The sequence below is a fragment of the Butyricicoccus sp. AF35-5AC genome, from assembly GCF_003477715.1.
Lineage (GTDB): Bacteria > Bacillota > Clostridia > Oscillospirales > Butyricicoccaceae > Agathobaculum > Agathobaculum butyriciproducens.
Genome location: NZ_QUDX01000004.1, coordinates 114468 through 170944, shown reverse-complemented (window position 1 = coordinate 170944; position 56477 = coordinate 114468). Strand labels below are relative to the sequence as shown.

The 56477-nt window shown below is 54.6% G+C and carries 54 protein-coding genes, 1 tRNA gene, 3 pseudogenes and 2 riboswitches (1 of these 60 only partly in view); of the genes and pseudogenes, 30 read left to right on the top strand and 28 right to left on the bottom strand.

From position 1 onward, the window contains the following. Window positions 1-25 precede the first annotated feature (25 nt). The 6 genes from DWZ82_RS07540 to DWZ82_RS07515 form a co-directional block, all read right to left on the bottom strand. Complete coding sequence (locus DWZ82_RS07540; RefSeq protein ID WP_118479873.1) at window positions 26-847, bottom strand: transglutaminase-like domain-containing protein; 822 nt, start codon at window positions 845-847, stop codon at window positions 26-28. A gap of 15 nt (window positions 848-862) precedes the next feature. Next, window positions 863-951, bottom strand: a riboswitch (cyclic di-GMP riboswitch). Window positions 952-1225: 274 nt separating this feature from the next. Next, window positions 1226-5239: an S-layer homology domain-containing protein gene (locus DWZ82_RS07535; protein WP_118479871.1), complete on the bottom strand. Its 4014-nt coding sequence runs from the start codon at window positions 5237-5239 to the stop codon at window positions 1226-1228. Between the two features lie 22 nt (window positions 5240-5261). Continuing rightward, window positions 5262-5501, bottom strand: a complete 240-nt coding sequence (locus DWZ82_RS07530) for a DUF2442 domain-containing protein (protein WP_110435615.1) — start codon at window positions 5499-5501, stop codon at window positions 5262-5264. Between the two features lie 89 nt (window positions 5502-5590). After that, window positions 5591-6115 carry a response regulator transcription factor gene (locus DWZ82_RS15150; protein WP_158575130.1) on the bottom strand — a complete coding sequence of 175 codons (525 nt, stop codon included), beginning with the start codon at window positions 6113-6115 and terminating at the stop codon, window positions 5591-5593. Between the two features lie 130 nt (window positions 6116-6245). Next, a complete protein-coding gene (locus DWZ82_RS07520; RefSeq protein ID WP_118479869.1) occupies window positions 6246-7397 on the bottom strand; it encodes a sensor histidine kinase in 1152 nt (383 codons plus the stop codon). After that, a complete protein-coding gene (locus DWZ82_RS07515) occupies window positions 7394-8068 on the bottom strand; it encodes a response regulator transcription factor (RefSeq protein ID WP_118479867.1) in 675 nt (224 codons plus the stop codon). Before DWZ82_RS07515 ends, DWZ82_RS07520 begins: the two co-directional genes overlap by 4 nt. 164 nt (window positions 8069-8232) lie before the next feature. Between DWZ82_RS07515 and DWZ82_RS07510 the strand changes: the two genes are divergently transcribed. Genes DWZ82_RS07510 through DWZ82_RS07500 form a run of 3 tightly spaced genes read left to right on the top strand, consistent with a single transcriptional unit; the run spans window position 8233 to window position 10077 of the window. Beyond that, a complete protein-coding gene (locus tag DWZ82_RS07510) occupies window positions 8233-8376 on the top strand; it encodes a CD1871A family CXXC motif-containing protein (protein WP_110435619.1) in 144 nt (47 codons plus the stop codon). Next, the gene (locus DWZ82_RS07505) at window positions 8369-9259 is read left to right on the top strand and encodes a 4Fe-4S binding protein (protein ID WP_118479865.1); all 891 of its coding nucleotides are present in this window, start codon (window positions 8369-8371) and stop codon (window positions 9257-9259) included. Before DWZ82_RS07510 ends, DWZ82_RS07505 begins: the two co-directional genes overlap by 8 nt. Beyond that, window positions 9259-10077: a TlpA family protein disulfide reductase gene (locus DWZ82_RS07500; RefSeq protein ID WP_118479863.1), complete on the top strand. Its 819-nt coding sequence runs from the start codon at window positions 9259-9261 to the stop codon at window positions 10075-10077. The genes DWZ82_RS07505 and DWZ82_RS07500 overlap by 1 nt, the downstream gene beginning before the upstream one ends. Window positions 10078-10302: 225 nt before the next feature. On the opposite strand, the gene DWZ82_RS07495 is transcribed toward DWZ82_RS07500, so the two are convergent. Genes DWZ82_RS07495 through yedE form a run of 3 tightly spaced genes read right to left on the bottom strand, consistent with a single transcriptional unit; the run spans window position 10303 to window position 11882 of the window. Beyond that, window positions 10303-10539, bottom strand: a complete 237-nt coding sequence (locus DWZ82_RS07495; protein ID WP_118479861.1) for a DUF3343 domain-containing protein — start codon at window positions 10537-10539, stop codon at window positions 10303-10305. Next, a complete protein-coding gene (locus DWZ82_RS07490) occupies window positions 10539-10760 on the bottom strand; it encodes a sulfurtransferase TusA family protein (protein WP_118284744.1) in 222 nt (73 codons plus the stop codon). The genes DWZ82_RS07495 and DWZ82_RS07490 overlap by 1 nt, the downstream gene beginning before the upstream one ends. 21 nt (window positions 10761-10781) lie before the next feature. Further along, entirely contained in the window at window positions 10782-11882 is a 1101-nt protein-coding gene (yedE, locus tag DWZ82_RS07485) for a YedE family putative selenium transporter (RefSeq protein ID WP_118479859.1), read from the bottom strand. Window positions 11883-12040: 158 nt separating this feature from the next. Between yedE and DWZ82_RS07480 the strand changes: the two genes are divergently transcribed. The 3 genes from DWZ82_RS07480 to DWZ82_RS07470 all read left to right on the top strand — a co-directional run bounded on the left by DWZ82_RS07480 (window position 12041) and on the right by DWZ82_RS07470 (window position 14624). Beyond that, window positions 12041-12937 (top strand): selenium metabolism-associated LysR family transcriptional regulator, encoded by an 897-nt coding sequence (locus DWZ82_RS07480; protein WP_158575128.1) that lies wholly within the window; start codon window positions 12041-12043, stop codon window positions 12935-12937. Between the two features lie 159 nt (window positions 12938-13096). Beyond that, window positions 13097-13294, top strand: coding sequence for a hypothetical protein (locus DWZ82_RS15460; protein WP_207663670.1), 198 nt, complete (start codon window positions 13097-13099; stop codon window positions 13292-13294). Then, window positions 13275-14624, top strand: coding sequence for an MATE family efflux transporter (locus DWZ82_RS07470; RefSeq protein ID WP_442861221.1), 1350 nt, complete (start codon window positions 13275-13277; stop codon window positions 14622-14624). The genes DWZ82_RS15460 and DWZ82_RS07470 overlap by 20 nt, the downstream gene beginning before the upstream one ends. Before the next feature lie 224 nt (window positions 14625-14848). Here the strand turns inward: DWZ82_RS07470 and DWZ82_RS07465 are convergent, their stop codons facing one another. Both DWZ82_RS07465 and DWZ82_RS07460 read right to left on the bottom strand, forming a co-directional pair. Continuing rightward, a complete protein-coding gene (locus tag DWZ82_RS07465; RefSeq protein WP_118360591.1) occupies window positions 14849-15499 on the bottom strand; it encodes a peptidylprolyl isomerase in 651 nt (216 codons plus the stop codon). A gap of 626 nt (window positions 15500-16125) precedes the next feature. After that, entirely contained in the window at window positions 16126-17490 is a 1365-nt protein-coding gene (locus tag DWZ82_RS07460) for an alanine/glycine:cation symporter family protein (protein ID WP_118479964.1), read from the bottom strand. A gap of 180 nt (window positions 17491-17670) precedes the next feature. Next, a riboswitch (glycine riboswitch) is annotated at window positions 17671-17774 on the bottom strand. 292 nt (window positions 17775-18066) lie between these two features. Here DWZ82_RS07460 and DWZ82_RS07455 point away from each other — a divergent pair. The 4 genes from DWZ82_RS07455 (at window position 18067) to rsmI (ending at window position 22884) form a co-directional block, all read left to right on the top strand. Next, window positions 18067-19815 carry an FtsW/RodA/SpoVE family cell cycle protein gene (locus DWZ82_RS07455; protein ID WP_118479853.1) on the top strand — a complete coding sequence of 583 codons (1749 nt, stop codon included), beginning with the start codon at window positions 18067-18069 and terminating at the stop codon, window positions 19813-19815. 2 nt (window positions 19816-19817) lie between these two features. Then, the gene (locus DWZ82_RS07450; protein WP_118479851.1) at window positions 19818-21191 is read left to right on the top strand and encodes a penicillin-binding transpeptidase domain-containing protein; all 1374 of its coding nucleotides are present in this window, start codon (window positions 19818-19820) and stop codon (window positions 21189-21191) included. Between the two features lie 13 nt (window positions 21192-21204). After that, on the top strand, window positions 21205-21903 hold the full coding sequence (locus DWZ82_RS07445; protein ID WP_118479849.1) for a tRNA1(Val) (adenine(37)-N6)-methyltransferase: 699 nt from the start codon (window positions 21205-21207) through the stop codon (window positions 21901-21903). 132 nt (window positions 21904-22035) lie between these two features. Then, on the top strand, window positions 22036-22884 hold the full coding sequence (rsmI, locus tag DWZ82_RS07440; RefSeq protein WP_243022079.1) for a 16S rRNA (cytidine(1402)-2'-O)-methyltransferase: 849 nt from the start codon (window positions 22036-22038) through the stop codon (window positions 22882-22884). 43 nt (window positions 22885-22927) lie between these two features. On the opposite strand, the gene DWZ82_RS07435 is transcribed toward rsmI, so the two are convergent. The 5 genes from DWZ82_RS07435 to DWZ82_RS07415 form a co-directional block, all read right to left on the bottom strand. Next, window positions 22928-23278, bottom strand: a complete 351-nt coding sequence (locus DWZ82_RS07435; RefSeq protein ID WP_110435631.1) for a DUF134 domain-containing protein — start codon at window positions 23276-23278, stop codon at window positions 22928-22930. A gap of 3 nt (window positions 23279-23281) precedes the next feature. Next, window positions 23282-23674, bottom strand: coding sequence for a NifB/NifX family molybdenum-iron cluster-binding protein (locus DWZ82_RS07430; protein WP_116705315.1), 393 nt, complete (start codon window positions 23672-23674; stop codon window positions 23282-23284). A 507-nt stretch (window positions 23675-24181) separates the two neighbouring features. Further along, complete coding sequence (gene hcp / locus DWZ82_RS07425) at window positions 24182-25777, bottom strand: hydroxylamine reductase (protein ID WP_199667421.1); 1596 nt, start codon at window positions 25775-25777, stop codon at window positions 24182-24184. 49 nt (window positions 25778-25826) lie between these two features. Then, complete coding sequence (locus DWZ82_RS07420) at window positions 25827-25982, bottom strand: rubredoxin (protein ID WP_118479845.1); 156 nt, start codon at window positions 25980-25982, stop codon at window positions 25827-25829. A 33-nt stretch (window positions 25983-26015) separates the two neighbouring features. Beyond that, window positions 26016-26729, bottom strand: a complete 714-nt coding sequence (locus tag DWZ82_RS07415) for an ATP-binding protein (RefSeq protein WP_118479843.1) — start codon at window positions 26727-26729, stop codon at window positions 26016-26018. Window positions 26730-26814: 85 nt separating this feature from the next. Here DWZ82_RS07415 and DWZ82_RS07410 point away from each other — a divergent pair, with 85 nt between their 5' ends. Next, window positions 26815-27477 (top strand): Crp/Fnr family transcriptional regulator, encoded by a 663-nt coding sequence (locus tag DWZ82_RS07410; RefSeq protein ID WP_118479841.1) that lies wholly within the window; start codon window positions 26815-26817, stop codon window positions 27475-27477. A gap of 187 nt (window positions 27478-27664) precedes the next feature. Here DWZ82_RS07410 and DWZ82_RS07405 read toward each other — a convergent pair whose 3' ends face one another. The 4 genes from DWZ82_RS07405 to DWZ82_RS07395 all read right to left on the bottom strand — a co-directional run bounded on the left by DWZ82_RS07405 (window position 27665) and on the right by DWZ82_RS07395 (window position 31648). Continuing rightward, window positions 27665-28834: a C40 family peptidase gene (locus DWZ82_RS07405; RefSeq protein ID WP_158575126.1), complete on the bottom strand. Its 1170-nt coding sequence runs from the start codon at window positions 28832-28834 to the stop codon at window positions 27665-27667. A gap of 506 nt (window positions 28835-29340) precedes the next feature. Further along, window positions 29341-29802, bottom strand: coding sequence for a hypothetical protein (locus tag DWZ82_RS14975; RefSeq protein WP_147356915.1), 462 nt, complete (start codon window positions 29800-29802; stop codon window positions 29341-29343). Window positions 29803-30207: 405 nt separating this feature from the next. Continuing rightward, window positions 30208-31128, bottom strand: coding sequence for a DUF4300 family protein (locus DWZ82_RS07400; RefSeq protein ID WP_243022907.1), 921 nt, complete (start codon window positions 31126-31128; stop codon window positions 30208-30210). A gap of 444 nt (window positions 31129-31572) precedes the next feature. Next, a tRNA-Thr gene (locus DWZ82_RS07395) sits at window positions 31573-31648 on the bottom strand. A 186-nt stretch (window positions 31649-31834) separates the two neighbouring features. Here DWZ82_RS07395 and rpsF point away from each other — a divergent pair. Genes rpsF through rpsR form a run of 3 tightly spaced genes read left to right on the top strand, consistent with a single transcriptional unit; the run spans window position 31835 to window position 32931 of the window. Further along, window positions 31835-32131: a 30S ribosomal protein S6 gene (rpsF, locus tag DWZ82_RS07390; RefSeq protein ID WP_110435639.1), complete on the top strand. Its 297-nt coding sequence runs from the start codon at window positions 31835-31837 to the stop codon at window positions 32129-32131. A 14-nt stretch (window positions 32132-32145) separates the two neighbouring features. After that, window positions 32146-32637, top strand: coding sequence for a single-stranded DNA-binding protein (locus DWZ82_RS07385; protein ID WP_110435640.1), 492 nt, complete (start codon window positions 32146-32148; stop codon window positions 32635-32637). Window positions 32638-32658: 21 nt separating this feature from the next. Further along, window positions 32659-32931 (top strand): 30S ribosomal protein S18, encoded by a 273-nt coding sequence (rpsR, locus tag DWZ82_RS07380; RefSeq protein WP_110435641.1) that lies wholly within the window; start codon window positions 32659-32661, stop codon window positions 32929-32931. A 134-nt stretch (window positions 32932-33065) separates the two neighbouring features. Here rpsR and DWZ82_RS07375 read toward each other — a convergent pair whose 3' ends face one another. Further along, entirely contained in the window at window positions 33066-34400 is a 1335-nt protein-coding gene (locus tag DWZ82_RS07375; RefSeq protein ID WP_118479837.1) for a zinc ribbon domain-containing protein, read from the bottom strand. Between the two features lie 924 nt (window positions 34401-35324). Between DWZ82_RS07375 and DWZ82_RS07370 the strand changes: the two genes are divergently transcribed. From DWZ82_RS07370 to trpS, 3 genes are all read left to right on the top strand, one after another. Continuing rightward, complete coding sequence (locus DWZ82_RS07370; RefSeq protein ID WP_158575124.1) at window positions 35325-38129, top strand: L,D-transpeptidase family protein; 2805 nt, start codon at window positions 35325-35327, stop codon at window positions 38127-38129. Window positions 38130-38381: 252 nt separating this feature from the next. Further along, on the top strand, window positions 38382-38948 hold the full coding sequence (locus DWZ82_RS07365; protein ID WP_110435644.1) for a TetR/AcrR family transcriptional regulator: 567 nt from the start codon (window positions 38382-38384) through the stop codon (window positions 38946-38948). Between the two features lie 14 nt (window positions 38949-38962). Then, window positions 38963-40024 (top strand): tryptophan--tRNA ligase, encoded by a 1062-nt coding sequence (gene trpS, locus DWZ82_RS07360; RefSeq protein ID WP_118479833.1) that lies wholly within the window; start codon window positions 38963-38965, stop codon window positions 40022-40024. Window positions 40025-40067: 43 nt separating this feature from the next. Here trpS and aguA read toward each other — a convergent pair whose 3' ends face one another. Next, entirely contained in the window at window positions 40068-41162 is a 1095-nt protein-coding gene (aguA, locus tag DWZ82_RS07355; protein WP_118479831.1) for an agmatine deiminase, read from the bottom strand. 349 nt (window positions 41163-41511) lie between these two features. On the opposite strand from aguA, the gene DWZ82_RS07350 reads away from it, so the two are divergent. The 5 genes from DWZ82_RS07350 to pepF all read left to right on the top strand — a co-directional run bounded on the left by DWZ82_RS07350 (window position 41512) and on the right by pepF (window position 46427). After that, a complete protein-coding gene (locus DWZ82_RS07350; RefSeq protein WP_118479829.1) occupies window positions 41512-41982 on the top strand; it encodes a DUF4282 domain-containing protein in 471 nt (156 codons plus the stop codon). A 156-nt stretch (window positions 41983-42138) separates the two neighbouring features. Next, window positions 42139-42522 (top strand): metal-dependent transcriptional regulator, encoded by a 384-nt coding sequence (locus DWZ82_RS07345; protein ID WP_110435666.1) that lies wholly within the window; start codon window positions 42139-42141, stop codon window positions 42520-42522. 179 nt (window positions 42523-42701) lie between these two features. After that, entirely contained in the window at window positions 42702-43874 is a 1173-nt protein-coding gene (recA, locus tag DWZ82_RS07340) for a recombinase RecA (RefSeq protein WP_118479827.1), read from the top strand. After that, a complete protein-coding gene (locus DWZ82_RS07335; protein ID WP_118479825.1) occupies window positions 43874-44341 on the top strand; it encodes a regulatory protein RecX in 468 nt (155 codons plus the stop codon). The genes recA and DWZ82_RS07335 overlap by 1 nt, the downstream gene beginning before the upstream one ends. A gap of 286 nt (window positions 44342-44627) precedes the next feature. Further along, window positions 44628-46427 (top strand): oligoendopeptidase F, encoded by a 1800-nt coding sequence (gene pepF / locus DWZ82_RS07330; RefSeq protein WP_118479823.1) that lies wholly within the window; start codon window positions 44628-44630, stop codon window positions 46425-46427. Between the two features lie 122 nt (window positions 46428-46549). Here the strand turns inward: pepF and DWZ82_RS07325 are convergent. Beyond that, window positions 46550-46720: pseudogene (locus DWZ82_RS07325) on the bottom strand (IS3 family transposase); the annotation flags it as partial. Window positions 46721-46737: 17 nt separating this feature from the next. Here DWZ82_RS07325 and DWZ82_RS16040 point away from each other — a divergent pair. From DWZ82_RS16040 to DWZ82_RS07300, 6 genes and pseudogenes are all read left to right on the top strand, one after another. Beyond that, window positions 46738-46884: pseudogene (locus DWZ82_RS16040) on the top strand (IS256 family transposase); the annotation flags it as partial. Window positions 46885-46971: 87 nt separating this feature from the next. Further along, window positions 46972-47325, top strand: coding sequence for a helix-turn-helix domain-containing protein (locus DWZ82_RS07320; protein WP_118479820.1), 354 nt, complete (start codon window positions 46972-46974; stop codon window positions 47323-47325). 527 nt (window positions 47326-47852) lie between these two features. Next, entirely contained in the window at window positions 47853-48509 is a 657-nt protein-coding gene (locus DWZ82_RS07315) for a LexA family protein (protein WP_117752406.1), read from the top strand. Window positions 48510-48527: 18 nt separating this feature from the next. Then, window positions 48528-48815, top strand: coding sequence for a nucleotidyltransferase family protein (locus DWZ82_RS15590; protein ID WP_118479818.1), 288 nt, complete (start codon window positions 48528-48530; stop codon window positions 48813-48815). Beyond that, window positions 48796-49179: a nucleotidyltransferase substrate binding protein gene (locus DWZ82_RS15585; protein ID WP_116705360.1), complete on the top strand. Its 384-nt coding sequence runs from the start codon at window positions 48796-48798 to the stop codon at window positions 49177-49179. Before DWZ82_RS15590 ends, DWZ82_RS15585 begins: the two co-directional genes overlap by 20 nt. A 288-nt stretch (window positions 49180-49467) precedes the next feature. After that, window positions 49468-50187 (top strand): annotated as a pseudogene (locus DWZ82_RS07300) (IS3 family transposase); the annotation flags it as partial. Between the two features lie 107 nt (window positions 50188-50294). Here DWZ82_RS07300 and DWZ82_RS07295 read toward each other — a convergent pair. The 3 genes from DWZ82_RS07295 to DWZ82_RS07285 all read right to left on the bottom strand — a co-directional run bounded on the left by DWZ82_RS07295 (window position 50295) and on the right by DWZ82_RS07285 (window position 53017). Continuing rightward, window positions 50295-50507, bottom strand: coding sequence for a hypothetical protein (locus DWZ82_RS07295; RefSeq protein WP_118284791.1), 213 nt, complete (start codon window positions 50505-50507; stop codon window positions 50295-50297). Window positions 50508-51109: 602 nt separating this feature from the next. Continuing rightward, window positions 51110-52006 carry a Fic family protein gene (locus tag DWZ82_RS07290; protein WP_118479814.1) on the bottom strand — a complete coding sequence of 299 codons (897 nt, stop codon included), beginning with the start codon at window positions 52004-52006 and terminating at the stop codon, window positions 51110-51112. A gap of 342 nt (window positions 52007-52348) precedes the next feature. Further along, window positions 52349-53017, bottom strand: coding sequence for a hypothetical protein (locus DWZ82_RS07285; protein WP_118479812.1), 669 nt, complete (start codon window positions 53015-53017; stop codon window positions 52349-52351). A 212-nt stretch (window positions 53018-53229) separates the two neighbouring features. Between DWZ82_RS07285 and DWZ82_RS07280 the strand changes: the two genes are divergently transcribed. Together DWZ82_RS07280 and DWZ82_RS07275 are read left to right on the top strand one after the other, a co-directional pair. Beyond that, window positions 53230-54408, top strand: a complete 1179-nt coding sequence (locus tag DWZ82_RS07280; protein ID WP_118479810.1) for a DUF1887 family protein — start codon at window positions 53230-53232, stop codon at window positions 54406-54408. A gap of 375 nt (window positions 54409-54783) precedes the next feature. Beyond that, on the top strand, window positions 54784-55269 hold the full coding sequence (locus tag DWZ82_RS07275) for a GNAT family N-acetyltransferase (protein ID WP_118479808.1): 486 nt from the start codon (window positions 54784-54786) through the stop codon (window positions 55267-55269). A 277-nt stretch (window positions 55270-55546) separates the two neighbouring features. Here DWZ82_RS07275 and DWZ82_RS07270 read toward each other — a convergent pair whose 3' ends face one another. After that, window positions 55547-55930 (bottom strand): hypothetical protein, encoded by a 384-nt coding sequence (locus DWZ82_RS07270; RefSeq protein ID WP_117490253.1) that lies wholly within the window; start codon window positions 55928-55930, stop codon window positions 55547-55549. Between the two features lie 34 nt (window positions 55931-55964). Then, window positions 55965-56477, bottom strand: the end of a protein-coding gene (locus DWZ82_RS07265) for a tyrosine-type recombinase/integrase (protein ID WP_158575122.1). It continues 585 nt past the right edge of the window; 513 of the gene's 1098 nt are visible here — the last part of the coding sequence; its start codon lies off the right edge, out of view; it ends in the stop codon at window positions 55965-55967.

Here is a 56477-nt window from a genome sequence, read left to right as displayed (position 1 = left end):
GCATACAAAATAAAATGAAAAAGTGTTAAGCCGCAACTACTGCAAGCGCATCGCTGGTATTGGTGTAGGTCAGCGGAGATACGCAATCATGCAGGGTTTTTGCGTTCTTCACGCTGCGGGTAACCGCGTAGGTCAGATCAATCTGATACCACTCGCCATTCAGGTTTACCTTATTCCAAGCGTGGTAGCTGGAGCCGGCGTAACCCTTGGTCAGTGCGCACGGGATGCCCTGGCTGCGGCACATTGCTGCAAACAGCGAGGAAAAATCGTAGCAGATACCGGTGGTGCCCTTCAGGGTAGCGGCGGTATCCGGGATGTACTTGGTAATCTTGCCACTGGTGATCTCATTTGCCAGCTTGTTATCATAAGTATAACGGCTTGCCATATAGTTGTAGATGGCGATAACCTTAGCCTCGTCGGTCTTGGCGTTCTTGCAGAGCTCAGCAGCCTTAGCGGATACCGTATCACCCTTGGAGAACTGAACCTCGGAAGTGGAGGCCAGATACGGAGCGTAGCTGTCCTTAACGGTTACGTTCATGGACTTGGACTCGACCTGCTGATAGGACGTACCGGAAACGTTGCGGTACAGCGTTACGGTGTACTTGCCGTTGCCCTTATCGAGAGAGAAGGAAGCATCCTTGCCGCTCGGGCAATCATAGAATACGGTCTTGCCGTCGTTGTACTGAATACCAACCTTGAGTCTTGCACTCGAGGAGTAGTTTACGGTAACATAACCGTGGGTGGAATTACTCATATCCACAACATCATTTGCTGCTGCTGCGGTAATGCCCATCGAGAGGGCAGCTGCTGCAAAAACTGCGCATGCAATACGAAAAAGCCGCTTCATATCCGGCGATCTCCTTTCGGTAACTGGCTGCCAGCCCTCTCGATGAGGGGTAAGGCCCTATAGCTTTGCGTCGCCACCTTTCGGTGGGTTTGCCATTATCGTTTGAGATGCGGTCAAAGCGACTGCATCATCTTCTTTTATCCACACTATAGCGCATCTGTCGTGTTTTGTCAACAGGGTTTTACAAAAAAAGAAGAAATTATGACATACTGCCGCAGATTTGCCGAAACTATGACATTTTCCCCGTTTCTCCTGCTCTTATCGCAGCGATTTGTTTGGGAATGCCTCTCGCTCCAAAGCGTGAGATAGCGCGAAGAATCGCTAAACAAACGGCGGCAGGGGTATTCCCCTGCCGCCGCTTTCTATCGGTTGATTTGCTTATTTGCTGCCGTACAGTCTGTACAGGAACGTGACGATCTGTGCACGAGTGCAGGTCTCATCCGGACCAAACAGCGTGCTGCTGATGCCCTTGGTAATGCCCTGCTCGGTTGCCCACTTGACCGCATCGGCGTAGTAGGCGCTGTCGGCCACATCGGTAAATGCCGATGCACCGACCGAAGCCGTCGCCTTGGCCGCACGATACAAGAAGGTAACGCCGTGAGCACGGGTGCAGGTGTCATCCGGGCTGAACGTAGCAGCTGTAGTGCCTACCGCAATACCATTCTCGACTGCCCACGCGACTGTCTTAGCGTAATACTTGTCAGAAGGCACATCGTTAAAGTTGCTCAACGCACTCGGCTCGGGCGAGCCTGCCGCGCGCCACAAGAAGGTTACAATCTGCGCTCTGGGGCAGGCAGCGTTTGGAGCGAACAGCGTGTCGCTCATGCCGCCGGTAATGCCCTTCTGCGCCGCCCAGAAGACTGCGTCATAGTAATAATCCTCCACGTGCACATCAGTGAAGAAGTTGAGCATGGTGTTGTCGTCCATAAAGACTGCCTTCACCGTGATCCTGCCTGCAGGCATGACGAAGGTGTACTTGCCGCTGCCCTTGTCGGTCAGCGCAAGCGCCTTACCGTCCTTGTCCAGCACGGTCAGGCTTTCGAGGGTGTAGCCCTTGTCAGGGGTTGCCGTGATGGTCACAGTGTCGCCCTTGGAGGCAGACTCGGGAGATACGGTGACGGTGCCGTGCTCATAGATGCCGGTCGGGATCTTGGTGTCGGGAATGGAGACGCTTCCGCCGCCGCCTCCTCCACCGCCGCCGGAGGAACCGCCGCCGGAGGTAGAGTCTGTGATGCGGATGCTGATCTTCTTTTCAGCGATCACACTGGTATCTGCGTTGACCGCAGCACAGATCAGGGTCATTGTGCCATCCTGATCACCAAAGCTGAGTGTATTTCCGCTGATAACGGCGTGCGTATCATTCTTTTCCAGCGTCCATCGTACAGAAGCCGGATAGGCCGCCAGCTCTTCCGGAGTAAAGGCCTTGCCGAACTGATCGAGCGTCGTTACCTTAGCTGCAGACAGATCCAGCGTCGTGTTTTTCCGAACGGACGACGGAATTCCGTCTGCGGTGATTGCAGTCAGCCGTCTCGGGGCATTGACCGTCAGCGTAATGTGGTTACTCTCGATGTCACCGGAACGGGCATAGATCTCGGTAGAATCCTCTTTCAGTGCCTTGAGCGTTCCGTTTTCCAGCGAAACCACATCCGGCTTGGAGGTAACCCATTCAAAGCTGCCGCCGGTCATTTCTCTGCCATACTGATCGTAGCCGGCAGCGGTAAACTGATCTGCAAGAATCGCATTTTCATCCAGCCGCAGGACAAAACCGTCCTTCATGTCGACGCGGATTGTCTTGAGGGTCGGCTGCTGCTCGACCTTAACAACGACATTCTTTGCAGTCTTGCCGGCAGAGGCAGAGGAGGCTTCCAGAATCACATCCGCATAGGAGGCATCCGGAACACTGCCAACCGCAACGAGCAGTTTTCCGTTTTCAATCGTGGCATTGGTCTGATTGGTGTCTGCCAGCGTCCACTCGATGTCCGACGGAATTCCACAGGGATTGCCGTGCTGATCGCGCGCCAGCAGAGGGATGCGGGACAGATCATACGCTGCGCCCTCTACTGCGGCGGGAGCGCCGTCATTATAATACAGCTCATTCAGATAGGGCTTTGCCGTCACCTGTACGGGCAGCGGCTGTGCCGTCCGATAGATCGTTTCGCCCTGCTCGTCCTGTCCGACCGGATAATACAGGGTAACGGTATCCGTGCCGACTACAAGGCCGGTGATTGTGCTGCCGCTGATTGCAGCATAGCCCTTATCCAAGGCAAGCCGCCACTCGAACCGGTCATTTTGGAGCGTCATGTCCTCGCCGTACTGATCCTTGGCCTCCACATCGAGCGTGCTCAGGTCAAAGGTGTTCGCCGTATCGTCGTTATAGATCAGATCGGGAATCGTGCCGTTCACGGTCAGCGTATCGAGCTGCCGCTCGGGCAGAACCTGCAGCGGTACACGGTTGGATTCCGTGCCGTTCACTACGGCATAGATCTGATAGGTTCCCGGTGCGGTAAACCTGATGCTGCCCGTGGTTTCGTCAACCGTAATGTCATCGTTTGCTTCTGCATACCACTTGACCTTGCCGGTTACATCAAAATCGTTGCCGTCCTCGTCCAGAGCGGTCACAGTCAGTGCGGAAACATCGGCGGTGTTGCTGCCGTCGTTGAAGTAGAACGGCTCAAAGCTGCCCTCTACCGTAACCGAGGAAAGCACAACGGGCAGGATGGTCAGTTCAATCAGCTCGCTGTTGAAATTATCCGTTGTTTCGATCGTATCCTTCGGCTGATAGCGCAGGAACAGCTGTGCTCCGTCATTCGGCTTGAGCGCCTTGAGAACAGGGTAGCCGTTGCGGTTTGTCGTGACCTCGGCGTACTCCGAAGCGTCGTTCAGCCCCTCGTCCACAACCGTCCATTCGCCGCTCAGGCGGGGATTGAAGCCGTACCAGTCCACGTCGTGTTCATTCTTCGCCTCAACCTTGATGCTGTCCAGACGCACGGTCTGCTCCTCGTACAGCGAGACCTGTTCGGTATCAGGCACCAGACGATCGAGCGCATAGATCGGGTACACCTTCTGCGGGGTGATGACGGTGTTCTTGGAGGTGTAATGGAACGAACCGAAGTACGGCGCGACCGGCTGACCGGAGCGCAGCTGATCGGCTGCCGTCTTGAATGCTCCCTGATACAGGGTGTTCATGTCCAGCTTGTCGGGGTCGTAGCCGGAGACATTCCGGTTTTCGATGCGGGCATCCAGATCTTCGATTGCGCTTCTGCCGTCTCGGCCGAAGGTATACTGCTTAAACTCCCGTCCTTTCCATCTATCTGCACTGGTGCCATTCACTTTGGTTACATGATAACCGGTGGCTGAGAGAATCATGGTCTTATATTTGATGTACACCGCGCCGGTATAGGGGATGGTCGTTTGCAGGTCGGTCACATCAACATTGATGTCAATGCCCGTATGTGCCGGCAGCGGTACGGAGATGGTATCCGTAATGGACTGCGCGTAGGACTCCTCCTTGCTGCTCTCGTAGGTCTTTTCCATGCCGTAGGAGTAGGAAAAGCTCTGCTCTACCTTGGCAGTGGGCGAAAGTGCAGTCAGAACGGGCACGCTGAATTCAACGCCTACCGTGGTCTCCTCGGTCCAGTTCTGCGAATAGGTATTGGAGACCGTGGTCGAGGTAGTGGTGCTCTTTTCATAGGTATAGCTTTTCTCGACCGTGTTTTCGAAGTCGTTGCAGTTTTCCGCCGTCACCTTGTAGCTGTCCGAGCTGCCGCCCAGATTAAACTGGTAGCCCTTCTGCTCGAGCGACGCCGTTGTGTCGTCCGCCGCGATGGAGGGCGTTTCAAACCGGTCCGCAATGCCTTGAATTTCGAAGTCGTAGAACGCCTGCACATAGTAACCGTAGCCGGTGCATACATAAGAGTGATGGTTATCGCGTTCCTTCTCCGCTCTGGTAGAGACATAATAAACCGGGGTTTCTTCTTCCGGAAGGCTGTTCAAAACACCCGAGCCGCTCAGAACCGCGCTCTGGTCAACGACGCTGCTGACAGCATCCCGCAGACCCTTGGCTGTATACTGTACCTTCGCATAATCTGCCGCTGTCAGAGCGGTATACGGCTCATGATAGCCTTGGTCATTGTTGTCGTTATAGTACGTTTTTGGCAGAACATTGTTCGCAATAGCCGCCCACTTCTCCGCAAATTCGGGATTCTGGATCATCTCCTGCAAAATCTGCTCCTGTGTGCCCGGCAGATTGTAGGTGTCCGAGGCATCAAAGATCTCCCAGTCGTTTTCTGCCGTCACGGCTGCCCCGGCTGTTGGGGGCAGCACCCCTATACACATCGCCACCGCCAGCAGTCCGCACAAACCTCGCCGTCGTATTATCTGCTTTTTACTCATGCCATTCTCCTCCTTTTCTGTTTCAGTGCTCCTGCTCGGCCATGGAAAACAGCTCGTTATGGCTCATCTCCACATCACCGAAGCGGACAAAAATACCGTTTGTCACCGCGCTGTTCCACACCTGCGGGTCGGAAAGTGACCGGAATCGGAATTTATCCAGATAAGGCTTCATATCCAGCAGCAGGCGGCTGCCGGAGATAAAATCGACCTGCAGAACGTGGTCGGTCAGCGGTTTGACTGACTGAATGTATTTCCGGTCCAAATGCGTACCTCCTCTCGCTTACACAAAATGAAAGGTTCACCGTACCTATAGGATACGGTGAACCTTTCCAAAAAACCATTCACAAGTTGTTAGTTTTTATCCGCAAGCAGGTCGAGCAGCAGCTTGCGCTTTGCGCGCGGCTCTCCTGCTATCTGCAGTTTGGTATAGATTTGATTCACATACTGCCGGATACTGCCCTCGGACAGATACAGCTTTTCCGCGATCTCACGGTTGTTCAGCCGCTGTGCCATCAGCCGGACAATCTCATATTCCCGCTCGGTCAGCGCATGACACAGATCGTCGATCAGAAGTCCGCCGCTGGCTCCGTCGGTCGGACAGTCGTACTCCCGCAGAAAGGCAAAGCCTGCACGCGCAAAGGCATCCTGCACACTTTTCCAGAAAATCGCAAGATTGCCCGAGTACACACTGATGCGCACAATGTACGGTGCTTCGGCTCTGGCACGTTCCGCGAGATACCACTCCACCGCCGTCGTTTTGCCGTAGCCCATGGGTGCAACCACGGTCGTCATGGCACAGCGCGAGATTGGCCGCAGGCTCTCCTGCAGCCGCTCGGATATGTAGATCGTGTTCAGATTCCATTTCGATTTTGGCATGGCGTGCACCTCCGAATACTGTAATGTGCTCTCCTATCCGTTGTACTGTCTAAATTATACTGGATTTCAGAGCGGGTGTAAACCGTGTATACTGTTAAGACAGCGCGTATATATACCCTCAATTTGCGCGTCAAGCCGCTTTTCCAACCGGCAGTGTTACCAGAATTGTTGTTCCCGTATCTGCGCTCTGTTCAACGCGCACTGTGCCGCCATGCAGCCGGACAATCTCCTGCACGAGCGCCAGTCCCAGTCCCACGCCGCCCATTGCGCGGCTGCGCGACTTATCCACGCGGAAAAACGGCTGAAAGATGCTGTCCCGGTACTCCTCGGCAATGCCCGGACCGGTATCCCGCACGCGGATTGCCGCCTGACCGCCTTCCCGCTCGACAGACACTTCCACCGAGCCGCCTGTGCGGTTGTACTTGATCGCGTTCTCTGTCAAATTGAACAGCAGCCGATACAGCAGCACATCACTGCCGACAAGCTGCACGTTTTCGCCTGTCTGCGTGAGTGTGATACCGTTTTTCTGCGCCAGCGGCGTCAGATCGACCAGCACTTCCTCGGCCATCGGCGCAAGGTCGATGCAGTCCGTGCGCGGCACGGATTGCAGGTCGCTCATTTCCAGCAGCGTGCGTACAAGGGCGCTCAGGCGCTCGAGCTGTTCCTGCTCAAAGCGCAGCAGCGCGGCTGTTTCGGCATCCATCTGTGGATGCTCCGCCGCAAAAAGCTCGATCCGTGTCTGCATGAGCGCCAGCGGCGTGCGAAGCTCGTGCGCCGCATTGCCGGTGAACTGCCGCTGCGTGTCAAATGACTGCGCCAGACGGTCGAGCATGGCGTTGACCGACCGGCTCAGCTGCCGGAACTCGGCGGTCGTGTCCTCGGACAGGCGGGTGTCGGTCAGGCTTTCCTCGTTGATCTGCCCGGTCTGCCGCGCAAAATCGCCCAGCGGCTTGAGCGCCCGTCCGCTGACGAAATACGCGATGACGGCGCTCAGCAGTGTCACCAGCGCGGTGATGCACCAGCCCATGCGCTCGAAACGCACCTTTTCTGCACTCACCTGCTGAGAAAAGCCGCTGAAGAACGCCTGCATATTCTCTTGGGGTATCTCAATGGTCATTTCCTGCTGGTTTCCCGTTTTGTACTCCACCACAAAGCCGTTCAGCGCATCCATGCTGTCCGAGCCGGAGTAAAACAGCAGTAAATTCAGGCTCACACACGCCGCCGCGATGAGCAGCGCGGTCAATATCGTAATGCGCCACTGGACAGAAATTCGTTTGCTCATTCGCCCGCTCCTATCTCGTAGCCTTGACCGATCTTGTTGCGGATCGGGTCGTATCCCAGTGCTGCACGCAGTTTTTTCCGCAGCATGGAGATATGCACACGGATGGAGTTGCTGAAGCTGTCCACGCTGCTGTCCCACACATGCTCGATGAGTTCTTCCTGGCTGATGGGTCTGCCTCGGTTGAGCAGCAGATATTCCAGAATGCCGCTCTCCTTGCGCGTGAGCGAAAGCGTCTGTCCGTCTGCCGTGGCCGTGCGGCTGCGTGTGTCAAATGTCAGCCCGCCGCACCGCAGGCACACATCCTGCTGGACGAACCGGCGGCGTGTCAGGCTGCGTACCCGCGCCTCCAGCTCCTCCAGATGGAACGGCTTGGACAGATAATCGTTCGCACCGGCATCCAGTCCGTCCACCTTGTCGGAAATTTCGCTTCGCGCCGACAGTATGAGCACGCCGGTTTCCTGATCGTGCTCCCGCAGGGTTCGCAGAACGGTCATACCGTCCACCTTAGGCAGATTCAAGTCGAGCAGCACCAGATCGTAGCGCTCCACCGCCAGCAGCTCGAGCGCCGCCTCCCCGTCAACGCAAGTGTCCGCCTCATAACCGGACAGGCGCAGTTTTTTCGCAATATCTTCGCACAGATCACGCTCGTCCTCTATCACCAAAAGCCGCATGAGCTTTCCTCCTTTGCATTTTCATACCTTTATTATACCAGACAGGGATAAAATTTGTGTTAACGAAATCTGTTGCAAAAAATTTTTGTTTTTTTAACACCTTAACACAGATTTTATCTCCCGTACGGTATACTGGTGTCAACAACTTCGAAAGGGGCATAACAATGCTGAAGCACAGAACCGCCGCCCAGCTCTTCCTGCTGGCAGTCGGCATTGCAATGATCGGGTTCGGCCTGTGGAGAGGCGAAGCCGATACGGTATTATCAAAGGCGATCCGCCTGTGTATGGAGTGTGTTGGGATTGGATAAGAGAAATATTTCGGTTTTAGCCCGTTTTCGCGGTTGGATACAGGCGGCAGCCACCCTGCTGACCAATATCCACCTGCCGAATTTTGTACAGGGCAAACTATATCAGGGAAGCGGCAAGACCGTCTGCGTGCCCGGACTCAACTGCTATTCCTGCCCCGGTGCGGCCGGCGCGTGTCCGATTGGCGCGTTTCAAGCGGTGATTGGCTCATCAAAGTTTAAATTTTCCTATTATATCACCGGAATCCTGATTTTATTCGGTGTCCTGCTCGGACGGTTTATCTGCGGCTTTCTGTGCCCGTTCGGCTGGTTTCAGGAGCTGCTGCACAAAATCCCCTCGCCTAAGCTGTCCACCAAAAGGCTGAAGCCGCTCCGCTATGTGAAATATGCGGTGCTGCTGATCATGGTGGTGCTGCTGCCCGTACTTGTCACAAACGAGCTCGGCATGGGCGACCCGTTCTTCTGCAAGTACCTGTGCCCGCAGGGCGTGCTCGAGGGCGCGCTGCCGCTGGCGGCGGTCAACTCCGGCATCCGTGCTGCGCTCGGCGCACTGTTTACCTGGAAAGCAGCCGTTCTGCTGACCGTTATCGTGTGCAGCGTGCTGTTTTACCGTCCGTTCTGCAAGTGGCTGTGCCCACTCGGCGCCTTTTACGCTCTGCTGAACCGTGTTTCACTGTTTCAGATGCAGGTGGATACGCATAAGTGCGTATCCTGCGGCGCGTGTGCCAAAGCCTGCAAAATGGATGTGGACATCACCAAAAATCCCAATCATGCCGAGTGCATCCGCTGCGGCATGTGCATGAAAGCCTGCCCGACCGATGCTATCTGCTACCGCTACGGTCTGGGCGATAAAACCCAAACGACTGACAAAGGAGAGACCATCTAATGAAAAAGAATCGACTGATCGCATTTGCCCTGTCCGTAAGCCTGCTGCTCGGCGCATCCGCCTGCGGCAAACCGGCAAAAACCGTCTCCGAGCTGATAGCGGAGGAAAACGCCATCCTCGACCAGCACCAGGAACTGTGGACAACGGCTCTGAATTCGCTCGACAAGGACAATCTGTCGCAGAGCACCCAGAGCACCAACTACGCTGATGTCCTCGATCTTGCGATTAAAAACGTCAAGGACCAGCTCTCGGACGAGGACTACAAGACGCTGACCGACGATGCCGCCAAGGTCCGCAAGCTGGAGGACCAGCTGCAGGAACTTCCGCCCGAGGAAGGCACCACCACATCCGCCAGCGGCGCGTTCCCCGCTTTCGAGGGCAAAGACCTGGACGGCAACGCTGTGGACAGCAGCCTGTTCGCAGACAATGCGTTCACCGTCGTGAATTTCTGGTTCAGCGGCTGCAAGCCGTGCGTGGCTGAACTTGGTGATCTGGATAAGCTGAACCAGACCGTCAAGGCGCAGGGCGGCGAGGTTATCGGCATCAATACGGAAACGCTCGATGACAATGCGGATGCCATTGCTACCGCTAAACAGATTCTGCAGACCAAGGGGGCATCCTACCGCAACATTACCTTTGCATCCGGCAGCGAGGCAGGCAAGTTTGCACTGAACATCATGTCATTCCCGACCACCTATGTTATCGACCGGAACGGAAAAATCGTCGGTGAACCGGTACTCGGCGGCATCACGAACGAAAACAGCATGAAGCAGCTGCAGGAGAATATTGACACCGCGATTGCAAACGACGGAAAATAACACCCGAGTGTGATTGCCGCTGCAATCTGCATCATAAATATACACAGCGCAGATTGTGTTGAGAAAGGCAACGGAGATTGGCAGAACCAAGTAAACGCCAAAGAGAAAAGCCGCAGACTTTCGTCTGCGGCTTCTGCGTGCCTGTGGAAATATCCACGAAGATATGCACAAACCTGTGGATAAATTTGAGGGCGGAACTTTTCCTCGTTTCTCCTATATGGTTACTTAAAACACCAACACCTCGCTCTGCTCGATCTCAATCCCGCAGTCCGCGATAACCGTCTGATACTGCGCGTAAACTTCGGCTTCCATGCGCCACGCGATGCCGCATCCGGCGGACAATCTGCGCGGCACCGGCACCAGCCGGCCGGCAATACCGTTCTGCTTGCAGAACGACTCCATCTCCATGGCGGCATCGGTGGTGTGGAAGGTGAGCACCTGATACGGCTTTTTCTCTCGCATTACGCCTGAAAAACGATCTCGAAGCACCCGTCCGGACGCACGGTCGTCTGACCGGACTTATTCTCATACTCGAGCATTTTCTCGATATTCTTGCGGGTGTGCGCCTCGTCACCGAGCACACGGATCAGCTTCCCCGGGTGATCCTGCATCGCGTCCATCGCCAGCAGAACCGGCTCCGGACAGGACAGACCGCGAACATCTACTTCAACATATTCAGCCATTGCACATTCTCCTTTTCCGACTTACTTTGCCGTCTTTTTGCGGCGCAGATTGGTGCCCGCAATGACAAACAGCACGATAATGCAGACGATCACGGCGATTTTGCCGGCTGCCGCCGGACCGCCTGCGACTGCAGGCTCGGTTTCGGTTGCCGCCTTGGCAGCCGCGCCGACCAGACCGAAGTTATGCGCAAATGCCGCGCCGAGCAGCATACCGAGGAAGGTGACCGCGCTGTCAGACGAGCCCTGACCTGCCAGAATGAGCTGACGCAGCGGGCAGCCGCCAGCCAGCACAGCCGCAAAGCCTACAACATACATACCAAGAATGTTCCACAGGTGCTGGGAATGCGCGATCGGCTGACCGGAAAAACCGAGGTGGAAGCTGCCGGTTGCCGCATTGTAGACTGCCATCACTGCAAACAGAGCCGCGATAATGCTGATCAGGTCGAAATTCTTCATCAGAATGATGTCGCGGATGCTGCCCGCAAAGCACATACGGCTCTTCTGTGAGAGCGCACCGATGATGAGCGCAACGACCAGAGAAAGGATGATCGGCGCATGCTTGCTGCCCGGGCCTTCGGCGCTGACCGCGTAAGCGCCGATCGCTACGCCGATTACGAGCAGCGCCGCCAGCAGAACCGGCAGAACGGCACCGCCGACCGGCTTGGCCTCATACGCACGGCCAAGCGAGAAACCCTTCCTGAGGAAGAACGAGCCGGTCGCCACACCGCCTGCAAAGCCGATAAGCGCGACCCACGCATTCAAGTCACCGGCGGCCATGCGAAGTACCATGCGGAGCGGACAGCCGAGGAATACGAGGGCGCCGATCATCATCGCAGCGCCCAGAATAAAACGCACCATCGGCGAAGAACCGGCGGTGGACTTATACTCCTTGGTCAGCAGCGCCAGCAGGAACGAGCCGCAGACAAAGCCGACGACCTCCGGGCGGAAATACTGCACCGGAGCCGCTGTATGCAGCTTGAGCGCACCCGCTGTATCGCGGATGAAGCAGGCAACGCAGATCGCCATGTTGGCAGGGTTGCCGTAAATTGCCAGAAGCATGACCAGCAGTCCGATCACCGCACCGGACACTGCCAGCTTCCATGTCTTGTCAAACAGTTTCATGATTTTCTCCTTTTTTGTGAAATGAGGGAATTTTATGCTGTATTCAGTATATCATGCGGTGTTTTCAATGTGAAATCGATTCTATTGATAATTTGATTGAATCTATTGATATAATCTATAAATGCAGCTATAATGGAGAAAACGAAAGGAATGCCGCTATGGATATTCGTCAGCTGGAAGCCTATGTTTATACCGTAAAGTACCGCAGTTTTTCACTTGCTGCACAGAAGCTGTACCTGTCGCAGCCGACCGTCAGCGCGCACATCTGCAATCTGGAAAAGGAGCTGCACACGCAGCTGCTCAAGCGCACGACAAAAACGCTCTCGGTGACACCGGCCGGTCAGACGCTGTATAATTATGCCGCAGAAATCCTCGATTTGCGGCACAAAGCCATTCTGGAGCTGTCCAACGAGCAGGAAACCATGCTGCATATCGGCGTATCGTCCGTGCCGTCGCTGTATCTGCTGCCCGAGCTGCTGGCAGCGTACCACGAGAAGGCCCCGGAGATCCGGTTCCGCACCAGCTGCTCGGACAGTCTGGATGTGATAAACAAGGTCGCAGACAGCACCTGCGATATCGGTCTGGTCGGCACAAAGACCGCAGAGGCCAACTGCGAATTTCTGCCGGTCACCTCGGACGAGCTGGTAATCGCCGCACCGAACACACCGCATTTCCGTGCCTATCAAAGCCAGCCGGACCCGCTGACAGCGCTCCTGCGCGAACCGTTCCTGCTGCGCGAGGACAACTCGGGCACCAAGCAGGAAACACTGTATTTCCTCCAGAATCACGGTCTGTCACTCGATGAACTGAATGTCATCGCCGTCATGGATGACGCGGCAGCGCTCAAGCGGTGCATCGCACTGGGCATGGGCATTTCCATTTTGTCGCGCGCAACTGTGCAGACCGATGCACAGCAGGGACGGCTGCTGCTGTTCCCCCTCGGACAGTCAGCGTTCCTGCGCCGGCTGTACATTGTGTATCCGTCCATACGGCGTATGTCCGAGCAGGCTATTCACTTTCTGGATTTTATGAAAAGGTATTATCGGATTGGATGACAGCCGTGCTGTCCGGTTTGATATAGCCAATCGGGCAGGAGGTTCTCCTGCATAGAAAGCCGACCTCGCACACCACCGTGCGAACCGACCGGTACACGGCGGTCCTATCCGCAAGGTCAAAACGGACAAAGCGGATTCCTTAAGGCAACACCGGATTATATGGAGGCGGGAAAGGCATCCATTCTGTGTTCCTGTGAACCGGCTGCAGCAATGGTATTTGGCTTTTTCTTGTTTGAAGAAATCCCTGCGGTGCTTTCGATTACAGATCTAATCATTGTACTGATCGCACCTGCTATGCTCGTACTTTCTGATAAAAAGCCGGAAATTGTGGAGGAAAATGATCATGTCAAAAGATGAATATTTGATTACCGATGCGCCCCTGAAAGCGCTGACGGTTTTTGCCATGCCGATGATTCTCGGCAGCTTTTTTCAGCAGGTATATAATATGGCTGACTCCATTATCGTCGGTCAGTTTGTCGGCTCCTCCGCTCTTGCAGCGGTCGGCGCCTGCGCTGCCCTGACCAATGTTTTCATTTGTGTGGCGCTGGGTGCCGGTGTCGGTGCAGGCGTGCTCGTAAGCCGTTATTTCGGCGCCAGAGAGTATGGCAAAATGAAAACCATTGTATCTACCTCCCTGATCAGCTTTTTACTTCTGAGTATCATCCTTGGTGTCTTTGGCTTTTGCTTTTCCCATGCGATGATGAGCGGATTACAGACCCCTGCCGATATTCTGAAGGAGGCAGTACTGTACTTGCGGGTCTATTTCGTAGGTTTTCCGTTTTTGTTCATGTACAATATTCTTTCTACCATGTTCACTTCCATCGGTGAATCAAAAATTCCGTTGGGACTGCTGATCTTTTCATCAATCCTGAATATTGTGCTGGATCTTTGGATGGTAGCCGGTCTGGGACTTGGCGTGTTCGGTGCGGCGCTTGCAACGCTGATTGCGCAGGGCATTTCGGCTGTGTTTTCACTTTTGATTTTCTTTTATCGGATGCGGCGGTATAAGAGCAGCTTTGTCTGGTTTGACGGGCAGGAGCTGCGTTCGATGCTTCAGATTGCTGTTCCATCGGTTCTTCAGCAGTCTACCGTATCCATCGGTATGATGATCGTACAGGCGGTGGTAAATCCCTTCGGCACACAGGCGCTCGCGGGATACGCGGCAACGATGCGGGTGGAGAACGTCTTTTCTCTGATTTTTGTGTCCATCGGCAATGCAGTTTCGCCGTATGTTTCCCAGAACCTTGGCGCAAACAAAACCCAGCGCATCAAAAAAGGCTACCGCGCAGCATTGGTGCTGGATGTATGTTTTGCTATTCTTGCCTTTCTTGTTATTGAAACGCTGCACACGCAGATTTCCTCGCTGTTCCTTGGAAAAGACGGAACCGCCCTGGCTTATCAGGTGTCCGGGGATTATATGAGATGGCTTGGTTGCTTCTTTATCTTTATGGGTATCAAAATGGCAACCGACGGAGTTCTTCGCGGACTCGGAATCATGCGGCCGTTTCTCATTGCCAATATGGTAAACCTTGCGATTCGCCTGTCTGTGGCGTTGATCTGTGCTCCGCGCTTTGGTATTGCATTTGTCTGGCTTGCCGTGCCGGCAGGCTGGCTTGCCAACTTTCTGGTTTCCTATGCGGCACTCAGAAAATCCTGGCCGACTGAAAAAGTGGTGTTATCTCGGTAAATTCCAGTTTACCGAAAAGATGAAATCCTTCGGAACGGCATCTGAAATATTAACAGCGAAGTAAAAAAACATCCCGAGTCCTGTATACAGTCCGGGATTGAACTGCACCCCCTCTGTCAGACCGTATATCATACTGTCTGACAGAGGGGGTGCCTTATTATGTTAAGAGGAAAACCGAAACTTACTCTCCAATCTTCACCCTCAACTCTTTACGCTTTGCACAGTCAGTCGATAATCTTAATGCTCTCAATAACCGGCTGATTTTCCGTCTTAACCGTGCCGTTATCGTCCTCGACCGGCGTATTATCGCAGATTTCATCCACAACATCCATGCCCTTGGTCACATAGCCGAAGCAGGCGTACTGGCCGTCGAGATAGGTGCTGTCCTGCTGAACGATGAAGAACTGCGAGGATGCGCTGTCCGGATTGCTTGAGCGTGCCATCGAAACCGCACCGCGCGTGTGCGACAGCTTGTTCTCCACACCGTTATCCGAAAACTCGCCCTTGATGGTGTTCTCCGAGCCGCCGGTGCCGTTGCCCAGCGGGTCGCCACCCTGCATCATAAAGCCGGTAATAATGCGGTGAAAGGTCAGTCCGTCATAAAAGCCGTCGTTTGCAAGGTCCATAAAATTCTGAACTGAGATAGGCGCTGCATCGCCGTCCAGCTCGATGTCAATCGTGCCGTGGTCCTTGATGGTGATTTGTGCATGGTGCTGACCGATGGGCTGTGCGGTCTCCTCAGCAGTCGTCTGCTGCGAGTTATCGCTCGTGTCGGCGGCATCATCCGTCGAGGTCTGCGCGCCCGATTTGCCGCCGCAGGCGGTCAGAACCAGCATCGCCAACAGGCCAAAAAGCAAAAATGTACGTTTTTTCATGTGAAATTCTCCTTTTTAGGCAATACCGCATCATTGAACAAGAGCGATTTGCGAGTAAATTTTGCGTTCTGATTAGGCGCGGGTTTGCAGCAATACTTTGTGTATTGCAAAAATCCGCAACGACATCAGAGCGTAAAATTTCCGCAAAGCGCCGCAGCTTTAATTATGCGGTGTTGCCTTATATCCTGAACGGGTGGAATATGAAAATGTTCCCGCGGTACTCCCCTATTATACGGTACTGAGAACGCGAAAACCAGTGTTTTTTCGGTGTCTGCAAAAAATGCACCGCAGAACTGCGGTGCATTTTGAGGCCGTCGAAAAACTAACGTTTTCCGAGCAGCCTCTCGATCGAAACCACGCTTTCGATCGAATTTCGAAGAAAAATCGCGCCTTGCAGGCACATTTTTTCTTCCCTTGTATAAATTCCGAGATACATGCTCTCGGAATTTATGAATTTGCTCCGCAAATTCTATTTTATGCGTGCTGCCGCACGAAGTACAAGAGTCGGAATGCTGTTTTTGACAGACTGAAAAATGCACCGCAAAACTGCGGTGCATTTTCTATCAAATAATACTGTATAGAGCCGATTCCTGCACAAACCGTGTCGTTCCGCGACAGGTCATAGCTTACTTCATAATGTCCTTATCGTGGGCCGCTTTGGCAACCAGACCGGACAGCGCCAGCAGCGCGATCAGGTTCGGGAATACCATCAGGCCGTTGAACAGGTCGGACAGGTTCCAGACCAGATCAACATGCAGTGCAGAGCCGATCACGATGCAGACAACAACGATAGCGGCATATACCTTGACTGCCTTGCTGCCGAACAGCGCCTTTACGTTCTGCTCACCGAAGAAATACCAGCCGATGATGGTAGAGAACGCAAAGAACAGCATGCAGATCGCAACAAAGATCATGCCTGCCGAGCCGAGGGAAGCCTTGAAGGCTGCCTGTGCCAGCTCGGTGCCCTGCAGACCGTCCGGTGCGCCCGGATTGAGCATACCCGAGGTCAGGATGACCATAGCGGTCAGCGTCAGTACAACAAAGGTGTCGATGAATACGGAAACGATCGCGATCTCGCCCTGATCCTGCGGACGTTTTACCTTTGCGAGCGCATGTGCGTGCGGGGTGGAGCCCATGCCGGCCTCGTTCGAGAACAGACCGCGTGCAACGCCGTAGCGCATTGCCTGACGAACCGTGATGCCTGCAGCGCCGCCGAGGATAGCCTGCGGGTCAAATGCTGCAACAAAGATGGACTTGAACGCCGGAATGATTGCCGCGTGGTTGATGCACAGGATAACAACGCAGCCAGCCATGTAGAACAGCGCCATGATCGGAACGACCTTCTCGGTAACAGCCGCGATACGGCCAACGCCGCCGAGGAAGATAAACGCTGCAATGATCGCGCAGATGATGCCGACAACGATCATCGGTGCGCCGAACGCGGTGTTGAACGCTACGCTGATCGAGTTTGCCTGTACCATGTTGCCGGTGAAGCCCAGCGCGAAAATAATTGCAACCGAGAAGAAGCCGGCGAGGAACTTGCCGAATTTACCGGTAAAGCGTGCGCGGATGTAGTAGATCGGACCGCCGGTAACGTGGCCCTTGTCGTCCGTGGTCTTGTACTTCTGCGCGAGAACCGCCTCGCCGTAGATGGTGGACATGCCGAAGAACGCACTCAGCCACATCCAGAAAATCGCACCCGGGCCGCCGGAATACAGTGCGGTAGCCGCGCCTGCAATGTTGCCAGTGCCGACCTGCGCCGCGATTGCGGTGGTAAGCGCCTGGAACGGACTCATGCCGTCCTTGCCCGCCTTCTCACCGTTGAGCGAGAAATGGCCGAACAGATGCTTCCAGCCTGCGCCGAACTTACGCACCTGAACGAAGCGCGTGCGGATGGTAAACACGATGCCGGTGCCAACCAGCAGGTACAGCAGCAGGCCGTTCCATACGACGTTGCTGACCTTGCTTACCCAGTCTGCCAATACTTCCATTGTCATTTTACATACCCCTTCTTTGTTTTGCGGCAAACAAAAAAGCCGAACCCAATCAACATCGGGTTACGGCTCCAAAGAAACGGAAAGACAGCAAACAGACGGTACACCCTGCACCGTGAGAAAACATTTGCTGTGGTTCCGCGGAACTTATTTTTATATCCTAACGTCTATAAAAACAGGTTCATCTCTGTCCTTTTGCCTGAGAGATTGGCACGCAAACCCTTTTGCGCGCGTTGCACCTTCGGCAGTCCCCTTGAGGAACGTTCTCCAGAGCCACATCCATTTACAGTCCTCATCCGGAAAACCGGACACCTGAGAGTTTTGCTCCTTCGGCAAGCCATGGGCAGTTGCCCGCGCGGCTTTTTCCTGCAAACTTCGTTTGTCGCGTATGTAGTTTATGGATTCAGTGTAACACCGTGACAACATTCTGTCAATGTCAATCAAGATATTCGTGAAAGTTTGTGAAAAACGGCGAATTTCTTGACAACCTATGCTATAATAGATAGGCTATACTGGTAGTATTATTGGTAAATCCAAGTAATCAACAGCATCCCTCGAAAGGAGGAACTTTACATGAATGATGCTTTGCAGCAGCTTCTCGACAGGCTGACGGCTCTGCTGGCGGAAAAACCGCTCATCGGGGCGTGGTACACGACCGTTGTGCGCTTTGTGTTCCCGCTGCTGGCGCTGATGATCCTTGTCGGTGCGATCCGCTCGCTGTGGAAGGTCAAGCACCCGGATGAGGTCTGGGGCTATCTGGTGCTGCGCAACGGCGCCCGCCTGCCCATCACCCACTGGGAGAACATCATCGGACGCGCCCCCAGCTGCGATGTGCAGCTGGAATATCCATCGGTATCGCGTCAGCACGCCGCGCTCATCCGCGAGGATGACGGCAGCTGGACGATATACGACCTCGGTTCCAAGGGCGGCATCAAGGTAAACGACCTGCCGGTGGACGAGTATGCGCTCGTCGAAGACGGCGACACGGTCACCTTTGCGGGTATTCCCGCTATCATGGAGCCCATTACCGCTGAGGAGAAGCGCACACAGATGGTCGAACGCCGCATTGAGGGCAAGCCTGCCGGCATGTGGGGTTCGCTCGTACTGCTGACGCTGTTCCAGATCCTCACCGGTCTGCAGCTCATTATCGCGCAGGGCGACAAGGCGACCACCACCATTCCGCTCACCTTTTTTGTCTTTACGGTAATCTGCTGGGCGTATTTCATCGTCATGCGCCTGTTCCGCCGCATCGGCTTTGAAATGGAGACGATAGCGTTCTTCCTATGTACGCTGTCACTTGCCGTCACCGGCTCGACCGTGCCGGCCGAGCTGCCCAAGCAGTTGATTGCAATTTTGATGGGTCTTGCCATCTTTATCGTGCTCGGCTTCTTCCTGCGCGACCTGACCCGGGCGCAGAAGGTGCGCTGGTTTATGAGCGCAACGGCAGTCGGACTGCTGGCTATTACACTGCTGATCGGCTCGTCGCAAGGCGGCGCGAAGGCATGGCTGCGTCTCGGTCCTCTGTCTCTGCAGACCTCGGAAATTGCGAAAATCTGCTATATTTTCGCCGGTGCAGCAACGCTCGACCGCCTGTTCAACAAGCGCAACCTGTGGATGTTCATCGGCCTGACCGCCATCTGCGGCGGCTGTCTCGCGCTGCAGAACGACTTCGGCACCGCACTTGTGTTCTTCGTGACGTTCCTTGTCATCGCGTACCTGCGTTCGGGCGATTTCGCCACCATCGGCCTTGTGTGCGCCGGCTGCTTCGGCGCCGGCATGGTCATGCTGACCATCAAGCCGCACGTTGCCGCTCGCTTCGCTTCCTGGGGACATATCTGGGAGGACGTGTACGACAAGGGCTTCCAGCAGACGCATACGCTGACCGCAGCCGCCTCCGGCGGCATGATCGGCGTAGGCGCAGGCAAGGGCTGGCTCTCGAATCTCCCTGCCGCGGATACCGACATCGTGTTCGGTATGCTGTGTGAGGAATGGGGTCTCGTCATCGCCGTACTGACCATTCTTTGCATCATTACGCTGGCGGTGTTCGCTGTCCGCGCCTGCCGCGCCGGACGCTCCAGCTTTTACACCATCGCCGCATGCGCGGCCACCAGTCTGCTGGTGTTCCAGACCTGCCTGAATGTATTCGGTGCAGTCGATATTCTGCCGTTCACCGGCGTTACGCTGCCGTTCGTATCCAACGGCGGTTCGTCCATGCTGTCGGCATGGGGCATGCTCGCCTTTTTGAAGGCGACCGACACCCGACAGAATGCGTCGTTCGCGGTTCGTCTGCCCAGCCGCCGCGAGCTTAGAGGGGAGGAGTAACCATGCGGAAAATCGAAAAACGCAGTATTTTCTGTCTGATCCTTGCCGCGCTGCTCGGTCTGGGTCTGGCGTTCTTCTGCTTCCGGTTTGTCGTAGACGGCGGCGACTGGGCCTCCTACCCGTACAACCGTCATCTCTATAACAACGCCGGTCAGCTGAAAGGCGGCACCATCCTCGACCGGGACGGCGATATGCTGTCCACGCTCGACGAGGACGGCAACCGCATCTACAACGATGACGCAGCCGTCCGGCGCGCCACACTGCACGCCGTCGGCGACAAAAACGGCAACATCGGCGCGGGTGCGCTCACCTCGTTCGCGGATAAGCTGTCTGGCTACAATCTGCTCACTGGCGTATATTCTCCGCTCGGCACCGGCAACAGCCTGTATCTGACGATTGATGCCTATTTGAACAATGTCGCCTATCAGGCTTTGAACGGAATGAACGGAACGGTTGGCGTTTATAACTATAAAACCGGTGAAATTTTGTGCATGGTGTCCACACCGACGTTTGATCCGGCCAATCCGCCGGATATTGCGGCGGATGATCCCGCATGGGACGGCGTTTACGTCAACCGACTGCTGTCCGCAAACTCGATTCCGGGCTCCATCTTCAAGGTTGTGACCATCAACGCCGCTATCGAGAACATCCCCGACCTGTTCCAGCGCAAGTGGACGTGCACCGGCTCGGTCAACATCGGTGGCGAAGAAGTTACCTGCCCGCACGCTCACGGCGAACAGGACATCGAGGAAGCGCTCGCCAACTCGTGCAACGGTGTGTTCGGTCAGTTGGCTGTCGAACTCGGCGGCGAAACCATGCAGAAATACGCGGATGCCGCCGGGCTTACCAAGTCCATCAAGGTGGACGGCATTCAGACCTCGGTCGGCAAGTTTGATTTCTCGGGCAATGACAATCAGCTGGCGTGGTCGGGTGTCGGTCAGGGTCAGGATACCCTGTGTCCGATCAACATGCTCCAGTATATGGGCGCGATCGCCAACGGCGGCAAGGCTGCCGTGCCGCGTCTGATCGAAAAATCCACCACAGATTACGGCCTGCCGACCGGCATTTACTATCCGCATAAGTCGGCGCAGCTGATCGACGAAAAGACCGCGGGTACCATTGCGGATATGATGCACAACAACGTCATCGAGACCTACGGTCAGGATCGTTTCCCGGGCATGGATATCTGTGCCAAGTCGGGCACCGCCGAGGTCGGCGCGGATAAGTCACCGAACGCATGGTTCACCGGCTTCCTGCGCGACGAGGCCACGCCGTATGCCTTCATCGTTCTCGTCGAGAACGGCGGCGGCGGCTCGTCGGTTGCCGGTACGGTTGCGTCGCAGGTGCTGCAGGCTGCGGTAGAAAAAGCCTACTAAGGAGAGAGAAATCATGGCGCAAAGCACTGAAATGCTCCCTAACGGACTGCAATTATTACAGGACGACCGTTTTTTTAAGCTCGGTCAGGACAGCGTGCTGCTCAGCGCGTTCGCCAAGCCGAGACGCAATGCCAAACTGCTCGACCTCGGCTGCGGCACAGGCGCTCTGGCGCTGCTCGTATGGCGGCCCGACCTCAAGATCACCGGACTGGAACTGCAGGACGGCCCGCTCGACCTGTTCCGTCAGTCCATCACAGCAAACGAGCTGGAAAACGTAACCGCTCTGCAGGGCGATCTGCGGCAGATGCGTACGCTGCTGCCGCACGGCAGTATGGATTACGTCATCTGCAACCCGCCGTATTTCGACCGCAACGCGGGCGCGAATGCGCCGACCGCCGAAAAGCGCACCGCTCGCCAGGACGCCACCTGTTCGGTCGAGGAACTGGCGGTTGCGGCCTCGTTCGTGCTGCATACCGGCGGTAAAGCCGCGTTCGTATTCCGGCCGGAGCGGCTGTGGGTGCTGCTCGAAGCGCTCTCGCGCGTGCGGCTCGTGCCGAAAAGAATGCGGTTCGTGCACCAGAGCGTGCAGACGGCGCCAAGCGTCGTCATGGTCGAGTGCCGAAAAGGCGGCAGCGCGGAAGGACTTGTTGTTGAGCCGCCACTGATCATTGAGAGTGATGAATATTTCCGTATTTACGGAATTGAGAATTAGCGCTATCCTTGCGCGAATCCCGTCCGCGCTGCGCTGAGACGCGCAATGCGCGATGATTTAGCCGCACCTTCATTTTCCATTCTCAATTATCCATTCTCTATTCTCCATTTAAGAAATTCCGGAGGGATTGAATTGTCTACATTATACTTAGTCGCAACGCCGATCGGCAACCTGAGTGATTTATCGCCGCGGGCACGCGAGGTTCTCAGCACAGTGGATTTCATCGCGGCAGAGGACACCCGCGTGACGCAAAAGCTGCTTAACGCCTGCGAATTGCCCAAAAAGCCGATGATCTCGTACTACGAACACAATCGCCGCGCACGCGGTGAAGCAGTTTTGGAGAAGCTGCTCACCGGTGAGACCTGTGCGCTCGTAACCGATGCGGGCACGCCTGCGGTTTCCGATCCGGGTGAGGATCTGGTCGCGCTGTGCGCCGAGCACGATGTGCCCGTTATCCCGATTCCGGGCTGCTGTGCGGCGGTCTGCGCGCTGGCGGCATCCGGTCTGCCGACCGGACGCTGGTGCTTTGAAGGCTTTCTGTCGGTCAACAAAAAGGCCCGCAGAGAGCACTTGGACACTCTGCAGGGTGAAAAACGCACGATGATCTTCTACGAAGCACCGCACAAGCTGTGTGCAACGCTGCGCGACTTGCGCGACGCCTTCGGCGGCGACCGCCGGCTGTCACTCTCGCGCGAGCTGACCAAGCTGCATGAGCAGACGCTCCGCATGACGCTCGACGAGGCGGTTGCCTACTTTGACGCCAACGCGCCGCGCGGCGAGTTCGTGCTCATCCTCGAGGGTGCGCCGGACGAGCCGGAGACCGAGCAGGATGAGGCCGAGCGTCTTGCCTCTGCCGCCGAGGCGGTCCGCCGCCGCATGGAGCAGGGCCAGACCCAGAAGGACGCAGTCAAGGCAGTTTCCGCCGAAACCGGCGTAAAGAAAAACGCGCTGTACCGCTATGTGCTCGATCACGAAGAATAACGAAAAAACCGTTGCTTTGGCAACGGTTTTTCGTTTTCTGCACTTATTTTTGATGTTTCGGGCAGCCGCTACGGCAGCAATGTCCGCGTCCGGGGCACTGCGCATGCCGTTCGCACAGCGCAACATCGCCGCCCTCGATCACCAGCCGTTTGCCGTTTACAAGGCAATCCGCCAGCTTGCGGCGGGCGTTGTTGTAGATCAGCTGCACCGTTGTGCGGGCCACGCCCATCTGCGCGGCAGCCTGCTCCTGCTGCAGATTTTCCAGATCCATCAGACGGATGGCTTCATATTCGTCCAGCGTCATTTGCACGCACTCTGTCGTACTTTCCTGCGGGGAAAACTCGCTGAACGTCGGCAGACCGCAGATTCTGCGGCACTTTCTCGGTCTCGGCATGAATTATTCGTGACAGTGACCGCCGCAGCCGTGGCTGCCGCAGGAATGGCCTTCGCCGTGATCATGGTGCGTGCAGTGCACATTGGGATCAAACGCCAGCGTACCGTTCAGGAAAGCCTGCACTGCCTCATCGGCATTGCCCTGCACACCGCCGATCAGACGGATATTGGCCTCCGCAAGCGCTGCCTGTGCGCCGCCGCCAATGCCGCCGCAGATCAGCGTATCCACACCGAGCTGTGCCAGCAGGCCGGCCAGCGCACCGTGACCGCTGCCGTTCGTATCCACCACCTGTGTATGCAGCAGCTTGCCGCCGGATACCTCGTACAGCTTAAACTGCTCCGTGTGGCCAAAATGCTGGAAAACCTCTCCGTTTTCATAGGTAACTGCGATCTTCATAACCATTTCCTCCGAATCATTTCTGGCATATGCCAATAACATTACTTATAGTCTATCATGTTTTCGGCATATGTCAATAATAAGTTTTGGAATACCGCTATTCCATTATTATAGGCAGCAGACGCCGATATCCGGATAAAGCAAAAACCCTTCCGAAAATCGGAAGGGTTTTGCCTTGCGTTGATGGAAAAGATGCGTTCAAAGCGCTAAAGGTGAAAAATCTGCTGTTTTTCAAATTAAGTATTGGCACTCATATCCTCTCACACAACTCCTACAATAATAATTAAGGTTTAAGGCGCGGCCGCCAGCCGCGTCTTTTTCCATCTCAAAGCCGAAGCTGTGAGAATAAGAGAGTAATGGTCTGACCCGTTTCACCTTGGGCTAACACGCCCGTAAGTGAGTCCGTCAGCCGCCTCTCTTATTCGCAGCATTCGATTTACGCAGGTAGAGCCACTCACTTCTATTGGACAGCGAGAAATATGATTTGAGTTCGCCCCATGGGCATCATTATTTAAGGAGCTGCTTCAAATCTTCTTCCGGCGTGGTGATGGGAGCAATGCCGAAATTCTCTACAAGGTAGTTCAGCACATTGGGCGAAACGAACGCCGGCAGCGTGGGGCCAAGGCGAATATTCTTGATCCCCAGATGCAGCAGCGTCAGCAGGATGCACACTGCCTTCTGCTCATACCAGGAAAGAACCATGGACAAGGGCAAATCGTTCACGCCGCAGCCGAACGCCTCCGCCAGCGCCAACGCGATTTTGACAGCTCCGTAAGCATCATTGCACTGGCCCACATCCATGAGCCGAGGCAGGCCGCCAATGATCCCGAGGTCAAGGTCGTTGAAGCGGTATTTGCCGCAGGCCAACGTCAGCACTACGGTGTCGGCGGGTGTCTGCTTGACAAACTCGGTGTAATAGTTTCGTCCGGGGCGGGCACCGTCACAGCCGCCGACCAGGAAAAAGTGTCGGATCGCGCCGCTCTTTACCGCCTCGATCACCTGATCCGCCACGCCAAGCACCGCGCCATGACCGAAGCCGGTCATGACCGTGCCGCCGCCGTTGATACCGGTGAACGGCTTGTCCTCGTTGTAGCCGCCAAGCTCCAATGCCTTTTCGATGACAGGGGTAAAGTCCTTATCCTCGCCGATGTGCGTCAGTTCCGGGTAGGATACCACCGCCGTGGTGAACACGCGGTCGGCGTAGCTTGCTTTCGGCGGCATCAGGCAATTGGTGGTAAACAGCACCGGCGCGGGGATGTCGGCAAATTCTCTTTGCTGATTCTGCCACGCCGTGCCGAAGTTGCCCTTGAGATGGGCATATTTTTTCAGTTCAGGATAACCGTGGGCGGGCAGCATTTCGCCGTGGGTGTAGATGTTGACGCCTTTACCCTCGGTCTGCTCCAGCAGCAGCTTCAAATCGTGGAGGTCGTGGCCTGTGATGACGATGAACGGTCCCTTCTCCACCGTCAGCGGGACGGTGGCAGGCGCGGGCGTACCGTAGCTTTCGGTGTTGGCCTTATCCAGAAGCGCCATGCACTTAAGGTTTTTCTCGCCCACCTCCATTACGATGGGCAGCAGCGCATCCATATCCCAGTCCTCGCCCACGGCAAAAAGAGCCTTGGCGAAGAAGCGGTTCACTTCCTCGTCGGCATAACCCAGCATCATCGCGTGATGGGCGTAGGCCGCCATGCCGCGCACGCCGAAGAGGATCAGGGATTTGAGGCTGCGAATATCCTCCTCCGCGTTCCAGAGCAAATTCATGTCATAATCATCGTTTGACCCGCAGCGGGAGCCGCAGCCGGAGCAGCCTGGAACAAGGCGGGCCTTTTCCTCGTGTACCCGATCGATCAGCTCCCGAATGGTCTTTTCGTTGAAGCTCACATTGGTGACGGTAGTGAACAGGCCCTCGATCATCAGCCGCCATGTATCAGCGTTGACCGGTGCATCGCCATCTGTGGCTCTTGCCAGCCCAATGAGCGCGCCCGTCAACTCGTCCTGAAGCTTCGCTACATCGGCGGTCTTGCCGCAGACACCGGCTTTTCCGGTACAACCGGCGCAGCCAGCCGTCTGCTCACACTGAAAGCAAAACATTTTGTGATTCATTATCGTTTTCCTCCTATTCGGTTCAAATCATGTCCTTTTTATCAGAAGCTCACGCCTCCTCGAAGGAATCCTTACCCACGCCGCACAGGGGGCACTCAAAATCCTCCGGCACCTCGCTCCAAGGCGTTCCCGGCGCGATACCGCCCTCCGGGTAACCTGCGCTTTCGTCGTATTCCCAACCACAAATACTGCATACATACTTCATTTTGCTTTTTCCTTTCTTTTTCTAATGATTTTGTTATTCTTCCACCAACCGGCCGTCCACTGTCACGGTGACTACCTGCCACGGAATGAATTTTCCGCTCTGCTGGAGCGCCTTTTTCGCCGCCAGTTCCAGCCCGCCGCAGCAGGGCACCTCCATCCGCACAACGGTGACGCTTTTGATGTTGTTCTCCCGGATGATCTCGGTCAGCTTTTCGGAATAGTCCACGCTGTCCAGCTTGGGACAGCCCACTAGCGTGATGTGCCCCTTGATAAACCGCTCATGAAAGGCGGCGTAGGCGTAAGCGGTGCAGTCGGCGGCAATGAGCAGCCGCGCGCCGTCAAAATACGGAGTGTTCACCGGCACCAGCTTGATCTGCACCGGCCACTGGGAAAGGCGGCTCATCTGCTGGGCTTGCGGCGTTTCCACGGCGGGCGCGTCCTGACGCTGAATATTCCGGGACTGGCTGCCGGGGCAGCCGCAGGGCAGGGTCATGCCCTCTTTCCGCATTTTCCGCTGCTTATTTTCCATGACGGCCTGCTCGTCATAGGCCGCCGCCTCCCGCTCTACAAAGGTGATGGCCCCGGTTGGGCAGGTAGGCAGGCAGTCCCCCAGCCCGTCGCAGTAATCGTCCCGCATGAGCCGCGCCTTGCCGTCCACCATGGCGATGGCGCCCTCGTAGCAGGCGGCAGCGCAGGCGCCGCAGCCGTTGCATTTATTTTCGTCGATCTCGATGATCCGTCGTTTCATTGCAATGCCTCCTTGCTTTTGTGGCTTGATTATACTAAAATCAAATCAGCAAGTCGGTTGAATTTTCAACGAAAGAGGATTGTTTATGAAAGAATTTTTCCCGGTGCTCCATACGGCGGCGCTTTTCTCCGGCATTTCCGACGAGGAACTTGCCGCCGTGCTCTCCTGCCTTGGTGCGAGAATCGATGCCTTTCCCAAAGGCTCCCGCCTGCTCCGCGCCGGAGACGCGGTGGATGAAGTGGGGCTTGTGCTGGCAGGCAGCGCCCTTATTGTGCAGGAGGACATCTGGGGGAACCGCAACATTCTCTCCAAGTCCGGACCGGGGCAGACCTTCGCGGAGGTGTTCGCCTGCGCGCCGGGAGCGGTTCTCAATGTGAGCGTGGAAGCGGAAAGCGCGGTGACGGTGATGTTTTTGCATATAAAGCGCGTTTTGAGCATGTGCCCCTCCGCCTGCTCCCATCATAACCGAATCATCCGCAACCTGCTGAGCGAGCTGGCGGAGAAGAACCTGCGGCTCAACGAAAAGCTCACCCACATGGGCCAGCGCACGACGCGCGCAAAGCTGCTGTCCTATTTTTCCGCAGAGTCACAGCGCCGGGACAGCTATGAGTTCGACATTCCGTTCTCTCGTCAGCAGCTTGCGGATTATCTCGGCGTGGAGCGCAGCGGACTGTCTATGGAACTTGGCAAAATGCGGGATGAGGGCCTGCTTGACTTTCATAAAAGCCACTTTATTTTGAAGGTGTGACAGTTTTATCCAAACAGGCGCCTCAAAATGGCAAGGTCTATATTGTATAGCTGCTTGTGCGGCATTTAGGCTACCGTTTGGATACGATTCGGATTACCATGCGAATGATATCTCAGTGACCTTGTAGATGTCTGCCATGCAGAACTGACGCACCCTTACCATATCTGCTTTGCTGCGAGCATAGTTCTCATTCCGTAAAATATCTCGGTCTGCCGATCATAGTAAAGCCGATCTTTCCAGTCACCACCACATTATCGGAGCTGCTGGCGCAGTGGATGATGAGGATATTTCCGCTGCTGTCGAAGCCGCAGACGATCTCCACATGACTGTCGCCAGGATAAAAGACGAGGTCGCCCGGCTTGGCATTGTTCCAACTGATGGGTGTGCAGTAGCTGTGCTGGGCAGACGCCCCTCCACCATGGCCGATGATATAGCTGCCGCCAGACTGGTTGTAGAATACCCAATCGACAAACCCCGAACAATCTAAGCCGAACGGACGCACGGTACCGCTGCTGGAGCTGCCTGCGGCTGTCACCTCCATAGGCGTTCCCCAGCGAGAGTCCCATCCAAGCACAAGGCTCTTTCCACCCCAGAAGTAATTGACCTTTCCCAAGAGCTGATACGCAGTCAACACCACCTGCTTGCGCTCCTCGCTGAGATCGGTGGGGAGCTTTTTGATAATCTCCTGGATCTCTTCCGGAGACAGGTCGATATCCTGATAACTGCCGGTCAGCGCCATGAACAGCTCCTGATACTCCGGCTGCATCAGTTCTCCCAACAGCTTGCGCCGCTCGGTGTTGAACCGATACTCGTCCGCCATTTGCAGATGATCCTTGACTGTGACAGTGATGTGCAGGATAACGGTATCGCTTTCATCTTCATCACCGGAGACGGTTTCCACCCAATAAGAGATGGCGTTCATATCCCAGAAGATCTGACGCAGGATGTCCAGTTTTTCTGCCGTCAGCGTGGCGACTTCATCCGGCGAGGTATCATCCGTAGTCGTCCTCACCGCATAGATGGCCAGCACATCCCGCCAGTTAGCGATCATCGCCGCATTGCCGGCATTGTCCATATCCAATTCATCATGCGGATTCTCCGCCTTGATCTTCCCGATCCGGTCAGTAAACTCTCCATTCAATGTACGGACAGCTTCCGGCATGGTATATCCTGTGCCGCTGTCCTCACCAGAGAAGAAAATGCCGAAGGGTGAGGCGATCAAAAGCCCTATGAGGCAGATCACCAGCACCATAGACACCACCGTACTGCCGCCTGCCATCATGGCGGCAAGCAGACTGCGGGCAGCGGCGAGGATCGCGCGAAGCGCCCTGCCTGCCGCCTGCGCGGTCTTCTGCACGGAATGTTCAGCCTGCCCGTCTTTCTTCAAAAGCGCTTTTTGAGAATCTTTCGGAAACGGAATACTGGTCCTCTCTTTAATACTTTTGTGTGAAAGATCCTCCGCATTTTGTGCTGTACCGATCGTTTCCGAAGTGTCGAGACCTGGTGATGTATTCCGAAGCCGTCTGTTCTGCTCCGTCTGCCGAAGCCTCGTCTGCCGCATCGTCTTGCGTCCCTGTTCCCGGACGAATGCCCGCTGTCCTTGCCGCTGTGGCTCCGGTGCTTCTGTGACACTGGTTTTCACCTGTGTTTCGATATAGGTGTCCTTCGTCTTGACAGCTGCCGCTTTCTGCATCGCAGCGCGACGCGCTTGTGCCTGGGGCGTCGCAGCAGGCGTTTGGGTTTCTGCAAACTCTGTATCTTTGGTTCGGATGATGGGACTTTCATTCCTGTGTGCATCTGGTGCTGACGCGCCATTCCGGGCAGGATTGCTCGGCTGCTCTGTGACTTTCTCCTTGCGCTGCTTCAACAGTTCCGCGGCGGCTCGCTTGGAGCCGCTGACCGCGGTATCCTCGATATCGTCGCCACCGTACTCATCCCGGCGTCCTTGCTGCGCTGTATCCCGGAGCTGGGCCCGCAGGCGTTCAGCACCGTCATCCAGCCCCTTGTGCAGCAATAGTCGCACAGGCTACACTTCTCCACCACTGCAAAGCGGCCATTCGCCGGCTGGGGCAGCACTTCTGTTACCATGCTGTGGCGCTCCAGCTTAGAGCTGGACTCATAGATCGTACCATAGCAGAAACAGCAGTAGGAGCCGCCTTTGGTAGTGACGATGTGGTAGGTGTCATCTGCGTACTCATATGTTACGCGCTTATCCAGATCTTCCATGAACTCGGCAGCACAATCGTACAGGTTGTACACATTGCGGCCAAAGCCATAGCCGTTGATGCCGCCATTGCTGTTCATGGTGCCGCAGGTATCACACATTGCCTTGGTCCAGTGGTAGCCGGTGTAGTAGGCATCCTTACCGGGGTACCATCCAGAATAATACCTTTCCCCTCACCGCCGAGCAGAGTGCCGTCCGAATACATGACATTGCGGGTCAGTGCCGTTTTTCCATCTCTGGTATATTCGGGCGTTCGCCAGGCAACGCAAAAAGCCGCCCTGGGCATCTGATGATCTCAGATGCCCAGGGCGGCTTTCTCCATGTGTGATTTGTTTTTTTACTTCGGCGTTTGCGGACTTACACGGCGCTTTCTGCTCAGGGGGTGTCCGTATCCGCAGTGTCTGCTTTATCGGCCACACAGGGCGCGACAGGGGGGCTACGTGGGGGTATAAAAGGAAGCAGGAAGTCTGTTTCCGAAGAAGCAGGCTTCCTGCCCTATGTGCTGCTTATGACGCGCTGTCCAACGGATTTGGGCGGTATCCATCCATAAGTTCATCATTTTCCATGATGAAGGAACGTGTCGTATCCTGTCCCCATGCAGTATCGTATTTTTCCATCAGATAATCGCTCAGTTCGGTTCTGTTCTGAATCTTTACCAGGCGGTACGGCTCCTGAAAGGCGACCTTTTCAATGAAGTACAGACTTCCGTCCTCTGCCGGCAGTAATACGCCCACGTGCCCGATGAACAGCGTATTGTCCGTATTCGCAAATCGGTCATGGAGGACAACGGAGATCAGACGGGCAGAGCTGTCTTCAAAGGAAATCCCGCGCTCCGACCAGCCCGCCTGAAGCGCTTTGACCTGATCCGCCACCTCCGTGGTATCTGCGGCAGTTACCGGTGCAAACAATGCGCAGAACTTGGACGTGCTGTCTCCGCAGAGAACGGCGGGATCTGCGGCCAGCGTTTCAAGATCCATAAAGAGGGAGTCCTCGCCCTGCGTTTCCGGCTGATCTACTCCGGCGGTGACGAACTCACCGAACAGACTGAAGGCCGTGATCCGGCAGTTATAGCCTGGGAAGCTGCCGTTCTTCTCCGTCCACAGATCTTGCATCTCATAGGGGTCATATCTGGTCTCGGTGGTAGCGGCGCTCTCAAACCCGCCTGTCAGCCATTCGCTCTTGACGCTGGCATTGAACTGATCCACGCGGTCCAGCAGCAGCTTCGTTCGGGTCTCATCCACATTCGCATCTGCAAGCGCTTCGGTGAGCAGCTTGCGCGAGTCCGCGTCCGTCAGATTGGAGTACGTTACGGTTTCCAGCGGCGGCTGCGCTGAATCCGGCTCGGCTTGCTGCCCGCAGCCTGAGAGTGCCATGAGGAGGAAGCTGACCACCAGAAGCGTGGTCAGGGAATTTCTTTTCAGTTTCATAATTGATTTTGCCTTTCCTTTCATCGATCCTTGCGGGACAAAGCTGAACCTGCCGCACGGAACACTTAATATGGTAACCGACTCAGCAGGAAAAGTCCATATCAAGTATAACGTTTTCTTTTCAATTAGGTTATAGAGCCCACTTCAGATTATGTGTCCGACTCCCATCTGATAGGAAAAGCCGCTGCCTCACATGCCAGAAGAGGGGCGGGTGATACAGCGGCTGCTGGTTTTCTTTGTTTTTCAGCCTTGGTGTTCGAGTCACACCAGACCATAAAAGAGTTTCGCTGCATCTCTGAAATGTCGCCTCTCGCGTGGAAAAACTGATTTTCCGGAAAAAGCGTTTTTTTCGAACTTTTCCCTGCGTGAAACGGCGTTAAATATGCAAAAAACACCGCACTTTCGTGCGGTGTTTTCGGTGCTGCATCTTTCATCAACACATTTTGGAGCTTGTGGCCGGACTCGAACCGGCGACCTGCGCATTACGAATGCGCTGCTCTACCAACTGAGCCACACAAGCAGCTATTTGCTGCCGGAACGAGTCTTTTCTCGTTCACAGTGTTCTCAGTATATCATGCTTTTGAAAGTTCGTCAATATTTTTTTGAAATTTTTCTTGACATTCTCCGTGTATCCGTTATAATGGTATAGTATCCTTGCTCACATCAAAGGATGTGGGCCAAAAGTCCAAAAGGAGGTGCTAAGAATATGGCAAAGATTTCTGGCAAGTACGAGACTATCTTCATCGTTAACCCCAAGCTGGAAGAGGCAGCGGCTACCGCTGTTGTGGACAAGTTCAAGTCTCTCGTTGAGGCGAACGGCACGAACGTAGAGGTCGAGGACTGGGGCAAGCGCCGTCTGGCGTACCCGATCGAGGATCAGACGGAGGGCGTTTACACGCTGGTTCGTTTTGAGTCCAAGCCCGATTTCCCGGCTGAGCTGGACCGTATCTACAAGATCACGGACGGCATCATGCGTTCCATCATCGTCTGCCTGGACGACTAAGGCGGTGAACACCAATGCTCAATAAGGCGATTCTGATGGGTCGTTTGACCCGCGATCCCGAATTGCGCCATACCCAGTCCAACATGGCTGTGTGCTCGTTCTCGCTTGCGATCGACCGTGGTCGCAAGGATCAGAACGGCGAACGCCAGACCGACTTCATCGACTGTGTCGCATGGGGCCGTCAGGCAGAGTTCGTTGCACAGTGGTTCACGAAGGGTTCTATGGCAATCGTAGTCGGTCGTATCCAGTCCCGCCGCTGGCAGGACCAGAACGGCAACAACCGCACTGCAATCGAAGTAAATTGCGACGAGGTTTCCTTCGGTGAAACGAAGAAATCCCGCGATGCCTACAATGCAGGCAATCAGGGCGGTTTTGGCGGCTATGACAACGGATCGCAGATGCGGCCCGAGCCTGCCGCGTCCCAGGTTGCTCCGGCTTTCGATCTCCCCGCAGGAGATTCGGATTTTCAGGAGCTTGCTGATGACGACGGCGATGTCCCATTCTAAACTGAAGGAGGTTACGTGATCATGGAAGAAACCAAGAAGGAATTTACTCCCCGTCCGGAGCGTGCAGAGCGCCCGCAGCGCGGCCGTCGCCGTCGCAAGGTATGCGCATTCTGCGTAGATAAGGTTGCACACGTTGACTATAAAGATGCCGGCAAGCTGAAGAAGTACATGTCCGAGCGCGGCAAGATCCTGCCCCGCCGCATGACCGGTACCTGCGCTGCTCATCAGCGTCAGCTGACCGAGGCTATCAAGCGTGCACGTCACATTGCTCTTCTGCCGTACACCGCAGAGTAAGCAATTCGTTTTTTATAATTAAGGATACGCAAAGCGTCGTTTTCGCAAGAAAGCGGCGCTTTTTTGCACCCTTGTTTCTCGTTTGCGACAAACAAAAAGGACGCCTGATGCGTCCTTTTTCGTTATTCCTGTGTTCAGTTCATCAGATCGAGCAGCTTATAGCAGTGTGTTTTGGTGTAGCTCTGCTTAAAGCTGTAGGATGCAAGCTGCTTTGCGGTGTCATCCTCGGTCTCCTTTGCGGCATTTTCCGCACCGGAATCCCGCTCCTGCACCCACTGCTTGTAGCTTGCCTCCTCGGAAGCGTACTGATCGGCGTTGAGCACGGTCGCAAGGTAGTCGTACATCTCACTCAGCAGGTTATCCCATTGCTCGAACGAGCTTGCGGTCATGGCCAGCTCATCCTCCTGATTCTCTGCCGACGAAATTTTCAGATCGTCACTTTCCAGCTCATCCATCTTTTTGCTGAACGCATCGCGCTGCTCGGCCTTTTTCTGGCTGCTCTCTTCCTGCTGCTTTTCCTGCTGCTGTGCATCGGAAAGCTGCTTCTGCAGCTCCTTGACCTGCTTTTTCTGGTCATCGGTCAGCGAATCATCATTTGCCAGAGAATCCAGCTTGCCGCTGGCGGCATCGTACTTTTTATCGTCCAGATAGCTCTGTGCCTCGTCCAGATCGGAGTTGAACTGATCGTCCGACTGGGCAGACTGCGCCTTATCGAGCAAATCCTCGATAGCCTTGTACATCGCGGAATCCGGGTCGGTGACACGGTTCTGCAGCTGCTTGAGTGCCGCAATGGCCTCGGTGTACTGGCCGTTGCCCACATAATCCTCGGCAGACTGATAGTCCTTGATCAGCTGAATGGTCGCATCCAGAGCTGCCGGGTCCTTGGCTTCCGCCTGTGCCTTCTGGTAATACTCGAGCGCCTTGTCGAAGTCACCGCGATCCATATACTTTTCGGCCATGATGAGGTTTTCGTCGGTCTTGTGTGAATTTGTAAAATACCACACACCGCCGCCAATCAAAGCCGCCACGATGATGACCACCAGCGCAATGATCAGGCCGCGTTTTCCCTTGGACGGCTTTTTGTAAACGCTGTCCTTCGAATCGGCCTCACCGTTGTAGTAGGTCGTGCGGCGCTCGGGCGTGCCCGCAGCACGGCGGACCGGCGGCGTGTCGATTGGATGCATGGCAGCCTGCGTGGGAATGTTCGGATTCGGAATATTGGGATTGGTGTCTGCCAGCGGATCGGCAGCCGTGTCGTCCACCGGAAGCTGCTGCTTTTCGTCCCGCATAGCCGCGTCAAACGCGCTGGTGTCAATCGGACCGGTCTCAACAGGGTCCTTCATATCATCCGGCAGGGTGGTAAATACAGCTGTTTCGTCATTGACACCGGTCTGCTCGACAGCTGCGCCGCAGAAGGGGCAGAATTTTCCGGCGATCGGCAGCTCCTTGCCGCAGTTTTTGCAAAGCATGGGTGATTTCCTCCTTTGAAAAAGGGTCGTTTTTATGCTTATTTTATAGTATAACATGCTGTATTCAGATTGTAAAGCGTGGATGGCTGTTCCCCATATTGGGATTCGCCGCCTGCGGACGGCGGGAACGTCGCCGCGCCCCGCGGCGGGGCAAGAGGGTAGACACCAATGGTTTCTACCCTCTTAACTCCCACTTCCTTTTGTTTCTTAGTCTGGCGCAGACCAGAGACCGGCGACCGCTGCAAAATGGGGAACGGCAGTCAGATTACCGCAGCGTGTCTTTCTCCGCCTTTTCGCATTTCACAGACAGCTTACTGCTACACATATGGTTAAAGCTACGCAGGGTGCGGCATGACAGTGCCGCACAAGTCTTTAACGCGTTATATTGTAGGACGGGGTGACCTCACCCCGCCGTTTTTTACGATTTGCTGCCATTTACATACGGCGGGATGGGGTCATCCCGCCCTACAAGATAGATTCTGCAACGGATGAAATCCGCAGGTGCCATGCACAACAACGTGCAAACGAGTTGCGCAACACTGTTATGTTGCGCCTGCGGAAATTGAACCGCCTGTGTAGCAGTACGAATACAGCTTGAGCGATGAAGGTGGAGAAATGGGCGGACACATTGGTCCGCCCCTACGGAAGATGAGCAGTACAGCCGTTCCCCCTGGCGAGTCTCAGTTCTCCGATTTTCGCCGTGCTCTCCCAAGGGAAACGGGAGTCAAGAGGGTAGAAACCGCAGGTGTCTCCCCTCTTGCCCTCTCGGCGTGGGTACGCCGTCCCCAGCGGACAGCGAAATGTTTCGGAACTGAAACCTTACTCGTCTTGACAAGCTATGGTCAGGAACGTAAAATATAGGTAATGATAATAAGGTAAGGCAGAATGTCCGCATTCTGCAACTGTCAAAAAGGGGATAGTATTTTGAAGTTGACAAAACGCATTTTCAGCGGTCTGCTGGCCGCCATGATGCTGTTCACCACTGCTTTTGCCGTAAATGATTCGGCGACCACCAAGGCTGCAAACGCGCTGACGTTTGCGTTCAAGCCGATCACCGGCAGCGAGTACGACAGCACCGCTCTCCAGACCGATCTGGCAGCAGCGCAGAAGATCATCTCGCAGCGCATGCAGCTTGAGGGTCTGACCGGCGCGTCTGCCGCCGTTTCCGGCGATGTGATCACCGTTTCCATTCCGAAAACAGCTACCGGCAACACCGCCGCTTACTGGGCCGCTCGTCTGGGCGACCGCCGTCTGTGCAGTGTGACCGACTTTCTGAACGAGAAGTGGCAGTTCGACCGTGCAGATTTTGCCTCTGCCAAGGCAACCACCGAGAACGGCGCAGAAGCCGTTGAGATCGACCTGACCGACTCCGGCAAGACCAAGCTGACCGAGGCCCACAACAAGGTAAAGGCATACCTTGCGGACAGCAAGAACGACGCTAACAAGGCGCAGTGGCTCACCTTCCACTGGGGCACCACCACCTTCCGCATGCTGGTGGACGACAGCTTCTCCGACAGCAAGCTGGTGATCGGCGGCGATTCCGATCCGCTGCGTGCCGGTGCATCTAAGTACATGCCGCAGTATCTGATGCTCGATCCGCTCCCGTTTGCACTGGAGCAGACCGCCGTTCCGACGACCACCGAACCCACGACTCCGACCACTCCCACCGAACCCACGACTCCGACTGACCCGACCACACCTTCCGATCCGGCGACCACGGATTTCCCGGACATCGACGGTCACTGGGCTGCCGCTTCGCTGCGCAAGGGTGTTGAACTGGGTCTTCTGAAGGGCATCAACGGCAAAATTATGCCGAACAACTCGGTCAAGCGTTCCGAGGCTATCGTTATCCTCAACCGTGCGCTTGGCGCAACGCAGGCCGACAGTGTATCCGGTCTGGCTGCCAGCCAGCAGTCCGCATGGTACAGCGGGGATCTGGGCAAGGCCATCCACCTCGGCCTGATTACCGCAAACGACAACCGCAGCTTTGACACTGCAGCTACCCGTGCCGAGGCTTTCGTTCTGATGGCTCGTGCGTTCGCGTACGACCGCGCAGAGACCGCTACCGATGAGCTGAGCAGCTTCACCGATACCTCCTCCATGACCACCGAGCAGAAGCAGGCTGCTGCCGCTCTGATCAGCCAGGGCGTTGTAAACGGTACCTCTGCTGCCAAGCTGTCTCCGTCGAACAAGCTGACCCGTGCACAGTTCGTCACCATGATCGTGCGCATTGCAGCTGCCACCAACGCAGACAGCGCACCGACCGAGCTGGCCGGCGGCACCGTACTCACCAATCCGAGCATCGCTCTGACCGGCGCAGTCGCAGACGGCGACTGGATCTTTGCCGCTCCCACGAATGAAATTTCGCTCGATTCCGTCAGCAGCTCGCACCGCATCGTCCTCAAGGGCGAGGAGCGCGCTGTACTGAACGGCACCAAGCAGACTAGCATTTCCACGCTTGCTGTTGACCCGGCAGGCACGGCGGATGTTAAGCTGGACAACACTTCGTCCGTAAACACGCTTGTTATCGCAGGCAAGGGCGGCTCCGTTGGCTACAGCGGCGCAGTCTCCAACATCGAGGTCACCGCTTCCGGCCGCACCATCGTGCTCGAAGGCATGACCTCGGATGCCATCACCATTACCGGCAGCAACAACACCATCCTGCTCAAGGGCGACGCGGATACCGTTTCCGTCCTGCGCGGCTCCGGCAACCGCATCACGCTGTCCGGCACGGTCGGCACGATGGTTCTGGCCGGCAAGAACACCACGGTTGACGGCACCGGCAAGATCGGCACCGTAGACACCCGCATGGTCGGCTGCACGGTAACGGCTAAGGCCGACCACACGATCGACAACATCGATCCCGGTTTGGATGGCGTTCAGATCACGATGACCGTTCCGGATAAGGTTAAGGCCGGCGGCTCGCTGACTGCCAAGGTCAGCTTCTCCGGCGTAAAGGAAGGCGTTACCTGCACTGCAATCTGGTATCAGGACGGCTCCGCGATCAAGGGCTGCACAAACAACAGCTTCGAGCTGACCAACGACAAGACCTCCAGCCACACCAGCACCTTCACCTTCACCAAGAATATGAAGACCAGCACGGCGATTGGCTTCAAGCTGCTCTACAACAACCCGTCCACCGGCGAAACCGAGCAGGTTTACGCCCAGAAGACCGTTCCGATCGAGAATTACTCTGCCGAGTGGTATGCACAGCGCGATGCTGCCGCTATCCTCAAGCAGGTATCCTCGGTTTACCGCGGCAACTACACCACGTCCTACGCGGCCAACAACGATTACTCCAAGACCACCAAGGAAGTCTGGATCAACGCCAAGGGCTACTCCAGCAACACCAATTATCTGGTCTGGATCAACCGCGCCTATCAGCATGTAAACGTATTCACCGGCTCCAAGGGCAACTGGAAGCTGACCAAGAGCTTTATCGTCGGCACCGGCGCTGCCTCCACCCCGACTCCGGTCGGCGTGACCACCGTCAGCTACAAGCTGAAGGCAGGCTGGACCACCGGTACTTACACGGTTCGTCCGGTTGTAGGCTTCTACCCGGGCACCGGCTACGCGTTCCACTCCCGCCTGTGCTATCCCGGCACCGATACCGAATACGACTTCAGCAGCGGCTATCCGGTTTCGCACGGCTGTGTACGCATGAAGCACAACGACATCAACTGGATTTACAACAACGTACCGATTGGTTCGACTGTCGTAATCTACTAAACCGCAGCTGCAAACACCGATATTCTCCGTTTTTCCGGAGAGTATCGGTGTTTTTTTGCCGCAAAACAGTGTGTACATCATCAACATCCTGTCTTGCACCGCAACGATAAATTCTCACCACGATAATACAATTCGTCATTTTATACGCATTTTTCGCAAATGCAATTGGTTATCGTTGTGACATTTTAATGTTGACACTGACAACATCAAGGACTATAATAAACCCATCACAACAAACAACGAGGTGAGGAAATGGCCGATCAGTATCATCACGGAAATCTGAAAAGCAAGCTGCTGGAGGAAGCGGTCACGCTGATCTCGCAGGACGGCCTCGAAAATCTTTCTCTCCGGCGGCTGGCAACGCAGTGCGGCGTGAGTCACAACGCTATCTACCGCCACTTTGACAGCAAAGAGCGCCTGATCGACGCCTGCCGTGCCTATGTCATGCAGGAGCTGACGCGCACACTCGAGCTGACGCTCAGCGGTCTGGACGAAAGCCTGCCGCAGACCATGGAACAGCTCGGCACCGCCTATCTGGATTTTTACATGCGCAACCCGACGTATTTCAGCGCGTATTTCCGCAATGCGTCCCAGAAACTGACGTTCTCGCTTGAGCCGATCGAGGGCAACTACCCGCCGTTTTCCGTTTTCCGCCGTGTGGCTGTCGCTATCGCGGAAAAGCAAGGCATTCCGCAGGATGAGACACGATGGCGGCTTCTGCGCTACTGGACGATGCTCAACGGCATGTTCGCCATGTGGATTTCTTCCAACGTGGAACTGCCTGAAAACTGGAAAACCTGTCTGAAAAACGAATTTTAAGGAGCGTTTACGATATGAAACAGATCATTCTTACGGGCGACCGCCCGACCGGCAACCTGCATGTCGGCCACTACGTCGGCTCACTGGCCGAGCGCGTGAAGCTGCAGAATTCCGGAAAATATGACGAAATTTACATCATGATTGCGGACGCACAGGCGCTGACCGACAACGCCGAGCACCCGGAGCGCGTACGCCAGAATATTATGAAGGTCGCGCTGGACTATCTTGCGGTCGGCATTGACCCGGAAAAGGCGAATATCTTCATCCAGTCCATGGTGCCGCAGCTGACCGAGCTGACGTTCTACTACATGAATCTTGTCACGGTGTCCCGTGTACAGCGCAACCCTACCGTTAAGGCAGAGATTCAGATGCGCAACTTTGAAGCCAGCATTCCGGTCGGTTTTTTCTGCTATCCGATCAGTCAGGCGGCGGACATCACCGCATTCAACGCTACGGCTGTTCCGGTCGGCGAGGACCAGGAGCCGATGCTCGAGCAGTGCCGCGAAATCGTGCACAAGTTCAACACGATTTACGGTGAAACGCTGACGATGCCGCAGATTGTTCTTCCGTCCAACAACGCCTGCATGCGTCTGCCCGGCACGGACGGCAAGGCGAAGATGAGCAAGTCGCTCGGCAACTGCATCTACCTTGCGGATCCGGAGGAGGTCGTTCGTGAGAAGATCATGTCCATGTACACCGATCCGGACCACATCCGCGTGCAGGATCCCGGCAAGCTGGAGGGCAATACCGTGTTCACCTATCTGGATGCGTTCTGCCAGCCGGAGCACTTCGCAGAATTCCTGCCGGACTACCAGAGCCTCGACGAGCTGAAAGCGCACTACCAGCGCGGCGGACTCGGCGATGTGAAGGTAAAGAAGTTCCTGAACAACGTCATGCAGTCTCTGCTGTCGCCCATGCGTGAGCGCCGTGCACAGTGGGAGGGTCGCCTGCCCGAAGTCTACGAGATTCTCAAGAAGGGCAGCGAAATCGCCGCTGAGACCGCTCAGGGTACGCTCGATCGAGTCCGTCACGCGATGAAGATCGACTATTTCACCGATAACGGCCTGCTCAAGTAAAAACAGCAAAATAAAGGACGAACCGCTTGGTTCGTCCTTTCTGTTAGATTTTCGGGATTTGCTGGGTCACACAGTGGATATTGCCGCCGCCGATGAGGATATCGCGAGCCGGAATCGCAACTACCTTGCGGGTCGGGAAAAGCTCCTGCAGGATAGCCTGCGCCTTTTCATCCATCGGATCGCCGAAGGCAGGCATGACAACAGCCTCGTTCGCAATGTAGAAGTTGACGTAGCTTGCCGCCAGACGCTCTCCCGGGGTACGGGTCGGCTCGCCGTCGCACAGGTCAAGGCCGTCGCACTCCTCTGCGGTGATGGTCACCGGCTTGGGCAGCGGCAGCTTGTGCACCTTGATCCTGCGGCCCTTGGCATCGGTCGCGGCTTCCAGTGCATCCAGACTGGCCTTGGAGAGCGCATACTGCGGGTCGGTCTCGTCGTCCGTCCACGCGAGCACAACCTCTCCCGGAGCCGTGAAAGCGCATACGTTGTCAACGTGCTCGTTGGTCTCGTCGTTGTAAATACCGCGCGGCAGCCAGATCACCTTGGAAACGCCCAGATAATCGCACAAAACCTGCTCAATTTCAGTCTTTGTGAGATCAGGATTGCGTCCCGCGCTCAGCAGGCAGGCTTCGGTGACGAGCGCGGTGCCCTCGCCGTCCGAGTGGATGGAGCCGCCCTCGCAAATGAAATCGCGTTTGTCGTATACGTCGTTGCTGACCATGTCGCAGAACTTGCGCGCCACACGGTTGTCCTTCTCCCACGAGGGATACAGGCCGTCCACATCGCCGCCCCACGCGTTAAAACCCCAGTCGATGCCGCGGCGCTCTCCCCTGTCGTTGATAACAAAGGTCGGGCCAACGTCACGCGCCCACGCATCGTCAGTCTCCATCACGACCAGACGAACGCGGTCGGGCAGCTGCGCACGCGCGTTGTCATACTGCCCTTCCGAGCAGAGCACGGTCATGCTTTCGCTTTCGGAAATCGTCTCGATTACACGCAGAAAGGCTTTCCGGGCCGCATAGGCGCCGTACTGCCAGCTGTCGGCGCGTTCCGGCCAGATCATCAGGCAGCCCTCATGCGGTGCAAACTCCGCAGGCATATAAAACCCGTCCTGCGCGGGTGTAGTGTGCAAAATTTTCATGGTATCTCTCCTGTTCGGTGGTACATCAAGAGTACAACATTTTGATTGAATTTGCAATGGTCGTAGGCGGTTTGAAATGAAAAATTGAGAATGGAGAATGGAAAATGAACGTAATATTGAACGGTATGCGGGCGGTCGCCGGCCGCCCCTGCAATTCCACGATTGCCGCCGTTTCTTAATGATAACGCCATTCTCACCTGATAAATACACCGATTTTCCCCTCACCTGCATTCTACATTCTCCATTCTCCATTTTCCATTCTCAATTATTCAACTTTCCCTTTATCAACCCCGAAGAATATGGTACACTAAAAATGTATCAACCCATTTCCAAAGGAGAGGTGCATACCATGAATTACGCTTACACCTATACATACACACCGCTTTTCTCAATGATTTTGCCGATTCTGGCACTTTTACTGATTCTTGCGGGCGGCATCGCGCTGTACACGCTGTTTGTCCGCAAACCGAATCACTACCATGGTGCAGCGGCAAAGCTGCATGATTTTCTCAATTTCCGGCACGCATACACCGAGGGTCTGCTGAAAATCCTGTACTGCATGACGGTCGCTGCGCTGGCTGTTTACAGCGTTATTCTGCTGTTTTTCCACTTTTTCTGGGCGATTCTGCTGTTTATCGTCGGAAATATTGCTGCACGGCTCGGCTATGAATTTATTATGATGCTGTTCAGCATGCACCGCACCCTGCGCAGCATTGACCGCAAAATGCCCGAGCCGCAGCCGTTCGAGCAGCCGGCTCCCGCACCGCAGCCCGAGCCGCAGAATACACCGGAAAATCCGCTCCCGCCCGATCAGCCGTAACACAAACCGCTGTTTCCGCTTGAAATTTGTTCAACGCAGATTGCAAAAACACGCAAGTCATGATAAAATAGATATACTATTACAGAATTTCGCGGCAGGACCAACCCATGTGCTGCCCTACAGAAAAGAGTATCTTAGAAAAAGGAGGTCCGTGCATTGAAAATTCAGGAAAGCGCGGAAAACTACCTGGAAGCCATCCTGGTTCTAACGCAGAAAAATGGACAGGTGCGCTCGATCGACGTTGCGCACTACACCGGCTTTTCCAAGCCGAGCATCAGCCGTGCCGTTGGCCTGCTGCGCGATAACGGTTACGTTTCCATCGACCAGAACGGTCTGCTGGGACTGACCGAATCCGGCATGCAGATTGCCACCAGCATTTACGAGCGCCACACCGTGCTCACCGCGTTCCTCACCGCTCTCGGCGTAGACGCTGAGACCGCCGCTGAGGATGCGTGCCGCATCGAGCATGTGCTGAGCGAGGAAACCTTCGACAAGCTCAAGCAGCATGCGAAGGCGTATATCGACGCACAGGGTAAATAAGACCCGTTGAAAATCCTGCCTGAAAAGGCAGGATTTTTTATATCAAATTTTATCGAACAAATTTTCGATAAAATCATTGCATTCAAATCGGCACCCTGTTATAATGGGTGTATCGAATCCGAATACACCGCCGCTCCGCGGCTTGCATATTTGTAACTTTTTCAGGAGGAAATGCTATCATGGCTACCAAAAAGCAGTTGGAACCGGTCGCTCCTGCGGCTGATAAGAAGAAAGCACTTGCCGCTGCGCTCGGTCAGATCGAAAAGCAGTTCGGCAAGGGCTCGGTCATGCGTCTGGGTGAAAACACCGGCATGAACATCGAACACATCCCGACCGGCTCGATCGGTCTGGATCTCGCGCTCGGCATCGGCGGTCTGCCGCGCGGCCGAATCATTGAGATCTACGGACCGGAATCCTCCGGTAAGACCACAGTTGCACTGCACAGCGTTGCAGAGGCACAGAAGCTGGGCGGCACGGCTGCGTTTATCGACGCCGAGCACGCGCTCGACCCGGTTTACGCCAAGGCACTTGGCGTTGACATTGACAGCCTGCTGGTCTCCCAACCGGACACCGGTGAGCAGGGCCTGGACATTGCGGAAGCGCTTGTGCGCTCGGGCGCGATCGATATCGTGGTTATCGACTCGGTTGCCGCGCTGACGCCGCGCGCCGAAATCGAAGGCGAAATGGGTGATTCCTTTGTCGGTCTGCATGCCCGCATGATGAGTCAGGCGATGCGCAAGCTGGCCGGCTCGATCGCCAAGAGCCAGTGTGTAGCCATCTTTATCAACCAGCTGCGTGAGAAGGTCGGCGTCATTTACGGCAATCCGGAGGTCACCACCGGCGGCCGTGCGCTCAAGTTCTATGCGTCTGTCCGCATGGAGGTCCGCCGCGTGGAGCATCTGAAAAACGGCACCGAGCTGATCGGCAGCCATACCCGTGTAAAGGTTGTAAAAAACAAGGTCGCTCCCCCGTTCAAGCAGGCTGAGTTCGATATTATGTACGGCGAAGGCATTTCCCGCACGAGCGAGCTGGTCGATCTCGGCGTGGAATTCGGCATCCTCAGCAAGTCCGGCGCATGGTTCTCCATGGGCGATACCCGTCTGGGTCAGGGCCGCGATGCTGCTAAGCAGTATTTCAAGGATCATCCGGACATCGCGGATGACGTACAGAAGCAGATCATGGAAAAGGTTGCCGAGGAGCGCAGCAAGCTGGCGCAGAGCCATGCGGCACGTCCTTCCGCCGCTGTGCCGACCGAGAAGGCCGAAAAGCCTGCGGATAAGGCGCCGCGTCCGTCGTCCTCCAAGGCGGTCTCCATCGACGCGGACGATTTTGATGACCTCGACGAAGAATAATGAGCGAGGATAAATACCGCGCAGCCCTCGATATGGCGGCAAAACAGCTGTCTTACCGGGCACTGAGTGCGAAAATGCTGCGCGACAAGCTGCTTGCCAAGGGGCACGATGAGGAAGCCGCCGATTACGCGCTTGCGTGGCTAACCGAACGCAGCATGCTCAATGACGAGCTTTTCGCGGAAAGCGTTGTGCGCGGCTACACGCGCAAGGGCTACGGCGCGGCACGCATCCGGCAGGAGCTGACCCGCCGCGGCATAGACCGCGACACCGCAGAAGCAGCTATGCAGACCTTCTCCCCGGATGAGGCACAAATGCTGGTTCTGCTCGAAAAACGCCTGCGCGGTGACGTTTCCGATCGAAAAGAGGTCGAAAAAGCCGTTGCAGCACTCCAGCGGCGCGGTTTTGCATGGAATGATATCAAGCGCGCACTCGAAACCTACGGCAGTTCGCTGCCGGAGGAAGAATAATTTTTTATTCAAGGGTTTCTATCCCCAAGTGAATCTTTTCGCGCGATAGCGCGTATGAAATAGAATTTGCTGTGCAAATTCCAAAAAAGTCAGGGCGTGTACCTGACTTTTTGGACTTATAGAGGGAGAAAGTTTCTGCACAGGAACTTTTGGACGACTCTGGAACGGCCCACGGTCCGTTCCTCTTGTCGGCAAAACGGTAGTTTTGCGACAGGGTCTTGCATGAATCCCGCGGTTGGAGTATCATAATAAGAGGAGAAAACTCTACCGGAAAGGAAGTATTTCCATGGAAACCAATAAAATTCCCGCCCGCGCAGATGTGCCCGAAAAGGACAAATGGGCGATTCAGGATCTGTTTGCGACCGACGATGACTGGCGTGCCGCGTTAGCGAAGGCCAAGGAGTTCCTTCCGCGCATCACCGCATTCCGCGGCAGACTGGCCGAAAGCGGCGCTGCTCTGCTGTCTTTTTTCCGTCTGGATGATGAAATCAGCCTTGCGTTTGACGCGCTCGTACACTACGCGCAGCGCCGCAGCGATGAGGACACCCGCGTCGCCGCGTATCAGGAGATGGTCAGCCAGGTGACGCGCTTCGCGGTCGAAATTCAGTCTGCCGCCGCGTTTGAGACCCCTGAGCTGCTCGCCATCAGCGATGAGGACATGAACCGTCTGTACGCCGAAGCGCCTGAGCTGGAGCTTTACCGTCTGAATATCGACCGCATCCGCCGCCGTCGAGAGCATGTGCTGTCCGACAAGGAGGAGGCAATTCTCGCCGCTGCAGGCGAAATGGCCGCCAGCCCGGACGATATTTACTCCATGCTCAACGACGCTGACCTCAAATTCCCGGACGCAGTGGACAAGGATGGCATCGCGCATCCTGTCACGCACGGCACGTTCATCCCGCTCATGCAGTCCTACGACCGCGTGCTCCGCAAGTCCGCATTCGATTCGCTGTACTCGGTTTACGGCCAGTTCCGCAACACCTCGGCGGCAACGCTGTCCGCGCAGCTCAAGCAGCTGCTGTTCTTCGCGAATGTCCGCAAGTACCCCTCGACGCTGGATGCCGCCCTTGACGGCAATGAAGTGCCGACCGAGATTTACCGCAACTTAATCGACGCGGTGCACCGCTCGTTTGCGCCCATGTACCGCTATGTTGCGCTGAGAAAGAAGCTGCTCAGCGTGGACGAACTGCACATGTACGACCTGTATGTGCCGGTCGTGGACGGCGTGGAAATGAAATTCACGTTCGAGGAGGCCAAGGAGATCGCACTGAAGGCGCTCGCGCCGCTCGGCGAGGACTACCTGAATCTGCTCCGCGAAGGCTTTGCAAACGGTTGGATCGACGTGTACGAGAACGAGGGCAAGCGCTCGGGCGCGTACTCGGCAGGTGCGCGCGTACACCCGTATGTGCTGCTCAACTTCAAGGGCACGCTCGACGACGTATTCACGCTTGTGCATGAGATGGGCCACTCTATCCACTCGTACCTGTCCAACAAGACCCAACCGACCGCGTATCAGGATTACGTTATCTTTGTTGCTGAGGTTGCATCCACCTGCAACGAAGCGCTGCTGATGGAGTACCTGCTATCCGTCACGACCGATAAGAAGGAGCGCGCGTACCTCATCAACCACTTCCTCGAGCAGTTCCGCGGCACGCTGTACCGTCAGACCATGTTCGCCGAGTTCGAGCTTTCCGCCAACGAAATGACCCAGTGTGGCGAGGGCACGACCGCCGAAGCGCTCTGCGCGATGTACAAAAAGCTGAACGAGCAGTATTTCGGACCGGAAATGAACGTAGACGAAGAGATTTCGCTTGAATGGGCGCGTATTCCGCACTTCTACTACGATTACTACGTTTACCAGTACGCAACCGGCTACGCCGCTGCCATTGCACTCTCGCGCCGCATTCTGCGGGAGGGTGAACCAGCGGTGAAGGATTACCTCGGCTTCCTGTCCGGCGGCTGCTCTGCCGACCCGATCACGCTGCTGCGCGGCGCGGGCGTGGATATGGCAAGTCCGAAGCCGATTGAGGACGCAACAAAGCTGTTTGATGAAATGATCTCTGAGATGGAAAAGATTCTGAATTGAGAATTGAGGATGAAAAATGGAGAATGACGTTCCTTTTTGCATTTTTCATTGTCTGCAACACTCGATTAGAGAAAAGAAAAGGCACAGCCGATTGAAGTGACCCCAAAAAGTTAGACAAAAATTCAACGCAAAAATTGTTCAAGCAACCGAAAGGGCTTGCTGTCTGTGATTGCAGGCGGCAGGCCCTTTAGCTTTGCCTTGATCCTGCGATTGTTGTAGTAATCCAGATATTCAATGAACTCCTGCTTGAAGTGTTCCATAGAGTGAAATTCCTGCAGATACAACAGCTTACTCGAGCCGGGGTGCGGATTTAAAAACCATCTATCAGGCCGCTGATGAGCAGAAGGCGCTGGCTTTCTTAGACCGTGTAACTGAAAAATGGACTGCTACGATTCGAAACTGGGCACAGGTTTACGGAGAACTGAGCATTATGTACGAAGGACGTTTACCTGAATAATTGGAAGACCGGTCAAGAAGACAGGCGGGAACTGCACCCCATTTGTTAGACAGTATGGTATATTGTTAGGAAATGGGGTGTTTTTCTATGCCAAAAGGAGTACCAAACAAACGATATACGCCGGAATTCAAAAAACTGGTGATTAAAACTATGCAGGAAGAGAAATTGAGTTACAGCGAAACCTGCCGTAGATTTGAGGTAAACAGCAGAGATCGAATCGAATCATGGGAGCGAATCTACCTGGAGGAAGGGCCGGAAGGCTTTGCCGTTGAACGGCGCGGCCGCAGCAGTAAGGGCCGTCCGCCAAAGCGGCTGCCGAAGGAGGTAACGGAAGATCTGCTGGCAGAGGTTCAGCGGCTGCGTACGGAGGTAGACTACCTAAAAAATTTGCAAGCCTTGGTTTTGGAAGACGAGCGACGCCAGCACAAAAAACGCTGGTAGTTCAAAAGCTAAGGCAAAAACACGCACTCAGTATACTGCTCTCAATCGCTCAACTGCCCCGTGCAACTTTCTACTATCATTTGAAGCAGATGCAGAGAGAAGACAAATATGCATCTGTTAAGCCTGCAAATAAAAAGTCAAGCCCTCAAGCGGACTTGACAAAAGAAAATATCGCAGGCAGCGGGCGGAGAAAAGCACAACACCAAAAGGCCGCCGCGAATGCGCCGACCTGCAGAGCCTGATTACAGCTGTTTATTTCGTGTGATGCAAGCCTGTGGAATCCATATCTACAGGCGGCAGATCTTCCAATGCAGCGAAGTATGCCATCCCACCTCGCACCTTCGGCACATCAATATGAGCCATGTCGTTCACCTCCAATCTTTCATTTTGCGTAAATTTGTGATACACCACTCTTGCCGTTTTGTAAATACGTTATGCGAAAGTTTTTTACGTGAAACGCATTTTTTGCTTGCACAACGTATTTGCCTGTGATATAGTTAACTTATCATAAGAGGGAGGTACTCATTATGGGAAATATATCATCTGTCTTGAAAGCAAAGCGCAAAGAATTAGGACTTACACTCGCACAGATTGCCGAAAAAATCGGCGTAACCGAAGCTACTGTGCAGCGTTGGGAAAGTGGAAATATTAAATCGTTACGGCATGAACGCATTGCCAAACTGGCTGACATTCTCGGCGTTACACCTTCTGTATTGATGGGCTGGGACGAACCCACCGCACCAACTCTCCCCTCCCCCACCATCACCGAGGACACAGTGACATTTCCGGTCATCACCAGCGTAGCGGCGCACTACGACGGCGTATCCATCGACGAGAGCGCGGCCGGCGAGAAGATCGAAGTGCCGCGCGCCTACCTCAAAGGCCGGAAAGCCGAGGACTTCTGTGCTATGCGCGTGCGCGGCGACAGTATGTATCCGGCGTTCCAGAACGGCGACATCGTGCTGGTACTGCGTCAGTCCACCATGAACCACTCCGGCGAGATCGGCGTGATCAGCTACGGCGATGACGAAATGACCATCAAACGCATCAACTATGTGGACGGCGAAGACTGGCTCAAGCTTGTGCCGCTCAATCCCGCGTACCCGCCCCGCCGCATTGAAGGCGTAGACCTCGAAAGCTGCCATATCATCGGCATCCCGCAGGTGCTGATACGGGAATATTAAGAAAAGGAGCTATCCCGCATGAATGACCTGAAACCTGCTCTTGCACAGCTTGCGAAGGACTGCGGTGCACGCAAACTCGTCCTGTTCGGCTCCCGCGCACGCGGCGATAACCGTCCGCGCAGTGATATTGACCTTGCGGTGTTCGGTATGCCGGAGGAGCATCAGACGCGGTTCTGGTGCGGCATGGACGATCTGCCGACCCTGCTGAAATACGACGTTGTGTTTGTCGATGACTACACCTCGCCCGAGCTGCTTGCTGAAATTGACCGAGATGGAGTGATACTGTATGAAAACCAAACGCGATAACTTTGTAAATGCTGCACATCGATTGGCGGAGGCGGTAACGGACTATCAGAACATCCGAAACGACACCGTCCGTGACGGCATGATCCAGCGGTTTGAATTTACCTTTGAGCTGGGCTGGAAGGCACTCAAGGAATATATGCTCGACGCTGGCATGCAGAATACCCTGCAATTCCCCAAGCAAGTGCTGCGTGAGGCGTACGCCGCCGAGCTGATCGACGATGAAGGCGTCTGGCTGGATATGCTGAATGCCCGCAACCAGACTTCGCATATCTACGATGACCATACTGCCGCTGTTATCGCAGCAAAAATCCAGAACGCCTATCTGCCCGAGTTGCAAAAGCTCGCCGCGCGGTGGGAGAAATAAAAAATCCCGCCCCGGTACTACCAACACCAGAGCGGGACATGAGGTACTGATAAACTTCCACATCCATCAGTACCTCTTGCCGATTCTATCTGTCTGGTGACACGAACACGCGGTTCTACCTGCACAAATCGAACGCTGCGAACAGGAGGATGGCTGACTGACTTAACAACGGGCACGAAGCCCTTGGAAGAAAGGGTCAGACCATTACCTTCCTATTCTAACAGCTTAAGCAACGAGATGTCTCGGCTCGTAGCTGGCTGCCACTTTTCCGAGGCAAATATATTGTAACAGGAAGAAATCGCAGCAATTTACCACGAAAACAGGGGCCGGTACGGCTATCGCCGGATCACGGCAGAACTTCGCAAGCGTAAATTCTCTGTGAACCACAAGACTGTCCAGCGGCTCATGAAGAAGCTGGGCTTAGTTTGTCGTGTCAGGATGAAAAAATATCGTTCCTACAAGGGAGAAGTAGGCAGAATTGCACCAAATTTGCTAAATCGGGATTTTCATGCCGAAAAGCCGAATCAGAAATGGGTCACGGATGTGACGGAGTTTAGCCTGTTCGGAGAAAAGCTCTATCTGTCCCCGATTCTCGATTTGCACAGCAACGATCTGGTCAGCTATACCATATCGGATCGTCCTGTGCTCAGCATGGTGACGACCATGCTGAGCGAGGCATTTGCAAAAATTCCGGACGGAACAAACCTCATTCTCCATTCTGATCAGGGCTGGCAGTATCAACATAAACAGTATCAACGGATGCTCCGAGAGAAAGGCATCCGGCAGAGCATGAGCCGCAAGGGGAACTGTCTGGACAATGCTGTGATAGAAAATTTCTTTGGGCTGCTCAAAAGTGAGCTGCTATATTTGCAAGAATTTCAGTCCATGGAGCACTTCAAACAGGAACTCGTTGAATATCTGGATTACTACAACAACCGCAGGATCAAGGCAAAGCTAAAGGGCTTGCCGCCTGCAATTCACGGGCAGCAAACCCTTTCAGCTGCTTGAACAATTTTTGCGTTGAATTTTTGTCTAACTTTTTTGGGTCACTTCAATTTCTGTCCTCACTGATTAAAATAATTCCTTATTTTTATTGTATCTGTTTTAGTTTTACCCTATCGCGAATAGAACTCACTTTCTGCCACTCTGACCACAAAGTCATACTCCGTTGGGGTTGCTTTAGAAGGAGCAATATTATAGCGTTTGAAAACCTTTCTCAAATAAGCAAAATGGTCCTTATCTTCTTGGGTCAGCGGAGCAACCCAGCCGGTTTCATCTGCATGCCTCTCCACCTGACGGAGATATTCAAGTCGCTTTTGATCCATCATTAGGCACCTTTTTATTATAAAAAACTAGGACGCCGTCGCAACGCCGCCCCGTACAAAAACTATAAATCGTTTTTTGATGCTGCAACTATTATATATACTCTCAGTCTGAAAATCAACCCTCATTCTCCAACTTTTTAGAAGATGTGGTATGATTGATTCTTATAAAATCTGACGGATTAGACTTTTCAAATTTGACTGAATGATATTCTGAAATTTGACCGATTGAAATTGTAAAATCCGACTAAATGGCCTGCAATAGCAGCAAGATGCATAAACCGCCCATACAGCGACGCCTGCACGGACTTTCAGCGACATCTTGCCGGGGAAATAGCGGCACCTCGCCGGAACGCAGCGACAACCTTTTGAATTCACGATATCTATGCAGAAGCCTGCGACGACATGAAAATAGAGAACTGGCTGAACTGTCATGTTCATGCTTTCAATTATTTCGGCGGCGTGAGCAAAGCTGCTCATCTGGTACAATGGGATAAGAACAACTTTTAGGAGAGATTTGTACAAACTGTTTCCTAAAATATGAGCCATATTATGTAAGATAGCCGGTACAGTAGAAGCCGTTCTCAAATGAGGGCGGCTTCTCTGGTTCACTTTTCGTAGGGGATACGGAAATAGTCAAGATAGGCTTTGTACTTATCCTGTGCGGTTAAGCAGGTATCCGTAAGATATCCCTTTTCGTTATACCATTCCTTGAGACTGCGATAATAAAACAGCTTGAGGTTTTCTTCTATGATAAACGGAACGATGTTGTATTTGAGACATTCCTTGAACATGATAAGCCGTCCAACGCGGCCGTTGCCGTCTTGAAATGGGTGGATACGCTCAAAGCGCACGTGAAAATCCAGAATATCGTCCAGTGTCTTTTTAGAAACGGCGTTATAGTCAGATAGCAGAGCTTTCATTTTATCGGCAACTTCTTCCGGAAGTGAGGTCTGCATACCGCCGACCTCATTTGGCAAGCGCTTATACTCGCCAACGGCGAACCAGTCCTTACGGGAATCGCTAGTGCCGGTTTTCAGAATATGGTGCAGTTTTTTGATGAAATGCTCGCTTAGCGTGCTTGCTGCATGATCGATGATTAGATCAATGCAACGGAAGTGATTCGAGGTTTCAATCACATCGTCCACATTCAGCACCTCGTTTTCTACACCGATGGTGTTGGTTTCAAAAATATAACGTGTCTGGTCGTGCGTCAGGCGGCTGCCCTCGATGCGGTTAGAGTTGTAGGTCAGGTCGATTTGGGTTTTGTGATAGATGCCTCCGGCATACTTGGTTCGTTTTTCTTCCTGCAGAATGGAAAGCAATGTTTTGACAGGCATTTTTTTGCCGTTACTGCGAGCAGGCTTTTCCGCATTCTCGGGAATGTGCCATGTTTTGCCGATCAGCACAGCACCCGGAATACGTTCCTGTGCACAGTAATTTCGCACACTTCGTTCGGAAATATTCCACTTTTTCGCTATTTCTGCAACAGAAAGATAGTTCATATGCTCACCTCCGAGCGGGATAGCTGTATTTACAGTATACCATATTATCGGCAAGAAATATACAGAAATGCAGAATGAATCGGATTGTTTTTTGCCAATGCATAGGTCAAAAGCCATTCTCGAATGAGTACGGCTTTTTCATTACCCGAAAAAGGAGAAGAACGGTGAACCGAAACGTTTCAGCACATTCCGCTACACTCCGTGTCGGTGAAGCCTGTTGATCTGACAGCGTGCTGGTCCTCCCAGTCCGGCGCACTGTTATGCTTGATGGAGTTTTAGCCCGTGAAAGTGGAGCTGAAAGTCCGTGATGGTGGCATAATTTCTCCGGCGAGACGGCAGCTTTTATCCACGCTGTGGCCAGCACCATCCACTATGTCGCTCTATTGCGTGAAAGTGTCGCTGAAACTCCGTGCGGATGCCGATCTGTGACAGGGTCACATCGCCGTTTTCACTCGTCCGGTACGGCATCTCCCGAAATTCCGGCAGATCGACTGCCAGAACTGTCTTTGCAGTACCCGCTCCCTTCTTGTAATCGCTCGAAATCGCAAATGCGCCCTCGAAATAGTAGTCGTTGTCGATCGAACGCGCGGTATCGAGGTAAAATTCACTGCCGCAGAAGCCGCTGTCGCCGTACATGACCTCGAAAGCAAGCTGTCCCTCCTCGGCGTAGCACGAGGACAGCGTGGTCCATGTCATATCCGGCTTGTTCCGGTAGCTGTCGAGCAGGTGCGCGAGTGTAAACGGCTTTACGCCATCCTGCTGTTTGTTTTCAAGGTGCAGACTGATAACGCCTGTGCCCGCACTCTCGTCAAACAGCACGGACTCCACCGACAGACGGTAATGCTCGTTCTCGTCGGCCAGCTTGGCGTTGTCCGCCATCTGTACATAGCCCTCCAAACCCGCATCGCCGCCGTGCGTGAACAGCAGTGGGAACCAGCTCTGCGCGCTGGCGGCAAAGGCCGTTCCGCCGATGCAGAGCGCAGCCGCCGTGAACTGCTCTCCATCCAGCATAAACGGGTGTTCTCCTTTCCGAAAGTGTCCAGACTGATAGACAAACGGGCACCGCAAATGGTTTTGCCGCAGCGAAATTTTTTACGGCACAGGGATTTAGTGCGACTTGCGCGCGCCTGTGCCGTTTTTTCAACAGACCAGCCGGAGTTGTCTATTGTGCTTCCGTTCAAAGCGCCCTATAATGGAAACAAAAGAGGAAAGGCGGACGGTGCATGAATACCTTGATCGAATTATACGATGAACGCGCCATTGAAAACATTCTGGCACCGGATATGTTTCACCCGCGGCGCATTATCTATCTCTGTCCCCGTGAGGTTCTCCGGGATCACACGCGGCAGCAAAAGCTGGCGGCTTTTTATCGGAAACGCGGCTGGGAACCCGAACTGATCTTCGTGGGAACCAGTCTGTTTGAGGCGGACCGCATCCTGCGCCAGCTGTTCACCATCGAAGAAAAATACCCGGACTGCGCCATAGATGTCACCGGCGGCAGTGATGCCGCTCTGTTTGCGGCAGGTATGTTCGCCGCCCGGAAGGGTGTGCCCGCCTTCACCTACTCCCGCAGGAAAAACCGCTTTTACGACATCTCGGGCGCGGATTTTGCGGATGATCTGTACTGTGATCTGACCTATTCCATCGAGGACTTTTTCCTGATGGCCGGCGGAACACTGCTCCCCGGGCGGGTGGATAATCATATCCTGTCGCAGTATCTCCCGTATTTTGACCCGTTTTTCTCCTGTTTTCTCCGGTTTCGACACGAGTGGCCCACGATCATCTCCTATATCCAGCGGATCTCTCCGGCGGAGTACGGTCAGATCCCACCTCTGGACATTACGGGCAGCTATACCGTGAAGGGAGAGCGCGGCTCCCGCAACTCCGCCAACGAAGATGCTCTGCAGGAGCTGGCACAGATCGGTTTCATTCAGGATCTAACGATCATTCCCGACCAGCAGGTATCGTTCCGTTTCCGGGATGTGCATACCCGGGCATGGCTGCGCGATGTGGGCAGCGTGCTCGAGCTGTATACCTACAAGGCCTGCGTGGATGCCGCGATCTTCCATGATGTGATCAGCAGCGCCGTGGTTCGGTGGGATGACGTGCTGGGGCACGGCAGCGTCCTGAACGAGATCGACGTCATGGCCGCCCGCGGGGTCATCCCGCTGTTCCTCAGCTGCAAGGCCTGCGACATCAAGACCGAGGCCCTCAACGAACTTGCCATCCTGCGGGACCGTTTCGGCGGCAAGGGCGCCAAAGCGGTCATCGTCACGACCGAATCCTGCAATGCCGCCGCCCGTCATCGCGCCGCCCAGCTTGGGATCGCCGTTATTGATCTGGAAGAATTGAAAACCGGCCAGCTTGTGCATCGGCTGAAGGTGATCATGAAAGCGGAGTGACAGCTGATCCAATGCTTTTGAGAGAAAAATAAAACTGCTCCTAGCAAAGTGCACCCCATTTGTTAGACAGTATGGCATACTATCCAACAAATGGGGGCACTTCATGCATTCCCGACTGCTTATTTCGACTTTTTTCTTTTTGCCGCCGTCTGTGCACGCAGATACTGCTGCGCCCACTCGAAGAAAACAGTACATTCCGGAATCCCTTAATTGACAAGAGACCGCGCTTCAAGTTTTCGTTTGAAGCGCGGTCGCTTTGTTTATCATGATGAAATTTATAGTGATTTTTCTTGTTTCGCGCTCAAAAGCGTGGTATGCTGAGAGAAAAGTAACATACAGCGGATATTCTCCCTATCCGTTGAGAAGGTATACAGAATGAAGATCACCTATGCAGAAGAAAAAGACATTGCTGCCATCGCCGCGGCAGAAGCCGCCTGCTTTCCGCCGGCAGAAGCGGCAACCGAGCAGGAATTTGTCGAGCGGATCAAGTATTACAGCAATCACTTCTGGCTGCTGTATGACGCCGACAAGCTGATCGCGTTTGTCGATGGATTTGTCACGGACGAGCCGGATTTGACCGATGCAATGTACGAAAACGCCTGTATGCACAACGAAAACGGTGCATGGCAGATGATTTTCGGCGTCAATACCCTGCCGGAGTACCGCAAACGCGGCTATGCCGGTGAGCTGATCCGCCGTGCCATCGCCGATGCCAGACAGCAGGGCCGCAAGGGACTGGTGCTGACCTGCAAGGAACGGCTCATTGCGTACTACGCGAAATTCGGCTTTGTCGACGAAGGCGTGTCCGAGAAATCCACGCACGGAAATGTCCGGTGGCACCAGATGCGGCTGACGTTTTGAGAAGTTAGAGGCACGAAACCGCTGCCTTTTGACGGCAATCACATAACATAATATCTACTATTCCGCAAGGCGTACGCTTCTTACCCCAAGAAGCAATCCCCAAAGCAAAAGGTTTATGGTCCTTTGCTTTGGGGATTGTTCTGTCCCCCCGCTTATGCGGGGATAATTTGCCGATTTTCAAATCTAAGCGCTTACATCAAATTGGGGTGACCCCCGCAAATGCGGGGAAGAATTGTAAGACACTTTGCGTGTCTTCCATTCCTTTTTCGAGAGTTACTCATATTTTTAAGTAATACCCAAATCGGCGTCTATCAAGCGTTTTGACGGCGATATCGGCACATTCCTCAGCTGACAATTCTGTCAGCTCTGCAATTTCTTGAAAGGACAAACCGTCATAACGAGCCTGCAAAATAACATATTCAAGCTCAACCCATTCAAGAGCTTCCTTCCAAGGCACGCCAGGTTTATAGGGCTCCTTAGGCACCTTTGGACGACAGTTGTAACACACACCATCCCGTGCAGGAGTACGTCTTTTCCCACAGATAATGCAAATCTGTGCAGAATTAACCCTTTTCTTGTCCCGGCACCATTCACACAATCGATCCTCAGAATTTGTGAGGTGTTCCTTACAGTCTTTACATACATATTTATATTCTCTCATATTGATTCTCCTCATATATTTCCGCAGCATTTACTCATCCACATTCTGCGATGTGCTTGCGACGGCGATGCACACGCCTTGCCGCTTCAGGTACTTTCTCTTCAGCGCTTTTCGGTGCAAATAATCGGGTATTCTGCCATGCGTGTGTAACTGCTCCGACCGGTGCGACAGCCGCCATTGCTTTTCGCATCGAAGCATCGCGCGGGTGAACGTAGTAGTGCGTGGTCGTGGTTACATCCGCGTGTCCAAGCAGACCCGCAACCGTTGCAACATCGATCCCCTGCTCGATCGCACGGGTGGCAAATGTATGCCGAATGTCGTGAAAACGAACGTGCGGCAGGCCAAGGCCATCCAGTACATCGCCCCAGTAACTGCTCAGATGGTCCGGATCCATTACACCACCGACTGTATTATAAATGATGAAATCATCAGCATTCGGCATGCGCTTAAAAAGAGACTCGAACCGCTGATACTGTACGGTAAGCAAACCCTGCAGTACTTCCGGCAGATACAGATCTCGCTCAGAAGCATCGCTTTTCGCAGAGCT

What these genes read in the sequence shown, in the direction of transcription:
- DWZ82_RS07415 (WP_118479843.1), bottom strand. Translation starts at nt 26,729, where the DNA reads ATGAAACGACGGATCATCGAGATCGACGAAAATAAATGCAACGGCTGC.
- DWZ82_RS07510 (WP_110435619.1), top strand. Translation starts at nt 8,233, where the DNA reads ATGCTGAAGCACAGAACCGCCGCCCAGCTCTTCCTGCTGGCAGTCGGC.
- aguA (WP_118479831.1), bottom strand. Translation starts at nt 41,162, where the DNA reads ATGAAAATTTTGCACACTACACCCGCGCAGGACGGGTTTTATATGCCT.
- DWZ82_RS07495 (WP_118479861.1), bottom strand. Translation starts at nt 10,539, where the DNA reads ATGCGAGAGAAAAAGCCGTATCAGGTGCTCACCTTCCACACCACCGAT.
- DWZ82_RS07420 (WP_118479845.1), bottom strand. Translation starts at nt 25,982, where the DNA reads ATGAAGTATGTATGCAGTATTTGTGGTTGGGAATACGACGAAAGCGCA.
- pepF (WP_118479823.1), top strand. Translation starts at nt 44,628, where the DNA reads ATGGAAACCAATAAAATTCCCGCCCGCGCAGATGTGCCCGAAAAGGAC.
- DWZ82_RS07535 (WP_118479871.1), bottom strand. Translation starts at nt 5,239, where the DNA reads ATGAGTAAAAAGCAGATAATACGACGGCGAGGTTTGTGCGGACTGCTG.
- DWZ82_RS07275 (WP_118479808.1), top strand. Translation starts at nt 54,784, where the DNA reads ATGAAGATCACCTATGCAGAAGAAAAAGACATTGCTGCCATCGCCGCG.
- DWZ82_RS07335 (WP_118479825.1), top strand. Translation starts at nt 43,874, where the DNA reads ATGAGCGAGGATAAATACCGCGCAGCCCTCGATATGGCGGCAAAACAG.
- DWZ82_RS07490 (WP_118284744.1), bottom strand. Translation starts at nt 10,760, where the DNA reads ATGGCTGAATATGTTGAAGTAGATGTTCGCGGTCTGTCCTGTCCGGAG.
- DWZ82_RS07400 (WP_243022907.1), bottom strand. Translation starts at nt 31,128, where the DNA reads ATGAAACTGAAAAGAAATTCCCTGACCACGCTTCTGGTGGTCAGCTTC.
- DWZ82_RS07365 (WP_110435644.1), top strand. Translation starts at nt 38,382, where the DNA reads ATGGCCGATCAGTATCATCACGGAAATCTGAAAAGCAAGCTGCTGGAG.
- DWZ82_RS07515 (WP_118479867.1), bottom strand. Translation starts at nt 8,068, where the DNA reads ATGCGGCTTTTGGTGATAGAGGACGAGCGTGATCTGTGCGAAGATATT.
- DWZ82_RS07455 (WP_118479853.1), top strand. Translation starts at nt 18,067, where the DNA reads ATGAATGATGCTTTGCAGCAGCTTCTCGACAGGCTGACGGCTCTGCTG.
- DWZ82_RS07295 (WP_118284791.1), bottom strand. Translation starts at nt 50,507, where the DNA reads ATGATGGATCAAAAGCGACTTGAATATCTCCGTCAGGTGGAGAGGCAT.
- hcp (WP_199667421.1), bottom strand. Translation starts at nt 25,777, where the DNA reads ATGAATCACAAAATGTTTTGCTTTCAGTGTGAGCAGACGGCTGGCTGC.
- rpsR (WP_110435641.1), top strand. Translation starts at nt 32,659, where the DNA reads ATGGAAGAAACCAAGAAGGAATTTACTCCCCGTCCGGAGCGTGCAGAG.
- DWZ82_RS07445 (WP_118479849.1), top strand. Translation starts at nt 21,205, where the DNA reads ATGGCGCAAAGCACTGAAATGCTCCCTAACGGACTGCAATTATTACAG.
- DWZ82_RS07410 (WP_118479841.1), top strand. Translation starts at nt 26,815, where the DNA reads ATGAAAGAATTTTTCCCGGTGCTCCATACGGCGGCGCTTTTCTCCGGC.
- DWZ82_RS07540 (WP_118479873.1), bottom strand. Translation starts at nt 847, where the DNA reads ATGAAGCGGCTTTTTCGTATTGCATGCGCAGTTTTTGCAGCAGCTGCC.
- DWZ82_RS07480 (WP_158575128.1), top strand. Translation starts at nt 12,041, where the DNA reads ATGGATATTCGTCAGCTGGAAGCCTATGTTTATACCGTAAAGTACCGC.
- DWZ82_RS15150 (WP_158575130.1), bottom strand. Translation starts at nt 6,115, where the DNA reads ATGCCAAAATCGAAATGGAATCTGAACACGATCTACATATCCGAGCGG.
- DWZ82_RS07350 (WP_118479829.1), top strand. Translation starts at nt 41,512, where the DNA reads ATGAATTACGCTTACACCTATACATACACACCGCTTTTCTCAATGATT.
- DWZ82_RS07290 (WP_118479814.1), bottom strand. Translation starts at nt 52,006, where the DNA reads ATGAACTATCTTTCTGTTGCAGAAATAGCGAAAAAGTGGAATATTTCC.
- DWZ82_RS07460 (WP_118479964.1), bottom strand. Translation starts at nt 17,490, where the DNA reads ATGGAAGTATTGGCAGACTGGGTAAGCAAGGTCAGCAACGTCGTATGG.
- yedE (WP_118479859.1), bottom strand. Translation starts at nt 11,882, where the DNA reads ATGAAACTGTTTGACAAGACATGGAAGCTGGCAGTGTCCGGTGCGGTG.
- DWZ82_RS07465 (WP_118360591.1), bottom strand. Translation starts at nt 15,499, where the DNA reads ATGAAAAAACGTACATTTTTGCTTTTTGGCCTGTTGGCGATGCTGGTT.
- DWZ82_RS07385 (WP_110435640.1), top strand. Translation starts at nt 32,146, where the DNA reads ATGCTCAATAAGGCGATTCTGATGGGTCGTTTGACCCGCGATCCCGAA.
- trpS (WP_118479833.1), top strand. Translation starts at nt 38,963, where the DNA reads ATGAAACAGATCATTCTTACGGGCGACCGCCCGACCGGCAACCTGCAT.
- DWZ82_RS07500 (WP_118479863.1), top strand. Translation starts at nt 9,259, where the DNA reads ATGAAAAAGAATCGACTGATCGCATTTGCCCTGTCCGTAAGCCTGCTG.
- DWZ82_RS15460 (WP_207663670.1), top strand. Translation starts at nt 13,097, where the DNA reads ATGGAGGCGGGAAAGGCATCCATTCTGTGTTCCTGTGAACCGGCTGCA.
- DWZ82_RS14975 (WP_147356915.1), bottom strand. Translation starts at nt 29,802, where the DNA reads ATGTGTGATACCTGCGGCACCATGAACAGCAATGGCGGCATCAACGGC.
- DWZ82_RS07520 (WP_118479869.1), bottom strand. Translation starts at nt 7,397, where the DNA reads ATGAGCAAACGAATTTCTGTCCAGTGGCGCATTACGATATTGACCGCG.
- DWZ82_RS15585 (WP_116705360.1), top strand. Translation starts at nt 48,796, where the DNA reads ATGAAAACCAAACGCGATAACTTTGTAAATGCTGCACATCGATTGGCG.
- DWZ82_RS07285 (WP_118479812.1), bottom strand. Translation starts at nt 53,017, where the DNA reads ATGCTGGATGGAGAGCAGTTCACGGCGGCTGCGCTCTGCATCGGCGGA.
- rpsF (WP_110435639.1), top strand. Translation starts at nt 31,835, where the DNA reads ATGGCAAAGATTTCTGGCAAGTACGAGACTATCTTCATCGTTAACCCC.
- DWZ82_RS07470 (WP_442861221.1), top strand. Translation starts at nt 13,275, where the DNA reads ATGATCATGTCAAAAGATGAATATTTGATTACCGATGCGCCCCTGAAA.
- DWZ82_RS15590 (WP_118479818.1), top strand. Translation starts at nt 48,528, where the DNA reads ATGAATGACCTGAAACCTGCTCTTGCACAGCTTGCGAAGGACTGCGGT.
- DWZ82_RS07270 (WP_117490253.1), bottom strand. Translation starts at nt 55,930, where the DNA reads ATGAGAGAATATAAATATGTATGTAAAGACTGTAAGGAACACCTCACA.
- DWZ82_RS07375 (WP_118479837.1), bottom strand. Translation starts at nt 34,400, where the DNA reads ATGCTTTGCAAAAACTGCGGCAAGGAGCTGCCGATCGCCGGAAAATTC.
- DWZ82_RS07450 (WP_118479851.1), top strand. Translation starts at nt 19,818, where the DNA reads ATGCGGAAAATCGAAAAACGCAGTATTTTCTGTCTGATCCTTGCCGCG.
- DWZ82_RS07435 (WP_110435631.1), bottom strand. Translation starts at nt 23,278, where the DNA reads ATGCCGAGACCGAGAAAGTGCCGCAGAATCTGCGGTCTGCCGACGTTC.
- DWZ82_RS07320 (WP_118479820.1), top strand. Translation starts at nt 46,972, where the DNA reads ATGCCAAAAGGAGTACCAAACAAACGATATACGCCGGAATTCAAAAAA.
- recA (WP_118479827.1), top strand. Translation starts at nt 42,702, where the DNA reads ATGGCTACCAAAAAGCAGTTGGAACCGGTCGCTCCTGCGGCTGATAAG.
- DWZ82_RS07430 (WP_116705315.1), bottom strand. Translation starts at nt 23,674, where the DNA reads ATGAAGATCGCAGTTACCTATGAAAACGGAGAGGTTTTCCAGCATTTT.
- DWZ82_RS07315 (WP_117752406.1), top strand. Translation starts at nt 47,853, where the DNA reads ATGGGAAATATATCATCTGTCTTGAAAGCAAAGCGCAAAGAATTAGGA.
- DWZ82_RS07280 (WP_118479810.1), top strand. Translation starts at nt 53,230, where the DNA reads ATGAATACCTTGATCGAATTATACGATGAACGCGCCATTGAAAACATT.